53 protein-coding genes and 1 riboswitch are annotated in these 48,600 nt (G+C 63.3%); of the genes, 19 read left to right on the forward strand and 34 right to left on the reverse strand.

Going from position 1 to position 48,600, the window contains the following annotated elements:
• A partial coding sequence (locus tag ACK59L_RS12210; RefSeq protein ID WP_409273859.1) for a hypothetical protein occupies positions 1-249 on the forward strand: 249 nt, incomplete at its 5' end.
• Between the two features lie 26 nt (positions 250-275).
• On the opposite strand, the gene ACK59L_RS12215 is transcribed toward ACK59L_RS12210, so the two are convergent.
• The 14 genes from ACK59L_RS12215 to cobO form a co-directional block, all read right to left on the reverse strand.
• Positions 276-827 carry a glutathione peroxidase gene (locus ACK59L_RS12215; RefSeq protein ID WP_058639477.1) on the reverse strand — a complete coding sequence of 184 codons (552 nt, stop codon included), beginning with the start codon at positions 825-827 and terminating at the stop codon, positions 276-278.
• Between the two features lie 46 nt (positions 828-873).
• Positions 874-996 (reverse strand): hypothetical protein, encoded by a 123-nt coding sequence (locus ACK59L_RS12220; protein ID WP_409273861.1) that lies wholly within the window; start codon positions 994-996, stop codon positions 874-876.
• The gene (locus ACK59L_RS12225) at positions 993-2,195 is read right to left on the reverse strand and encodes an MFS transporter (protein WP_409273863.1); all 1,203 of its coding nucleotides are present in this window, start codon (positions 2,193-2,195) and stop codon (positions 993-995) included. Before ACK59L_RS12225 ends, ACK59L_RS12220 begins: the two co-directional genes overlap by 4 nt.
• Positions 2,196-2,360: 165 nt before the next feature.
• On the reverse strand, positions 2,361-3,479 hold the full coding sequence (locus ACK59L_RS12230; protein ID WP_409273908.1) for a glycoside hydrolase family 5 protein: 1,119 nt from the start codon (positions 3,477-3,479) through the stop codon (positions 2,361-2,363).
• Between the two features lie 231 nt (positions 3,480-3,710).
• Complete coding sequence (locus ACK59L_RS12235; protein WP_409273865.1) at positions 3,711-4,433, reverse strand: adenosylcobinamide-GDP ribazoletransferase; 723 nt, start codon at positions 4,431-4,433, stop codon at positions 3,711-3,713.
• 1 nt (position 4,434) lies between these two features.
• Complete coding sequence (gene cobC, locus ACK59L_RS12240; protein WP_058605362.1) at positions 4,435-5,001, reverse strand: alpha-ribazole phosphatase family protein; 567 nt, start codon at positions 4,999-5,001, stop codon at positions 4,435-4,437.
• The gene (gene cobT / locus ACK59L_RS12245) at positions 4,998-6,053 is read right to left on the reverse strand and encodes a nicotinate-nucleotide--dimethylbenzimidazole phosphoribosyltransferase (RefSeq protein WP_409273867.1); all 1,056 of its coding nucleotides are present in this window, start codon (positions 6,051-6,053) and stop codon (positions 4,998-5,000) included. Before cobT ends, cobC begins: the two co-directional genes overlap by 4 nt.
• A complete protein-coding gene (gene cobU, locus ACK59L_RS12250; protein ID WP_058605360.1) occupies positions 6,050-6,571 on the reverse strand; it encodes a bifunctional adenosylcobinamide kinase/adenosylcobinamide-phosphate guanylyltransferase in 522 nt (173 codons plus the stop codon). The genes cobT and cobU overlap by 4 nt, the downstream gene beginning before the upstream one ends.
• A gap of 1 nt (position 6,572) precedes the next feature.
• Positions 6,573-8,027 (reverse strand): cobyric acid synthase, encoded by a 1,455-nt coding sequence (locus ACK59L_RS12255; RefSeq protein ID WP_196136359.1) that lies wholly within the window; start codon positions 8,025-8,027, stop codon positions 6,573-6,575.
• A complete protein-coding gene (gene cobD / locus ACK59L_RS12260; protein WP_409273870.1) occupies positions 8,024-9,016 on the reverse strand; it encodes a threonine-phosphate decarboxylase CobD in 993 nt (330 codons plus the stop codon). The genes ACK59L_RS12255 and cobD overlap by 4 nt, the downstream gene beginning before the upstream one ends.
• Positions 9,009-9,917, reverse strand: coding sequence for an adenosylcobinamide-phosphate synthase CbiB (gene cbiB / locus ACK59L_RS12265; RefSeq protein WP_058605357.1), 909 nt, complete (start codon positions 9,915-9,917; stop codon positions 9,009-9,011). The genes cobD and cbiB overlap by 8 nt, the downstream gene beginning before the upstream one ends.
• Entirely contained in the window at positions 9,914-10,570 is a 657-nt protein-coding gene (gene bluB, locus ACK59L_RS12270) for a 5,6-dimethylbenzimidazole synthase (protein WP_196136357.1), read from the reverse strand. Before bluB ends, cbiB begins: the two co-directional genes overlap by 4 nt.
• On the reverse strand, positions 10,561-11,856 hold the full coding sequence (locus ACK59L_RS12275) for a cobyrinate a,c-diamide synthase (protein WP_409273873.1): 1,296 nt from the start codon (positions 11,854-11,856) through the stop codon (positions 10,561-10,563). The genes bluB and ACK59L_RS12275 overlap by 10 nt, the downstream gene beginning before the upstream one ends.
• Positions 11,853-12,464, reverse strand: a complete 612-nt coding sequence (gene cobO, locus ACK59L_RS12280; RefSeq protein WP_027913925.1) for a cob(I)yrinic acid a,c-diamide adenosyltransferase — start codon at positions 12,462-12,464, stop codon at positions 11,853-11,855. Before cobO ends, ACK59L_RS12275 begins: the two co-directional genes overlap by 4 nt.
• Before the next feature lie 119 nt (positions 12,465-12,583).
• Positions 12,584-12,804: riboswitch (cobalamin riboswitch) on the reverse strand.
• 153 nt (positions 12,805-12,957) lie between these two features.
• On the opposite strand from cobO, the gene ACK59L_RS12285 reads away from it, so the two are divergent.
• The gene (locus ACK59L_RS12285; RefSeq protein ID WP_409273875.1) at positions 12,958-14,274 is read left to right on the forward strand and encodes a PQQ-dependent sugar dehydrogenase; all 1,317 of its coding nucleotides are present in this window, start codon (positions 12,958-12,960) and stop codon (positions 14,272-14,274) included.
• 6 nt (positions 14,275-14,280) lie between these two features.
• On the opposite strand, the gene ACK59L_RS12290 is transcribed toward ACK59L_RS12285, so the two are convergent.
• The 5 genes from ACK59L_RS12290 to ACK59L_RS12310 all read right to left on the reverse strand — a co-directional run bounded on the left by ACK59L_RS12290 (position 14,281) and on the right by ACK59L_RS12310 (position 18,776).
• Positions 14,281-14,820: a C40 family peptidase gene (locus ACK59L_RS12290; RefSeq protein ID WP_058605353.1), complete on the reverse strand. Its 540-nt coding sequence runs from the start codon at positions 14,818-14,820 to the stop codon at positions 14,281-14,283.
• Between the two features lie 141 nt (positions 14,821-14,961).
• A complete protein-coding gene (locus ACK59L_RS12295) occupies positions 14,962-15,600 on the reverse strand; it encodes a C40 family peptidase (protein WP_409273877.1) in 639 nt (212 codons plus the stop codon).
• A gap of 127 nt (positions 15,601-15,727) precedes the next feature.
• Entirely contained in the window at positions 15,728-16,435 is a 708-nt protein-coding gene (hda, locus tag ACK59L_RS12300; protein WP_027913921.1) for a DnaA regulatory inactivator Hda, read from the reverse strand.
• Between the two features lie 158 nt (positions 16,436-16,593).
• A complete protein-coding gene (locus ACK59L_RS12305; RefSeq protein WP_409273880.1) occupies positions 16,594-17,697 on the reverse strand; it encodes an AI-2E family transporter in 1,104 nt (367 codons plus the stop codon).
• An 11-nt stretch (positions 17,698-17,708) separates the two neighbouring features.
• Positions 17,709-18,776: a DUF2066 domain-containing protein gene (locus ACK59L_RS12310; RefSeq protein WP_409273882.1), complete on the reverse strand. Its 1,068-nt coding sequence runs from the start codon at positions 18,774-18,776 to the stop codon at positions 17,709-17,711.
• Positions 18,777-19,062: 286 nt separating this feature from the next.
• Here ACK59L_RS12310 and purM point away from each other — a divergent pair, with 286 nt between their 5' ends.
• The 4 genes from purM (at position 19,063) to ACK59L_RS12330 (ending at position 21,892) form a co-directional block, all read left to right on the forward strand.
• Positions 19,063-20,121, forward strand: a complete 1,059-nt coding sequence (gene purM, locus ACK59L_RS12315) for a phosphoribosylformylglycinamidine cyclo-ligase (RefSeq protein WP_058639489.1) — start codon at positions 19,063-19,065, stop codon at positions 20,119-20,121.
• Positions 20,121-20,774 carry a phosphoribosylglycinamide formyltransferase gene (gene purN, locus ACK59L_RS12320; protein ID WP_196136352.1) on the forward strand — a complete coding sequence of 218 codons (654 nt, stop codon included), beginning with the start codon at positions 20,121-20,123 and terminating at the stop codon, positions 20,772-20,774. Before purM ends, purN begins: the two co-directional genes overlap by 1 nt.
• An 8-nt stretch (positions 20,775-20,782) precedes the next feature.
• The gene (locus tag ACK59L_RS12325) at positions 20,783-21,493 is read left to right on the forward strand and encodes a DUF3108 domain-containing protein (RefSeq protein WP_058639491.1); all 711 of its coding nucleotides are present in this window, start codon (positions 20,783-20,785) and stop codon (positions 21,491-21,493) included.
• 216 nt (positions 21,494-21,709) lie between these two features.
• Complete coding sequence (locus ACK59L_RS12330; RefSeq protein WP_023534042.1) at positions 21,710-21,892, forward strand: hypothetical protein; 183 nt, start codon at positions 21,710-21,712, stop codon at positions 21,890-21,892.
• 121 nt (positions 21,893-22,013) lie between these two features.
• Here the strand turns inward: ACK59L_RS12330 and ACK59L_RS12335 are convergent, their stop codons facing one another.
• The 5 genes from ACK59L_RS12335 to cysM form a co-directional block, all read right to left on the reverse strand.
• Complete coding sequence (locus tag ACK59L_RS12335) at positions 22,014-22,553, reverse strand: DUF2058 domain-containing protein (protein WP_023534063.1); 540 nt, start codon at positions 22,551-22,553, stop codon at positions 22,014-22,016.
• 26 nt (positions 22,554-22,579) lie between these two features.
• On the reverse strand, positions 22,580-23,413 hold the full coding sequence (gene mazG / locus ACK59L_RS12340) for a nucleoside triphosphate pyrophosphohydrolase (protein WP_167339255.1): 834 nt from the start codon (positions 23,411-23,413) through the stop codon (positions 22,580-22,582).
• An 82-nt stretch (positions 23,414-23,495) separates the two neighbouring features.
• The gene (gene relA, locus ACK59L_RS12345; protein ID WP_100852090.1) at positions 23,496-25,736 is read right to left on the reverse strand and encodes a GTP diphosphokinase; all 2,241 of its coding nucleotides are present in this window, start codon (positions 25,734-25,736) and stop codon (positions 23,496-23,498) included.
• Positions 25,737-25,832: 96 nt separating this feature from the next.
• The gene (rlmD, locus tag ACK59L_RS12350; RefSeq protein ID WP_409273886.1) at positions 25,833-27,191 is read right to left on the reverse strand and encodes a 23S rRNA (uracil(1939)-C(5))-methyltransferase RlmD; all 1,359 of its coding nucleotides are present in this window, start codon (positions 27,189-27,191) and stop codon (positions 25,833-25,835) included.
• Positions 27,192-28,091: a cysteine synthase CysM gene (cysM, locus tag ACK59L_RS12355; protein ID WP_144965334.1), complete on the reverse strand. Its 900-nt coding sequence runs from the start codon at positions 28,089-28,091 to the stop codon at positions 27,192-27,194.
• A 258-nt stretch (positions 28,092-28,349) separates the two neighbouring features.
• Here cysM and ACK59L_RS12360 point away from each other — a divergent pair, with 258 nt between their 5' ends.
• The 4 genes from ACK59L_RS12360 to ACK59L_RS12375 are packed head-to-tail and all read left to right on the forward strand — an operon-like array spanning position 28,350 to position 33,015.
• Positions 28,350-31,106, forward strand: coding sequence for a response regulator (locus tag ACK59L_RS12360; RefSeq protein WP_144965332.1), 2,757 nt, complete (start codon positions 28,350-28,352; stop codon positions 31,104-31,106).
• A 49-nt stretch (positions 31,107-31,155) separates the two neighbouring features.
• Positions 31,156-32,145: a 2-hydroxyacid dehydrogenase gene (locus tag ACK59L_RS12365; RefSeq protein ID WP_409273889.1), complete on the forward strand. Its 990-nt coding sequence runs from the start codon at positions 31,156-31,158 to the stop codon at positions 32,143-32,145.
• 31 nt (positions 32,146-32,176) lie between these two features.
• Complete coding sequence (locus ACK59L_RS12370; protein WP_409273891.1) at positions 32,177-32,614, forward strand: hypothetical protein; 438 nt, start codon at positions 32,177-32,179, stop codon at positions 32,612-32,614.
• A complete protein-coding gene (locus tag ACK59L_RS12375) occupies positions 32,611-33,015 on the forward strand; it encodes an META domain-containing protein (protein ID WP_144965329.1) in 405 nt (134 codons plus the stop codon). Before ACK59L_RS12370 ends, ACK59L_RS12375 begins: the two co-directional genes overlap by 4 nt.
• 70 nt (positions 33,016-33,085) lie before the next feature.
• Here the strand turns inward: ACK59L_RS12375 and ACK59L_RS12380 are convergent, their stop codons facing one another.
• Positions 33,086-33,550: a TlpA disulfide reductase family protein gene (locus ACK59L_RS12380; protein WP_409273893.1), complete on the reverse strand. Its 465-nt coding sequence runs from the start codon at positions 33,548-33,550 to the stop codon at positions 33,086-33,088.
• Between the two features lie 85 nt (positions 33,551-33,635).
• On the opposite strand from ACK59L_RS12380, the gene arsC reads away from it, so the two are divergent.
• Genes arsC through ACK59L_RS12395 form a run of 3 tightly spaced genes read left to right on the forward strand, consistent with a single transcriptional unit; the run spans position 33,636 to position 34,997 of the window.
• Positions 33,636-33,989 (forward strand): arsenate reductase (glutaredoxin), encoded by a 354-nt coding sequence (gene arsC / locus ACK59L_RS12385; protein WP_196136348.1) that lies wholly within the window; start codon positions 33,636-33,638, stop codon positions 33,987-33,989.
• Positions 33,986-34,591, forward strand: a complete 606-nt coding sequence (gene wrbA / locus ACK59L_RS12390) for an NAD(P)H:quinone oxidoreductase (RefSeq protein ID WP_058639500.1) — start codon at positions 33,986-33,988, stop codon at positions 34,589-34,591. The genes arsC and wrbA overlap by 4 nt, the downstream gene beginning before the upstream one ends.
• Entirely contained in the window at positions 34,584-34,997 is a 414-nt protein-coding gene (locus ACK59L_RS12395; RefSeq protein ID WP_196136347.1) for a DUF2069 domain-containing protein, read from the forward strand. Before wrbA ends, ACK59L_RS12395 begins: the two co-directional genes overlap by 8 nt.
• A 26-nt stretch (positions 34,998-35,023) precedes the next feature.
• Here the strand turns inward: ACK59L_RS12395 and ACK59L_RS12400 are convergent, their stop codons facing one another.
• A complete protein-coding gene (locus ACK59L_RS12400; protein WP_058605335.1) occupies positions 35,024-35,695 on the reverse strand; it encodes a DNA-3-methyladenine glycosylase I in 672 nt (223 codons plus the stop codon).
• 3 nt (positions 35,696-35,698) lie between these two features.
• Complete coding sequence (gene ttcA, locus ACK59L_RS12405) at positions 35,699-36,523, reverse strand: tRNA 2-thiocytidine(32) synthetase TtcA (RefSeq protein WP_023534071.1); 825 nt, start codon at positions 36,521-36,523, stop codon at positions 35,699-35,701.
• 168 nt (positions 36,524-36,691) lie between these two features.
• Here ttcA and ACK59L_RS12410 point away from each other — a divergent pair, with 168 nt between their 5' ends.
• The gene (locus ACK59L_RS12410; protein ID WP_329603053.1) at positions 36,692-37,198 is read left to right on the forward strand and encodes a SprT family zinc-dependent metalloprotease; all 507 of its coding nucleotides are present in this window, start codon (positions 36,692-36,694) and stop codon (positions 37,196-37,198) included.
• A gap of 80 nt (positions 37,199-37,278) precedes the next feature.
• Here ACK59L_RS12410 and fpr read toward each other — a convergent pair whose 3' ends face one another.
• Entirely contained in the window at positions 37,279-38,058 is a 780-nt protein-coding gene (fpr, locus tag ACK59L_RS12415; protein WP_028635022.1) for a ferredoxin-NADP reductase, read from the reverse strand.
• 121 nt (positions 38,059-38,179) lie between these two features.
• Between fpr and ACK59L_RS12420 the strand changes: the two genes are divergently transcribed.
• Entirely contained in the window at positions 38,180-39,106 is a 927-nt protein-coding gene (locus tag ACK59L_RS12420) for a LysR family transcriptional regulator (protein WP_058605333.1), read from the forward strand.
• Between the two features lie 32 nt (positions 39,107-39,138).
• Here ACK59L_RS12420 and ACK59L_RS12425 read toward each other — a convergent pair whose 3' ends face one another.
• The 3 genes from ACK59L_RS12425 to ACK59L_RS12435 all read right to left on the reverse strand — a co-directional run bounded on the left by ACK59L_RS12425 (position 39,139) and on the right by ACK59L_RS12435 (position 41,117).
• On the reverse strand, positions 39,139-39,507 hold the full coding sequence (locus ACK59L_RS12425; protein ID WP_058605332.1) for a diacylglycerol kinase: 369 nt from the start codon (positions 39,505-39,507) through the stop codon (positions 39,139-39,141).
• Between the two features lie 73 nt (positions 39,508-39,580).
• Positions 39,581-40,231, reverse strand: coding sequence for a response regulator transcription factor ErdR (gene erdR / locus ACK59L_RS12430; RefSeq protein WP_058605331.1), 651 nt, complete (start codon positions 40,229-40,231; stop codon positions 39,581-39,583).
• Between the two features lie 175 nt (positions 40,232-40,406).
• Positions 40,407-41,117: a tRNA-uridine aminocarboxypropyltransferase gene (locus tag ACK59L_RS12435; protein WP_409273899.1), complete on the reverse strand. Its 711-nt coding sequence runs from the start codon at positions 41,115-41,117 to the stop codon at positions 40,407-40,409.
• A gap of 210 nt (positions 41,118-41,327) precedes the next feature.
• On the opposite strand from ACK59L_RS12435, the gene ACK59L_RS12440 reads away from it, so the two are divergent.
• Together ACK59L_RS12440 and ACK59L_RS12445 are read left to right on the forward strand one after the other, a co-directional pair.
• Positions 41,328-41,747 (forward strand): quorum-sensing-regulated virulence factor family protein, encoded by a 420-nt coding sequence (locus ACK59L_RS12440; RefSeq protein WP_409273901.1) that lies wholly within the window; start codon positions 41,328-41,330, stop codon positions 41,745-41,747.
• A gap of 120 nt (positions 41,748-41,867) precedes the next feature.
• Positions 41,868-42,977, forward strand: a complete 1,110-nt coding sequence (locus ACK59L_RS12445; RefSeq protein WP_409273903.1) for a TIGR00730 family Rossman fold protein — start codon at positions 41,868-41,870, stop codon at positions 42,975-42,977.
• A 15-nt stretch (positions 42,978-42,992) separates the two neighbouring features.
• On the opposite strand, the gene recX is transcribed toward ACK59L_RS12445, so the two are convergent.
• The 3 genes from recX to ACK59L_RS12460 all read right to left on the reverse strand — a co-directional run bounded on the left by recX (position 42,993) and on the right by ACK59L_RS12460 (position 45,133).
• Positions 42,993-43,460 (reverse strand): recombination regulator RecX, encoded by a 468-nt coding sequence (gene recX / locus ACK59L_RS12450; protein WP_058605327.1) that lies wholly within the window; start codon positions 43,458-43,460, stop codon positions 42,993-42,995.
• A gap of 20 nt (positions 43,461-43,480) precedes the next feature.
• Positions 43,481-44,548: a recombinase RecA gene (gene recA, locus ACK59L_RS12455; RefSeq protein ID WP_023534161.1), complete on the reverse strand. Its 1,068-nt coding sequence runs from the start codon at positions 44,546-44,548 to the stop codon at positions 43,481-43,483.
• Positions 44,549-44,650: 102 nt separating this feature from the next.
• Positions 44,651-45,133, reverse strand: a complete 483-nt coding sequence (locus ACK59L_RS12460) for a CinA family protein (RefSeq protein ID WP_409273905.1) — start codon at positions 45,131-45,133, stop codon at positions 44,651-44,653.
• Between the two features lie 198 nt (positions 45,134-45,331).
• On the opposite strand from ACK59L_RS12460, the gene mutS reads away from it, so the two are divergent.
• A complete protein-coding gene (mutS, locus tag ACK59L_RS12465; RefSeq protein WP_196136340.1) occupies positions 45,332-47,905 on the forward strand; it encodes a DNA mismatch repair protein MutS in 2,574 nt (857 codons plus the stop codon).
• 139 nt (positions 47,906-48,044) lie between these two features.
• Positions 48,045-48,368, forward strand: a complete 324-nt coding sequence (gene fdxA, locus ACK59L_RS12470; RefSeq protein ID WP_023534129.1) for a ferredoxin FdxA — start codon at positions 48,045-48,047, stop codon at positions 48,366-48,368.
• The last annotated feature ends 232 nt before the right edge of the window (positions 48,369-48,600 follow it).

Genomic DNA, 48,600 nt, shown 5'->3' on the forward strand with positions numbered 1-48,600 from the left:
AACTACCGCGCGCTTAGAATCAAGAGCAAGAGCAAGAGCAAGAGCGAAACAGCGCATTCTCTAGAACTGGCATTCGAGCAGATTCCAAACTTTAACGCCACACAAACCCCTACGGACGCGGCCCATCGCGGCACAAGGCCGCTCCAATCGATTGCAGGCAATTGGCTAAGAACCCTTATAACCTTTCATATATTCATCAGCCACAGATCACTACAGTTCAATGACTCGAAACCACCGCAATTGAACTGAGACCAATAGTTGAGCGCACCAAAAGATCAAGGCTGCGAAGCGATAGCCTTCTCAATCGCTGCCTTAAACTCGGCATCATCCGGTTTCGTCAAACTCGAAAAACTACCAATCACCTTGCCCTGACGATCAATCACATACTTGTAGAAATTCCACTTGGGCGCACTGCTCTGCCTGGCCAACTCCGCAAACATCGGAATCGCATCCTTGCCCCGCACTGCCTGTTCCTTGGTCATGGTGAACGTCACGCCATAATTCGCATAACACACCTTCGCCGTCTTCTCGCTGTCCGCATCCTCCTGCTTGAAGTCGTTCGAAGGCACACCCAGCATCTCAAGCCCACGGCCATGGTACTGTTTGTACACCGCCTCAAGCCCCTCGAACTGCGGCGCAAACCCGCAATAACTGGCCGTGTTGATCACCACCAAAGGCTTACCGGCAAACCGCTCGCACAACGCGACCTCACCCTTGCCCCGCAACTCCGGCAGCGTACCCTGCAACACGGCCGGGCATTCGGTCGCCCAGCTGGATGCGCTGGCCATCAACGCCAATACCGGCACCACCATCCACTTCACGCTCATGACATCCCGCTCCTGCTCGATCAACCTTGAACTGGCAGCGTAGCGGCTAACAGACGCCCATGCCCAATTGCATGAGCGCCATGCCGCCCTCGTGCCACCCCCACCAGGCCAGCATCAGCACCAAAAGCGCCACCACCGCCAGAGCCATACGGATCAATACTGGGTTCATGCCGCCGTTACCTGCAAGCGTGCCACAGGCCGTTCACGGACCGGCCAGTTGAGCGCCGCAGCCAAGACACTCAGCAGAATTGCGATCTGCCAGACCAGGTCATAGCTGCCAGTGCGGTCATACACGACGCCACCCAGCCAACCGCCCAGAAACGCCCCGAGCTGGTGGAACAGGAACACAATTCCGCCAAGCATCGACAAGTTGCGCACGCCGAAGACCGTGGCGACGGTGCCGTTGGTGAGCGGCACCGTGGACAGCCACAACAGGCCCATCGCAATACCGAACAGGTACGCGCTGAATGCACTCACCGGCGCCCAGAGAAACAGCACGATGACGACCGCACGCAGCAGGTAGAGCCCAGTCAGCAAGCGTGGCTTGGACAGGCGCCCGCCCAGCCAACCGGCCGTGAACGTGCCCACGATATTGAACAGCCCCACCAGGGCCAGCACCGTGGTGCCCGTGGTGGCTGGCAGATGCTGGTCCACCAGGTACGCCGGCAGGTGCACCCCGATGAACACCACCTGAAAGCCGCACACGAAAAAGCCCAGCGCCAGCAGCCAGAAACCGGCGTGCCCACACGCCTCACGCAGCGCCTCGCCCAGCGTCTGCTCGTTGCCGTGAGCGGGCAAGGGACGGTCGCGCAACAGGCCTACCAACGGCACGATGAAGGCCACCAGCATGCCCAGCACCAGCAAAGCCGCCGACCAGCCGAGCCATTGGATCAGGCCGAGGGTGCCGGGCAGCATGGCGAACTGACCGAACGAACCGGCGGCGCTGGCAATGCCCATGGCCATGCTGCGCTTTTCAGGCGGCACGGCCCGGCCGACGACGCCCAGGATGACCGAAAAGGACGTTCCCGACAGGCCAATGCCGATCAACAGCCCGGCGCTCAATGACAACGACCAGGCAGAGTCGGCCATGCCCATCATCGCCAGGCCCACCGCATACAGCACGCCGCCAACCATCACCACCCGCGAGGCGCCAAGGCGATCGGCCAACGCCCCGGCAAAAGGCTGGGCCAGGCCCCAGATCAGGTTCTGCAAGGCGATGGCGAAGGCAAAGACGCCACGCCCCCAGCCAAAATCGGCGCTCATCGGTGCCAGGAACAAGCCAAAGCCGTGCCTGACGCCAAGTGACAGCGCAAGGATCAGCGCCGCCCCAGTCAACACCCATCCACTGGTTCGCCATACAGACGTCATTGTTATTGTCTCCAGCCCATCGCAAGGTCGTCAGGTGCTGCCGTTGATGAAACCTGGCACTGCAAGGCCATCCACCGCCACGTACGCCGAGTCATCAAGGAAGCATTTGGTTACAGCATGAACGCTGAAGCTGACTGACAGCAAGCAGGACGTCAGCGCAGGTCGTCATTGATCTGTCGCCAGTCGCTTGCGGATGGGTTCGAACGCGGGGGTCGCTTGCCGCGGCAGCGGGTCGGGCAACCCCTGGTCGATCGCCTGCCAATAGCGCCAGGGCACTTTGGCGGTGCCCAATTCGTAGTCCATCCCGTCCCAGCTGTCTTCGCGGAAACTGTAGAACGCCCAGTGCAAGCGGTGCTGATCGAGCACGCCCAGTACGTCCTCCAGGTACTGGCGGCAGCCCGACAGGCGGCGCATGCAGCCAAATTCGCCCACCACCAGGCGGGAACGGGGCACGTTCATGGTATCGGCCCAGTTCAGCGGGGCTTGCAGGTACTGCGCCACCCGCTGGCCGTCCCATTGCTGAAGCTGGCCGGCAAAGGGCACCGCCCCTGGATAGGCTAGCGGCTGTCGGCGGGTCATGTTGGGCGCACTGGTCGCTGCATAGGGTTCGTACATGTGCACGCTGTAGAGCACCCTGTCATCGGGCAGCGGCGCGGGCCAATAAGTGAAGGCATCGGCGGCGGCATACCAGCCCGAATCCACCATGATCGGCGTTACCGCATCCTCCTCGCGTATGGCCGCCGTCAACTGCCGGTACAGCGCCGGCAAATCGCGCGCACTGCCTTGCTCGCGCGCATACCAGCGTTGCATGCGCTCCGGGCTGGCATGTTCGGGCAGATCGCTGCGCTTTTCCGGTGCGGGCTCGTTCACCAGGTTGTACGCAGCGACCGCAGGATGATCCTTCAACGCACGGGCGACGTCGCGCCAAAAGGCTGCAGCCTGCGCCCAGTAGGTCTTGTCCTGCCACAGTCGGTCGTCGAAGGTGCCGTTATTGTTCTGCGACCAGCGCATGCCCGGCAATGATAGCGGTGCGATCACCACTTTGAGGCCGGCTCGATGGGCCCGATCCAACACCGACCGCAGGGTAGCCAGGTCGCTGGCGGGCAAACCGTGGTAGCCATCGGCATTGCCCAATAGAAAGTCCCTGTCCGCAGGTCGCCATTTGTCATAGGACACCCGAACCCAGGTCGCGCCATAAGCCCGGAGGGCATCAAAGTAGGCCTGGTCAGGGGGCAATCGATTGAAGCTGTTGCCCCCATGCCGGGGTTGGTCCCAGAACGCCATGAGGTCGGCTGCCTGGGCGGCAGGTGGAGTGAAGCCCAGCAGGGCCAGGAAGAGCAGCCAATAATGCATCACACACGCCTCTTGGAAACAAGCGCCTGAGGGTAATGCATCCGGTGAAGGCGTTTTACAGGATTAGTTTGCCGGCTTTTTTTCAGATGATCTTTGTAGAAGGCGCCTTCAGAGTCGTCCTACATAATTGGATAAATCCCAGACCACGCTGCCCCGATTGGCTCACGGGATCATCACAACGCCCAGCAGAACGGTGAGCTCAAGCAGCTCCAGCAGTGCACCTGCGGTATCGCCCGTGGTACCGCCCAGGCGATTGCACATCAGCCTGCGCAAGGCGACGAACACGACCGCCGTCAGCACCATTGCCCAGCCAGCCAATGTCAGGCCCAGGCCGGCACAGGTCAACAGTACCCACCCTGCTGCGCGGCGGGGCATGTGCTCGGCCAGCGCCTGGCCCAACCCGCCAGGCCGCACATAGGGGGTACACAGGAACAGCCCCAGCAGCGCTGCTCGACCGATGACCGGTGCCAGCACCAGTTGCAGGCCAGCTCCCTGCTCGATCAGTGCCCACAAGGCGCAGAACTTGAGCAGCAGCACCAAAACCAGCGTCACCACCGCTGCCGGCCCGCTGCGCGGGTCTTTCATGATCTGCAGCGTGCGTTCGCGATCACCAAACCCGCCTAGCCAGGCGTCTGCGCTATCTGCCAGGCCGTCCAGGTGCAGCGCGCCACTGAGCAGCACCCAGAGGCTCAGCAGCAAGGCGGCATGCAGCGGCGCCGCAACGCCTGCGAGCCAGTGGCTGGCCAGCCATAGCAGGAGACCGAACAGCAGCCCGACCAAGGGGTAGTACAACAACGAGCGACCTACCTGGCGTGGCGTTGGCATGCCGGGCAAGGTGACAGGCAGGCTGCTTAGAAACTGCAGGGCAATCCAGAATGGCAGCATGCTAACCCCCCTCAACCAGCTGGCCATCCTCGCCGACTTGCAAGCGCACCAATGCGCCATGGCCGACTTCCACTTGCAACAGCTGCGCCCTGGGCAGGCCACGGGCGCGGGCCAACAGCAGCCGCATGACACCACCATGGGTGACCAGCAGTACGCGCTTGCCAGCATGCTGGCGGTACAACCCCTCAATGGCCGTCAGGACGCGCTGCGCAAACGCCTGGACCGGCTCGCCATTGGGCGGCGTATAGCCGTAGGGATCAGCCCAGAACTGCCCAAGCGCCTGGGCGTCGTGTTCCATGATCTGCAACGCCGTGCGCCCTTCCCAATCGCCGAAATGCAGTTCTTGCAATGCAGGCTCGCGCTGCACGGGCAGGCCCAGCCTGGCGCCCAGCTCATCGGCAAATCGGCCACAGCGCTGCAATGGCGAACTGACCAATGCCTGCCAAGGCCCTGCGTCGGCCACGGCGGCGCGCATTTGAGCCCAGCCCTTTTCGGTCAGGGCGTCATCGAGGCTGCCACGCAGACCACCTTGCTCGGTTTCCCCGTGGCGCAGCAGGTCGAGCCTCATGCCGGACGGCCCGCCACGGCAGCCTCGGCAAAGGTCGCCATTTGTCCGTGTAGCGCGCAGGCCAGCCGCAGCAACGGCACGGCCAGCGCGGCACCACTGCCCTCACCCAGGCGCAGCCCCAGAGCCAGCAAAGGCTCGGCCTGCAAGGCGCTCAGCACCGTCTGGTGGCCGGGCTCCGCACCCTGGTGGGCGAACAACAGCCAAGGGCGGCACTGGGGGTTGAGGCGCACGGCCACCAAGGCCGCTACCGAGCAGATGAACCCGTCCACCAGCACCGCCACACCCGCCTGGGCACACGCCAGATAAGCGCCGGCCAGCGCCGCCAGCTCGAAGCCCCCCACGCAGCCCAATGCACGCAGCGGTTCATCGGCCGCCAGGCGGTGCAAGGCCAGAGCCCGCTCGATGACGTGCGCTTTGTGCTGCACGCCGGCACTGTCCAACCCAGTGCCTGGCCCGCTCAGCGTGGCTGGCGGACAGGCGAGCAGTACGCTGGCCAGCGCCGCCGCTGCGGTGGTGTTGCCGATACCCATTTCACCGCCGATGAACAGCTGTGCGCCGTGGGTCGCCGCCCGCAGCGCGCTGTCACGACCTGCCTGCAGGGCGGCCTGCAATTGTGCCTCGCTCAGGGCGGGCTCTCGGGCGAAATTGGCCGTACCGGGGCCAAGGTGCACGTGGCGAACGCCCGGCAGTGCGAGCGTCGGGTCGACCGTGCCGAGGTCGACCACCTCCAAGGTGGCGTGCAGTTGGCGCGCCAGCACACTGATGGCGGCACCCCCGGCGACGAAATTGCGCAACATCTGGCCTGTCACGGCCTGAGGATACGCCGAGACGCCCTCCTCGACCACGCCGTGGTCGCCGGCGAACAGGCTGATCGCAACGTGCTCGAGCACCGGCCGTTCGCAGCCCTGCAGGCCTGCCAGCTGAATAGCGAGCGTTTCGAGCTGGCCGAGTGAACCGGCAGGCTTGGTCAATTGTTGCTGCCGCTCGCGTGCTGCGGCCATGGCCGCACCGTCGATGGGCTGGCAGGGCATCTGCCACCAGACAGGGTTCATGATGCAGGTCCTTTGAGCGTGAGTGGGAGGCCAGCGACCGTGAGGATCACCTGCTGGCAACGTTCGGCCACCGCCTGGTGCACGACACCGGCCAAATCAACGTAACGTCGCGTCAACTCGCCCATGGGCACCACACCCAGGCCAGTCTCGTTACTGACCAGGATGATGTGGCCGGGCAGGTGTTCAAGGCAGCCCAACAGGGCATCACGTTCCTCGGCCAACCGGCGCGGGTCATCCAGCATCAGCAGGTTGGTCAGCCACAGCGTCAGGCAGTCCACCAGCAGGCAGCGGTCAGCAGCAGCTTCGGCCTTTAGTACAGCAGCCAGGGCCAAGGGTTCTTCGATCAACCCCCACTCCACGGGCCGGCGCTGGCGGTGCAGCTGCACCCGCTCATCGAGCTCGCCGTCCAGCGGCTGACTGGTGGCGATATAGGTCACGGGCAGGCCGCAGTCGGCTGCCCGCTGCTCGGCCAGGCGGCTCTTGCCAGACCGGGCTCCGCCGATCACGAACGTACGCACGTCAGGGTACTCCACACAATTGGCGCAGGCGCTGGGTGTCCAGGTGCTTGTCCACCAGGTCAGCCAGGCGTTCGATGTCGCGCTCGCGCAACGCCTCGTAATCGATCAGTTGCACGTCTTCAAGCCCAGCCCAGCGCAGCAGGGCCGCGCAGGAGGCGCTGCCCTCGAACAACCCGTGCAGGTATGTGGCCAACACCTGGCCGTCCGTGCTGATGGCACCCTCGCAGCGGCCGTCGGCCAGGCGTACCGCCGGTTGCGCCAGCGCAGGGCCAGTGGTGACACCGGCATGGATCTCGTAGCCGGTCACGGGCGATGCGTCCAGGTGCAAGGTTCCGGAGACATTGCGCAACTGCTTGTCGGCTTCCAGCACCGTGGCGTAGTCCAGCAGGCCGAGGCCGGGGCTGGAGCCTGCAGCGCCCTCCAGGCCCAGCGGATCGTGTACCTCGCGCCCAAGCATCTGCAGGCCGCCGCAGATACCGATCACCTTGCCGCCATAACGCAGATGGCGTTCGATGGCCCTGTCCCAGCCACGCGCGCGCAATTGCGCAAGGTCGCCACGCACGCTCTTGGAACCCGGCAGGATGATCAGGTCCGCTGGCGGCACCGGCTGACCAGGGCCAATGAACTGCAGGTCGACCTGCGGGTGCAGGCGCAGCGGGTCGAAGTCAGTGTGGTTGCTGATGCGTGGCAGCACCGGCACGATCACCTTGAGCACGCGCTGCTGCTTTTCGCTCTGACGCCGGTCGATGCCGTCCTCGGCTTCAAGGTGCAGGTCGGTGACGTACGGCAGCACGCCTAGCACGGGTTTGCCGGTGCGCTGCTCCAGCCAGTCGAGCCCAGGTTGCAACAAAGCGATGTCGCCCCTGAAACGGTTGATGACAAACCCTTTGACCCGCGCCTGCTCGCTGGGCGACAGCAGTTCGAGGGTACCGACCAGGTGGGCGAACACGCCCCCGCGGTTGATGTCGGCGACCAGGATCACCGGGCAGTCCACGGCTTCGGCAAACCCCATGTTGGCAATGTCGCCGGCCCGCAGGTTGATCTCCGCCGGCGACCCTGCGCCTTCGACCATGACCACTGGCCAGCCCTGGCTCAGGCGCTGGTGCGAGGCCAGCACGGCCTGCATGGCGATGGCCTTGTAATCGTGGTAGGCAACCGCGTTCATGCTGGTCACCGCACGGCCATGGATGATCACCTGGGCGCCTGTGTCGCTGTTGGGTTTGAGCAGCACCGGGTTCATGTCGGTGTGCGGCGCCAGGCGACAGGCCTGGGCCTGCACCGCCTGGGCCCGGCCAATCTCGCCACCGTCGGCGGTCACGGCGCTGTTGAGGGCCATGTTCTGCGGCTTGAATGGCACCACGCCGATGCCCTGGCGCAGCAGCCAGCGGCACAGGGCAGTCACCAGGGTGCTCTTGCCGGCATCGGAGGTGGTGCCTTGCACCATCAGGGTCGTCATGTAAGGTCCTTGGGGTAGGCACTCAGGGCCTGGGCCAATCGTCGTTCGTCTGCATGGCTTGGCGGTAAGCCGAAACGCAAGGCCGCCGGGCGCTCGAACAGGCGCACCAGCACCGCGTGTCGGGCAAGGTGATCGTGCAATCGCGCGGCATGCTCGCACCGCACGTACTGGAACAGGTCACACCCGCCGGCGGGCGCCAGCCCTGCATGGGTGAGCAAAGCCGCCAAGCGTTCGCTGGCGTCTGCACAGCGCTGGCGCTGCAGCTGCTGCATGGCCAGGTCGGTCAGGCTGGCCTGGGCCAGCACCCGGCTGGGACCATTGATGGTCCACGGGCCGAGCAGTTCGGCCAGGCGCAGCAGCAAGCTGTGCTCTGCGGCCACGAAACCCAGGCGCACACCGGCCAGGCCGAAGAACTTGCCGAACGAGCGCAGCACGATCAAACCTGGGCGCCCGGCACTTTCCATCACGCTGTTTCCGGGGCTGTTGTCCATGAAGGCTTCATCGACCACCAGCCAACCACCGCGCGCTGCCAGGCGCTGATGCCATCCCAGCAGCGTGGGCGCAGGCACGACACGGCCGGTGGGGTTGTTCGGGTTGACCAAGACCAGGACGTCGAGGTCGTCGAGCGCGTCGTCGACCTGATGCTCATCGAGCTCGAGCAACGCGTGTCCAACGCGCTGCCAGGCATAGGGATGCTCGGCATAACAGGGCGTCAGCACCCCGACCCGGCTCGAGCTGCGCAACAGCGGCAGAGCCTGGATGGCAGCCTGTGAGCCCGCTACGGGTAGCAGTCGCGTGGCGCCGTAGTAGCTACACGCCGCCTGTTCGAGGCCATCGTCTGTTTCCGGTAGTCGTGCCCAGGCTTCGAGTGGGATCGGCGGTATCGGGAAGGACCAGGGGGCAATGCCGCTGGACAGGTCCAGCCACTGCTCGCGGGCGATGCCGTACTGCCGAACCGCGCGCAGCAGCCGGCCTCCATGTTCAAGCATTCAGATAAGCTCCCAGACAGAACACCAACAGCCACAGCCATACCCCACGCTGCACCAGCGTCCAACCGCCCTCGATGGCATCGGGGCTGGCCGGTGGGCCGTCGCCCAGGCGCGGGCGGTCGTGCAGCTGGCCGTGGTACACCGCCGGCCCGCCCAATTCAACACCCAGGGCCCCTGCCCCGGCCGCCATGACCGGGCCGGCGTTGGGGCTGTCCCACAGTGGCCCCTGGCGGCGCCAGCAGGCCAGCGCCAGACGGGTTTTGCCCAGCACCGCATAAGTAAGCGCGACCAGGCGCGCCGGCACGTAGTTGAGTAGGTCATCGATGCGCGCCGCGCACCAGCCGAAGCGCTCGAAGCGCTCGTTGCGATAGCCCCACATGGCATCGAGGGTGTTGCTCAGTCGATAAAGCACCACCCCTGGCGCCCCGGCCACAGCAAACCAGAACAAGGCGGCGAACACGGCATCGCTGCCGTTTTCCAGCACCGACTCAGTGGCTGCCCGCGCAACCGCCGTCTCGTCCAGCTCACGGGTTTCACGGCTGACCAGATACCCCACCCGCCGCCGTGCTTCTTCCAGATCCCCCTGGCGCAGGGCCGTGGCCACCGGCAGCACATGTTCGCCCAGGCTGCGCAGCCCCAGGGCGCAGTACAACGCCAGCACATCGACCAGCCAGCCGATCACAGGCAGCCAGGAGAGCATGAGGGCCAGCAAGGTCAGGGGCACCACCGCCAGGAACCAGGCGCTCACGCCATGACTGCGCCAACCACGCCCGCCGGCATTGAAGCGCCGCTCAAGGCTGCTGGCCATGTTGCCGAACGCAACGAGCGGATGGCGCCGCCGCGGCTCGCCGAACAATGCATCCAGGGCCACACCGGCCACGGTCAGCAACGCCACGCTCATGCGCCTTCTCCCCAACGGTTTTCAAACAGCATCTGGTGCAACGGCCGTTCTTCGGCCCAGTTCTGCATGACCAGCATGGGTGCAGGGTAGAATGCCGCCACCGGCCCCAGGCACAGCACGGCCACGGGTTTGGCGCCGCTGGGCATGCCAAGCAACGCTGCCAGCGCCCTGGGATCGAACAGCGATACCCAGCCCATGCCCAGCCCTTCGGCACGGGCGGCCAGCCAGAGGTTCTGGATTGCGCAGGCGAGCGAGGCCAGGTCCATCTCAGGCAGCGTGCGGCGCCCGAAAATGTGGGGCTCACGGTTGTCCATCAAGGCGGCGACCCACAGTTCGGCACAATCGTTGATGCCCTCTACCTTGAGCTTCATGAATTCGTCCGAGCGCTCGCCCAGCGCCTGTGCAGTCAACGCCCGCTCGGCCTCCACCAGTGCCTGGATGCGCCCACGCAAGGCCCGCTCGGTGATGCGGATGAACCGCCATGGCTGCATCAAGCCCACGCTCGGTGCCTGGTGGGCTGCGCTGAGTAACCGTGTCATGACCTGCGGCGCCACCTCGCCTTGAACGAAATGGCGCATGTCGCGCCGCTCGCCGATGGCGCGATAGACCGCGGCACGCTCCTGGTCGCTGAACGCATGCTCGCTCATGGGCAAAGCAGCGCTGCGGCCGCCTCCGGGTTGGAGGGGAAGTAGAAGTGCACGTAGGACGCGGTCAAGCGGCCCAGGCGATACACGGCTTCGTTGCCGCGCCCGCCGTTGGGGCTCAACCCACGTGCCAGCGGCTCGAGCGCAGTGCTGGTCAGGGAGTGGTGGTAGGTATGGCCGCGCAGTATGCCCTCGGGCAGCTCGACCGCTTGCAGGGCCAGGGCCGCCAGGCGCTTTTGCATGGTCGCTTCACCCGGCAGCAACCCGAGCAACTCGACCCTGTCCCCGGCCACGTCGGTCAGCGCGTCGAGCAGATACAGCATGCCGCCGCATTCGGCGAGCAGTGGCTTGCCTTGGGCGTGATGGGCGCGGATGGCCTGGCACATTGAGGTATTGCGCGCCAGGGCATGATGGTGCAACTCGGGGTAACCGCCGGGCAGGTACAGGCTGTCCACTTCGGGCAGCTGCGCATCATGCAGGGGGGAGAAAAACTGCACCTGTGCGCCTAGACGGCGCAACAGGTCCAGGTTGGCGCCATAGAGAAAGGCAAAGGCTTCGTCGCGGGCTACACCGATACGTACACCCGCCAAGGTAGCCTGGGCGGGTAGCGGATCGGCCGGCTCGAAGGTGACGGCCGGTGGCAACGCGGCATCGCAGCTGGCGCCCAATGCTTGGGCAGCAGCGTCCAGACGTGCGTCCAGGTCGTTCAACTCGCTGGCCTGCACCAACCCCAGGTGACGGCTGGGCAGTTCGATGCCGCGCTCGCGGGACAAGCCGCCATACCAACGCAGGCCCTCCGTCAGGCTGCCTTCGAGCAGTTGCGCATGACGCAGGCTGCCCACCCGGTTGGCCAACACTCCGGCAAACGGCAGGTCCGGCTGATAACGCGCCAGGCCAAGCGCCAGCGCGCCAAAGGTCTGCGCCATGGCCGTACCATCAATCACAGCCAGCACCGGCACACCGAAGTGACGCGCCAGGTCGGCGCTCGAAGGGGTGCCGTCGAACAGCCCCATCACCCCTTCGATGAGAATCAGGTCGGCTTCACCTGCCGCCTCCCAGAGCAGCCGGCGGCTTTCCTCGGCACCGATCATCCACAGGTCGAGCTGGCGAACGGGTGCACCGCTGGCACGTTCGAGAATCATGGGGTCAAGAAAGTCAGGCCCGCATTTGAACACCCGCACCTTGCGGCCCAAATTACGGTGCAGGCGCGCCAGCGCGGCAGTGACCGTGGTCTTGCCTTGGCCAGAGGCCGGTGCGGCAATCAGAACGGCGGGGCAATGGCGGGCCTGGCTCACAGCTCGACGCCCTTCTGGGCACGGATACCGGCCTGGAACGCGTGCTTGAGCATACCCATTTCGGTCACGGTGTCGGCCAGCTCGACCATTTCCGGCTTGGCCGCGCGACCGGTGACGATGACGTGCTGCATGGGAGGGCGGGCCTGGATGTCCGACAGCACCTGGTCCAGATCAAGGTAGCCGTGCTTGAGCGCGATGTTGAGCTCGTCGAGCACCACGAACTGCACCGCAGGATCCTGCAGCAGTTGCCGGGAGACGGCCCACGCCGCTTCTGCCGCCGCAATGTCACGCTGGCGATCCTGCGTCTCCCACGTGAAGCCCTCACCCATCACGTGATAGCGCACCTGTTCGGGAAAGCGCCTGAAGAACAGCTCTTCGCCGGTGCTGTTGCGGCCCTTGATGAACTGCACCACGCCGCACTGCATGCCGTGGCCCAGGGCCCGGGCCAGCATGCCGAAGGCCGAGCTGCTCTTGCCCTTGCCATTGCCGGTGAGCACCAGCAGCAGGCCGCATTCGTTAGGGGAGTTGGCAATGCGCTCGTCAATGACCGCTTTCTTGCGCTGCATCCGTGCCAGATGGCGTTCGTCGCGCTCGGTGGCGTCGCTCATGGGAAGTTCTCCGCTGGCTGACACCACGATCGAGCGCCGTGTCAGGGAATGGGCAGGCAAACGGAGCGCGCGCAGGGGCATTGGCCAAAGCCAGAGTGCACCGCGCATCACCCTCCGTGATGCCGTTGGCAGTATCAGGCCGGTCTCCGGGCTCGTGAGCGGGCCACTGGCCCTGACCTGCGCGCCTTCCCGGGTATCGTACCCAGTGGCCCTGCGCGGCCGTCTCTCACCTACCGTTGCGGGGGCAGCGCCGGAATCGCACCCTGCGGGCGCTCACCGACTTCCCAGTTTCACCCTGGCCAGACGTGGCTGGCGGGGCACCTGAAACACGCGCGAAGGTTAGAGGGTTGCACCCGGAGCGTCAATCGACGCGGCTCGCCTGACGGCACAGCAGCGATCGCCGAGCCGCCGATGCAGCCCCTGCCGCCTGTGCGAATGAACCCGTGGCATTCCCTACCCTCTGAATCAATAGAACCTGCCGAGGACGCCGACCATGAACCGCGTGGCACTGCCTGTTGCACTTCTTGTAAGCCTGGGCCTGAGTGGCTGCGGCGAAAGGGCGCGCCTGACAGTGGCCGACGGCACCGGCCCTGCGCCGCAGCTGCCCTCCCCCGCCAAGACCCTGCTACCCACCGTGAACATCGCGCCAGCCGTCGGCTGGCCCGCCGGACGCATGCCCCAGGCTGCACCCGGGTTGCAGGTGTCGCGCTTTGCCGGTGACCTCGACCATCCGCGCTGGCTCTATGTGCTGCCCAATGGCGACGTGCTGGTGGCAGAAACCAACGCACCTGCCAAACCCGAAGACGCCAAGGGTATCCGCGGATGGGCCATGAAGCGGGTCATGGCACGCGCGGGGGCCGCCGTGCCCAGCCCTGATCGCATTACCCTGTTGCGCGACGCGGACCAGGACGGCGTTGCGGAAATCCGCCATACCTTTGCCGACGGGCTGAACTCGCCCTTTGGGATGGCACTGGTGGGCAACGATTTTTACGTGGCCGATACGGATAAACTGCTGCGTTTTCACTACCAGCCCGGTGCACGCCAGGTAACCGGTCCGGCAGAGGTAGTCACCTCACTGCCAGCCGGCCCTTTGAATCACCATTGGACCAAGAATGTCATCGCAAGCCCCGATGGACGGCGCCTCTATGTCACCGTGGGCTCGAACAGCAACGTGGGTGAAAACGGCCTCGATCAGGAGCAGGGGCGCGCCGCGATCTGGGAGATCGACCCCAGCACTGGCAAGCACCGCCTGTTCGCCACCGGCCTGCGCAACCCCAACGGGCTTGCCTGGGAGCCTCACAGTGGCGCGCTCTGGACCGCAGTCAACGAACGTGACGAAATCGGCAGCGACCTGGTACCGGATTACATCACTTCGGTACAAGCAGGTGGATTCTATGGTTGGCCCTATAGCTACTATGGCCAGCACGTGGATGAACGCGTGCAGCCCCAGGACCCTGCCAAGGTCGCCCGGGCACGGGTACCCGACTACGCCGTAGGGCCGCATACCGCCTCATTGGGGTTGGCCTTCGCCGGGCCGGATGTGTTGCCAGCGCGTTTTGGGGCAGGTGCATTGATTGGCCAGCATGGGTCCTGGAACCGCAAGCCCCACAGCGGCTACAAGGTGATATTCGTACCCTTCGACGCCTCGGGAAAGCCATCGGGCAAGCCCATGGACGTGCTCGATGGGTTCCTGAATGAAAGCGGCCAAGCCATGGGCCGCCCCGTGGGGGTTGCCCTGGATGGCCACGGGGCCGTGCTGGTAGCTGACGATGTAGGCAATGCCATCTGGCGCGTCAGCAAAGCTCGGTGATCGGGCTCAGGGGTTCTGGGCCAGGTGCCCTTGTGGGATGACCCGCTTGGCCTGCAGGTAGGCCTTGGCCCAGTAGCTGTTTGACAGATAGTCCAACCGCACCGTACCGCCGGTGCGCGGCGCATGCACGAAGCGCCCGTCCCCGACATAAATGCCAGCATGGCTCACCTGCGAACCGCCACTGGTCGCAAAGAACACCAGGTCACCGGACTGCAAGGATTTCACATCCACAGTAGGCGCACGCATGCCGATCATCTCCCGCGTGGAGCGCGGCAGGCTGATGCCGGCGGCATCGCGGTAGACGTACTTGATCAGACCACTGCAGTCGAAACCCGAATCGGGCGTATTGCCGCCCCAGCGGTAAGGCGTGCCAACCAGACCAATGGCGCGAATCAGTACGTCATCGGCAGTGGGCGAAAAGCTGGGTTGGCTATAGGTAACCTGAGGCTGCACGACCCGGGTAGGGGCAGGTGCCTGGGGTTGGCTCGAGCAGGCCGCCAATAAGGCTGCCAGGGAAATGAAAGCGAAGCGCGCCATCGTTGTCATGGCCAAAACATCCTGTATGGGAACGCTGGGCCGCAGCGGGATAGAGTTGAGAAATTAGATTAGACGCTTTCTGTAAATACGCACGGCGTCGAGCTTTTTTGCAAAGCAGCGACGCCGTGGTTAGGACACATCAGATTGCCATTAGTTGCGCGCGATATGGGTCGGCGCCATGGCCAAGGCACGTTTGGCCTCAAGGAAGGTCTTGCTCCAGTAACGGTCACCGAGGCTATCGATGCGCACACCGCCGCTACGACGGCTGCTGGAGTGGATGAACTGGTTGTCGCCCAGGTAGATCCCGGCATGGCTGACACGGCCACGGCCATTGGTGCTGAAGAACAGCAGGTCGCCTGGCTTGAGTTTGTTGCGCGCCACCTTCGGCGCATCGACGTTGATCATCTCGCGAGTAGAACGCGGCAAGGTCATGCCTGCCTCCTCGCGGAACAGGTAGCCGATGAAGCCGCTGCAATCGAAGCCGGACTGTTCCGAGGTACCGCCAAAGCGATAGCGGGTGCCGATCAACGACATGCCGCGCTCCAGAATGCTGTCGGCCAGCACTGGCAACTGATAGGGCTTGCTGCTGGAGAAAACCTCCAGTTCATCGTCGGTAGCCACTTCCTGGGGTTCGCCAAACACTGGCGAAGACGAGGCCTTGGCCTTGATCACCGGCTGTACGGCGACCGGGGTGTGATCCTGGGGCTGGGATACCGGCCCTTGGGCCGCACAGCCAAAAAGCAGGGTCACGAGTGCGAGTGGCACGAGGGGTGCGAAGCGCTTGAGCATGGGCACAACCGTGTCTGTAATCCTTTAGTGGGGTGGAACTATGCCCACTATAAGTTCCATTTGCAAATTTTATCGAAAAAGATGTGACTTTTCCGTGGGATGGCTCTGGCCCCGTGTTTCCAGGGACTTACCAGCCGAGGGTTTCCTTCAGGAAAGGGATGGTGAGTTTGCGCTGGGCTTGCAGGGAAGCCTGATCGAGCCGTTCCAGCAGATCGAACAGCGCACTCATGCTGCGCGCGCCGCGGGTGAGGATGAAGTGACCCACTTCGTCGGTCAGGTGCAGGCCGCGCCTGGATGCCCGCAATTGCAAGGCACGTAGCTTGTCTTCGTCAGACAGGCCGCGCATCTGGAACACCAGGGCAAGGGTGAGACGGGATTTCAGGTCAGGCAGCTTGACCGGCAATTCCCGCGGGGAAGCGGAGGCTGCCAGTAGCAGTCGACGGCCGCTGTCGCGCAGGCGGTTGAACAGGTGGAACATGGCCTCCTCCCAGTCCGGCTTGCCGGCAATGACGTGCAGGTCATCGATGCACACCAGCTCGTACTGGGCCAGGTAGTCCAGAAGACCGGTACCGCGTTCGAGCAGCTGCGCCAACGGCAGGTAGACGGCAGGCTCGCCCCGCTGCTGGAAGCGATGGGTGGCCGCTTGCAGCAGGTGCGTGCGGCCCACGCCTTGTTTGCCCCACAGGTAGATGAGGCTTTCGGTCCAGCCGGCGTCGGCTTCGCAAAGCCGCTCGACATACCCCAACGCAGCGGCATTGGCGCCCGGATAGTAGTTGATGAAGGTGGCGTCGTCGCGCAGGCGCACACCCAGGGGCAACTGGATCGGTGGTTTCATGCTCGCGGGCGGTCGACAGGACCGCTGGGGGCCTTTTGTGGACAATCGGCAAAGTCTATACCTGCCAAGCGGGGTGCACAATGACGCCGCTGCAGAGTCCAAGCAAAATCAATGGGTTGCACTATCGCCGCAGCAACCTGGGCTCACCTGCCGGCCTGTCACGGCTGGTCGGGTGCAGGGGGATCGAGGTGGACGGGAGCCGGCGCATCCCCTGCATACATGTCCGACTCCTTGTACAAGCCGTGCACGTGGCGCAGCAGCACCATGATGACCGCCGCCACCGGAAGCGCGAGCAGCACGCCTGTGAAACCGAACAGCTCTCCGCCGGCCAGGATGGCGAAGATCACCGCCACAGGGTGCAAACCGATCCGGTCGCCTACCAACAGAGGTGTCAGCACCATGCCCTCCAGTGCCTGACCGACCATGAAGACCGCGACGATGCCGAGCATGGGATACAGATCGCCACCGAACTGGAACAGCCCTGCCACCAGCGCCGCACCGATGCCAATGATGAAGCCCATGTACGGGACGATGGCCGCCAGGCCTGCCAGCATGCCGATCAACAACCCCAGTTCAAGCCCCACCAGCATCAAGCCTGCCGAATAGATGATGCCCAACGCGACCATCACCAGCAGTTGCCCACGCACGAACGCACCCAGCACCTCATGGCACTCGCTGGCCAGCCCAACGATTTGTGGCTCCCTCTGGCGCGGCAACAAGCTGCGCAACTTGGCCATCATCAAGTCCCAGTCACGCAACAGGTAGAACCCGACCACGGGGATCAGCACCATGTTGGCCACCCAGGCCATCAACGCCAGGCTGGAGGCCGTTGCCTGGGACAAGAGCATGCTGACGATATCGGTGGTTTGCCCCATGTGCGCGCCGATGGCCGCTTTGATCTTGTCGAATTTCCAGAACCCGTCGGCAAGGCCCAGACGCCCCTGCACCCAAGGCAAGGCGACATGTTCGAGCCAGTCAAGCATCTGCGGCGCCAGCGCGTACAGGCGCACCAACTGCTTGGCCAACATGGGGATGAGCACGAGCAACAGTGCAAGCATCAGCAGCGTGAACAGCCCGAACACCACCACTACGCCCCAGGTCCGCGACAAACCCAGGCGCTCCAGGCGATCGACCAGCGGGTCGGCCAGGTACGCCAGCAGAATGCCGACCAGAAACGGCGTAAGAATATTATGCAGGCTATAGAGCAGGGCGATGGCGATCACTGCCACGCCCAGCCAGATCCAACGACGCATGTCAGTCATGAACGACCCTCTTACCAACTAAAGCGCAAGCCATCGAACGGTTCGGTGGCGGCCGCAGGCGACACCGGTGGCTCGTTTGTGGACGTACCCACTGACCCAAGGGTCACCTGCGGCGCAGGTGCCTGCTCGGCTGGGACTTCCCTGAGCTTGGCCAATGCCAGCTGAGCCCGGAGTTGTTCGCGGCTGGCGATGACCGAATAGGTCAGCACGTCGCCGTCGACCCGCTTCAACTGCGCGCCGTAGGGCTCCAGCACCCGGGCCAGCTCAGCGTAGCGCGGCAGGTTCATGCCCTGGACCTGCATCTGCACCTGACCACTGGCCCCGGGACGCGTTACGTAGCGCGGTGCCAGCCGCGTGCTCACGGCAAGCATCACGGCGTCGGCCAGCGCTGCCGGGTCCGCTCCTTCGGCACTGCCCTGCTCGCGCCCATCGCCCAGCCACAATTGCCATTTGCCTTGCCATTTGCCGTCGACTTCTTGGGCGTGCACGGCCAACAGGGCATCGGCGCCGTAGCGCTGGGAGACCTCACGCAGCGGCCCGGGATCCTTGGCTTCGATATGCTTGGCGTCGGCCACCAGTTGCTCCTGCAGATCGGCCAGCGGCAGACGCAGCGGCAAGCCCCGGTGACGGGCCGCGCGCCGCAACGGCTGGGCGCTAGGCTGGCCGTCCCCTACCAGGCTAGTGCCGTCAACACTCTCGACGAGCCACCAACCCAGAATCGACGGGCGATTGCTGCCCCACAGACTGAGGCCCGCCTTGCGCAGGGCACGTTCGGTGCTGCCGGGGTCGAACTCGACCCGGACGGTTTCGGGTGGCCCTGCGTCGCTGCCCACCTGGTTGACGATCGGTTGCGGATCCTTGCGCAATGCGGCCAGCGCCGGGCTCTGCACGGCCTTGGGGTCGCCGGTCAGGCGCAGCACCAGGGTGTCGAAGGCCTGGCTGGTCGCCGCCGCACGCGCCTCGGCGCCCTGCCCGGCCACTGGCTCGCGGACCTGATAAAGGCCGGAGACGTTCTCGGCCTGGGCCGCGCCTGCGATCAACCACAGACATCCCATGACCCAAGTAGTGAACAAGCGCATCGTTGTGTCCTTGTGCTCTGGAACGGCGAGTTTCAAGCTTCAGCACTCATACCTCAAGCGGCACGGTTAAAGGTAGCACCGGCAAGGCCAGGCTTCTGGCGATCTTGCACCGGCGAGAGCCCTAAATTCACCTGCCCGTCGGCCGGAGGATGGCCGCTGCCCGGCAACCCTGATAAAATCGCGCGCCTTCACAGACCACTGATGTCACGGTTAGCCGCTGCATGGCTGCCGGCCCTTGCCGTCAGGGTCGTTTTTACGAATCCCTCCCTCCTAAAGGCCTGGATCAATGAGCAAGCAACCCTCCCTGAGCTACAAGGACGCCGGTGTAGACATCGACGCCGGCGAAGCACTGGTCGAACGCATCAAGGGCGTGGCAAAACGCACCGCACGCCCTGAAGTCATGGGTGGCCTGGGCGGCTTCGGCGCCCTTTGCGAGATCCCGGCTGGCTACAAGCAGCCGGTGCTGGTCTCTGGCACCGACGGCGTGGGCACCAAGCTGCGCCTGGCGCTGAACCTGAACAAGCACGACAGCATCGGCCAGGACCTGGTCGCCATGTGCGTGAACGACCTGGTGGTCTGCGGTGCCGAGCCGCTGTTCTTCCTGGACTACTACGCCACCGGCAAGCTCAACGTGGACGTGGCGGCTACCGTGGTCACCGGTATCGGCGCAGGTTGCGAACTGGCAGGCTGCTCGCTGGTCGGCGGCGAAACGGCCGAGATGCCGGGCATGTACGAAGGTGAAGACTACGACCTGGCAGGCTTCTGCGTAGGCGTGGTGGAGAAGGCCGAGATCATCGACGGCTCGCGCGTGGCCACCGGTGATGCGCTCATCGCCCTGCCATCCTCGGGCCCGCACTCCAACGGTTACTCGCTGATCCGCAAGATCCTCGAAGTCTCGGGCACCGACGTTGAAAGCACCCAGCTCGACGGCCAGCCGCTGACCGAACTGCTGATGGCGCCAACGCGCATCTACGTCAAGCCGCTGCTGCAACTGATCAAGAACACCGGCGCGGTCAAGGCCATGGCCCACATCACCGGTGGCGGCCTGCTGGACAATATCCCGCGCGTACTGCCGGCCAATGCCCAAGCGGTCATCGACGTGGCCAGCTGGAAGCGCCCAGCCGTCTTCGATTTCCTGCAGGAAAAGGGCAACGTCGACGAGCATGAAATGCACCGCGTGCTCAACTGCGGCGTGGGCATGGTGATCTGCGTAGGCCAGGACCAGGTCGAAACCGCCCTGAGCGAACTGCGCAACGCCGGCGAACAGCCTTGGGTCATCGGCCACATCACCGAGGCCGCAGAGGGCGCTGCCCAGGTCGAGCTGCAGAACCTCAAGGCACACTGATGCCGAGCAAGCCCTGCAATGTGGTGGTATTGCTGTCGGGTTCCGGCAGCAACCTGCAAGCGCTGATCGACAGCTGCGCCATCCCGGACAGCGCCGTGCGCATTGGCGCGGTCATCTCCAACCGCGCCGATGCCTACGGGCTGCAGCGTGCAGCCGCTGCCGGTATCGACACCGCGGTCCTTGACCATACCGGCTTCGAGGGCCGCGAAGCCTTCGATGCGGCCCTGGTGGCCTGTATCGATGGGTTCGCTCCGGACCTGGTGGTGCTGGCGGGTTTCATGCGTATCCTCAGTGGCGACTTCGTGCGCCACTACCAAGGTCGCCTGCTCAACATCCACCCTTCGCTGCTGCCTCGCTACAAAGGGTTGCACACCCATAGACGCGCCCTGGAAGCAGGGGATGTCGAGCATGGGTGCAGTGTCCACTTTGTCACTGAGGAACTCGATGGGGGCCCGTTGGTCGTACAGGCTGTCGTGCCGGTGGCACCCGATGACACGGTCCAAAGCCTGGCTCAGCGGGTTCACGCACAGGAACACGTCATCTACCCAATGGCTGTTCACTGGTTCGCCAACGGCCGCTTGCGTCTTGGCGAACAAGGTGCATTACTGGATGGCCAGCCCCTGTCGGCCAGCGGTCATTTGATTCGATCCTAGGAGATACTATGCGTCGTGCCCTGCTGTTGGCTCTTGCCGTGCTTGCCCTGCCCCTCCAGGCAGCAGACCTGAAGCCGTTCTCGGCCAGCTACACCGCCGACTGGAAGCAACTGCCCATGAGCGGTACCGCCGAACGCAGCCTGGTCAAGAATGCCGATGGTACCTGGGACCTGAACTTCAAAGCGTCGATGATGATCGCCAGCCTGACCGAGCAAAGCTCGCTGCGCCTGGATAACGACACCTTGCTGCCGCAGCGTTACCACTTCGAACGCGGCGGTCTTGGCAAGGCCAAAAAGGTCGACCTGAACTTCGACTGGGCTGCCAAGAAAGTGACCGGCAGCGATCGTGGCGATGCGATCACTCTGCCGCTCAACCGTGGGGTGCTCGACAAGTCGTCCTATCAGCTGGCGCTGCAGCACGATGTAGCCGCTGGCAAGAAGAGCATGACCTACCAGGTGGTCGATGGTGACGAGATCGACACCTATGACTTCCGCGTACTGGGTACTGAGAAAGTCACCACCAAGACCGGCCAGGTGGATGCCGTCAAGGTCGAACGTGTGCGTGATCCAAGCCAGAGCAAGCGCATCACCGAGCTGTGGTTTGCCAAGAACTGGGACTACTTGCTGGTGCAATTGCGCCAAGTGGAAACCGATGGCAAGGAATACGTGATCGTCCTGCAGGACGGTACGGTCGATGGCAAGTCGGTTAAAGGTAACTGACACTCAAGCTTTTCGGCGTTGAGCCATAACGCAACACCAAGCCCCGCCCCGTGCGGGGCTTTTATTTGGGCGGGCATAAAGCAGTCGGGCCTAGGCATACCATGGCTACATGAAACTTGTTTCATGGCCGTTTTATTTACTTAGGCTGCTAACAAACTCTATAAATAAGGCGTGCGACAGACTGTCGCACCCAACCAGAAAAAGTGGAGTTTAACGATGACAGTTCAAGTGACCGAACGCGACGAATCGAAAATGTCCCACGAAGGCCTGGCCGCAGGCGTGCGGATCTGGGATGTGCACCAGCAGGGCCAGTTGGTCGGGATGTTCCACAACGAACACGAGGCGCAACAATACCGTGTCGAACTGGAAGACCTGGAAAAGCAGCGCACCACGCAGTGACCGCGATCTTCAGAAAACCGTGACGTGAAACCCGTCATGGCGCCAGGGGCCGCCTTGCGGCCCATCGCCGCACAATGCGGCCCTGACCACCCGGTGGACGTTCAGACAGGGCCTTGCAGCATTACCACATCAGATCGTCAGGGATCTTGTACGCCGCATACGGATCGTCGTCGTCGGCTTCCTCGACATGGGTATTGAGCAGCAATACCCGGCCCGGGTCACGTTCCTGGATCTTGACGGCCGCCTCGCGGGGAATGACCTCATAGCCGCCCCCGTAGGACACCACCGCCAGCGCACCATTGCTCAATTTGCTGCGCATCAGGGCATTGACCGCGATACGCTTGACCTTCTTGTCGTCGACGAAGTTGTAGTAATCCTCGGTCGTGAGCTTGGGCAGGCGGGTCGCTTCAATCAGTTGCTTGATCTGCGCGGCGCGTGCCTTCTTCTCGGCTTTTTCCTGCTGTTCACGGTTGAGCGCCTGGTCACGCTTGGCCTTTTCGGCCATGGCTTCCTTGGCCAGCCGCTGCTGGGTATCGTCCACGTCGACCTGGCCTTTGTGCTCCAGGCGCTTCTGTTTCTTTTCAGCCTTGTTGGCCTGAGAAACCTGTTTCTGGTTGACCAGCCCGGCTTTGAGCAATTGGTCGCGAAGGGAAAGGCTCATGAATGTTCACTCACTTATGCAACAGCTCAGCCGCAGCTGGGCAGGTTCTTTTCCTGACGCTTGGCTTCACCCCAAAGGGTGTCCAGCGCATCAAGGTTACAGTCTTCAATGGCAGTGCCGCTGTCACGCAACGCCTGCTCGATAAAGCGAAAACGTCGCTCGAACTTACGATTGGCTCGGCGCAAGGCGTTTTCAGGGTCATGCTTCAAGTGACGCGCCAGGTTGACTACCGCGAACAGCAAGTCACCGACTTCATCTTCCAGCGCATCGTTGTCCCCGTCGGCCATGGCCTGCAACACTTCGTCGAGTTCCTCACGCACCTTGTCCACAACCGGCAAGGCCTCGGGCCAGTCGAACCCGACGGTGGCCGCGCGCTTTTGCAGTTTGGCCGCCCGGGACAAGGCAGGCAATGCCGTTGGGACATCGTCGAGCAATGACAGCTGTTCTGGACGACTTTTCTGCGCCCGCTCCTGCGCCTTGATTTCCTCCCAGCGTGACTTGACCTGCTCATCGCTCAGGCTGGGCGTCTCCAGCGGCGCATACAGGTCCCCGGTCGGAAAGACATGGGGGTGTCGACGAATGAGCTTGCGGGTGATGCCGTCCACCACGCCGTCGAACGCGAAACGGCCCTCCTCCCGGGCAAGTTGGCTGTAGTAGACCACCTGGAACAGCAGGTCGCCCAGCTCGCCTTGCAAGTCCTCGAAATCGCCGCGCTCGATGGTGTCCGCCACCTCGTAAGCTTCTTCGAGGGTGTGTGGGACGATGCTGGCATAGTCCTGCTTCAGGTCCCAAGGGCAGCCGTATTGCGGGTCGCGCAAGCGGGCCATGAGGTGGAGCAGGTCCTGGAGGGTGTAGGTCATTCAGGCAAGTCCTTGACGGTCGGGCTTGGCGGGCAAACCGGCCCCTGAGGGGCGGGATGCCCGCGAATCGTGCACGCGGGATTCAGGGCGTACGATTACGCCGTGTCTCGATGATGTTCGGCAACTGCGAGATACGCCCCAGCAAGCGCCCAAGGGCATCCAAACCGGGGATCTCGATGGTCAGCGACATCAGCGCCGTGTTGTCTTCCTTGTTCGAGCGGGTATTGACCGCCAGCACGTTGATCTTCTCGTTGAGCAGCACCTGCGACACATCGCGCAGCAAACCGGGGCGATCATAGGCACGGATGACGATGTCGACCGGGTAAGTCTGTACCGGAATTGGCCCCCAGCTGACCTGGATCATGCGCTCCGGCTCTTTGCCGGCCAGCTGCAACACCGAGGCGCAATCCTGGCGGTGGATGCTTACACCGCGACCCTGGGTGATGTAGCCGACGATGGCATCGCCAGGTAACGGCTGGCAGCAACCGGCCATCTGCGTCAGCAGGTTGCCCACGCCCTGGATCTGAATGTCGCCACGCTTGCCCCCACGCGGCCCGCTGGGCTTGCGCGGCACCAGTTCGATCTGCTCGATGCGCTCAGGCTCCAGCAGCTGTTGCGCCGCATTGACCAGATGCGCCAGACGCAGGTCCCCAGCGCCCAGGGACGCAAACATATCCTCGGCCGTCTTGACGTTGGTCTTCTCGGCCAGGCGCTCGAAGTCGACCTGCGGCAGGCCCAGCCGGCTGAGCTCGCGTTCGAGCAGCGTCTTGCCGGCGGCAACGTTCTGGTCGCGCGCCTGCAGCTTGAACCAGTGCACGATCTTGGCCCGCGCGCGCGAAGTGGTGACATAGCCCAGGTTCGAGTTCAGCCAGTCACGGCTCGGGTTACCGTGCTTGCTGGTGATGATTTCGACCTGCTCGCCGGTCTGCAGGCTGTAGTTGAGCGGCACGATGCGCCCGTTGATCTTGGCGCCCCGGCAGTTGTGGCCGATCTCGGTGTGCACCCGATAGGCGAAGTCCAGGGGCGTCGCGCCTTTTGGCAGGTCGATGGCGTGACCGTCCGGGGTGAACACGTACACCCGGTCGGGCTCGATGTCGACCCGCAGTTGCTCGGCCAGGCCCCCGATGTCGCCCAGCTCTTCATGCCACTCCAGCACCTGGCGCAGCCAGGAAATCTTTTCTTCGTAGTGGTTCGAGCTGGGCTTGACGTCGGTGCCCTTGTATCGCCAGTGGGCGCAGACGCCAAGCTCCGCTTCCTCGTGCATGCCGTGGGTGCGGATTTGCACTTCCAGCACCTTGCCCTCCGGGCCGATTACCGCCGTATGCAGGGAGCGGTAGCCGTTTTCCTTGGGGTTGGCGATGTAGTCGTCGAACTCCTTGGGGATGTGACGCCACAAGGTGTGCACGATACCCAGGGCGGTGTAGCAGTCGCGTATCTCGGGGACCAGCACCCGCACGGCGCGCACGTCGTAGATCTGGCTGAATTCCAGGCCCTTGCGCTGCATCTTGCGCCAGATCGAGTAGATGTGTTTAGCGCGGCCACTGATGTCCGCCTTCACCCCGGTGGCCAGCAGTTCGTTCTGCAACTGGTTCATGACATCGCTGATAAAGCGTTCACGGTCCAGGCGACGCTCGTGCAACAGCTTGGCGATCTGCTTATACTGTTCGGGCTCGAGGTAGCGGAACGAAAGGTCTTCCAGTTCCCACTTGATATGCCCGATACCCAGACGGTGGGCCAGGGGGGCGTAGATGTCGAACACTTCCCGCGCCACTCGCAGGCGTTTCTCGTCATCAGCGGCCTTTACCGCTCGAATGGCACAGGTACGTTCGGCCAGCTTGATCAACGCCACGCGAACGTCGTCGACCATCGCCACCAGCATCTTGCGCAGGTTCTCGACCTGCGCCTGAGAGCCGAGCACCAGCGACTGACGGGGGCTGAGACTGGCACTGATCGCAGCCATGCGCAGCACGCCATCGATCAGCTTGGACACGACCGGCCCGAAGCGCTGGCTGACTTCGGCCAGGGTGACCTTGCCTTCTCGCACAGCGCGGTAGATGACCGCCGCTACCAGGGAATCCTGGTCGAGCTTGAGGTCCGCGAGAATCTCGGCAATCTCAAGACCTGCCTGATAGCTCGACGTACCATCGGCCCAGGAATGCTTGGCCGGGTTGCCCTTCTTCTCGACTTCCTGGGCAAACTCGCAGGCCTCTTTGAGCGCTGCGCGGTCGAGCGCCGAATCGACGCTGACCACATGGTCCAACCACGCTTCGAGATTGATACTGCCGTCGGTATTGACCGGCTGGTGCACTCTCACCTGTACCATCTTTGTTTTACCTTTCCATACAGCGCACCCTGCGGGTGCACTGGCAATCACCGCACGGCTGCCATTCCCTGGAAGCCGCACCAAGGGGCCAGCTGGCTAGCCCACTTCGAATAACGCCATGGCTTCGACATGCGCCGTTTGAGGAAACATGTCGAGAATCCCGGCCCTTGTTAACCGGTACCCCTGCCCGACCAGCACCTGGGCGTCTCGCGCCAGTGTGGCCGGGTTGCACGATACATAGACCAGCCGCTTGGCCCCAAGACGGGCGATGCCCTGCACCACCTCCCATGCACCGTCGCGCGGTGGGTCCAAGAGTACCGCAGAAAAGCCCTCGGCGGCCCATTCCATGCCCGTCAACGGCTGCGATAAATCGGCCTGAAAAAACTGCGCGTTATGCACATCGTTGCTGCGGGCATTGGCCGCCGCACGATCGACCATGGCCTGTACGCCTTCTACCGCCACCACCTCACGGGCATGCCGTGCCAGCGGCAAGGCAAAATTGCCCAGGCCGCAGAACAGGTCCAGTACCCGCTCTTCGGGCTGCGGAGCGAGCCAGGCCAAGGCCTGCTCGATCATGGCGGTATTGACCTGGGCGTTGACCTGCACGAAGTCGCCGGGGCGCCAGGCCAGTTGCAGCTGCCAGGGCGCCAGGTCGAAACCCAGCGGCCCGGTGGCATCCACCGGCTGCGGCTCGCCTTCACCCTGCAGCCACAACTGCGCGCTGGCCTCGGCGCAGAACGCCTGCAAGCGTGCAACATCTTCGGCCGGCAACGGCGCGACATGACGCACCAGCACTGCCTCGGCCGTGCCGCTGAACAGCTCCACATGGCCCAGGGCCTGGGGCTTGGCCAACGAGCGCAGCACCGTGGGCAAGTGACGCAGGATCGACTGCAAGGGCTGTACCAGCACCAGGCAATCATCGATGGCAACGATGTCCTGACTGGCCTGCGCCCTGAAACCGACTGCCAACTGGCGGGTCTTGGGGTCCCAGCGCACGGCCACACGGGCGCGGCGACGGTAGCCGAAAGCGGCCCCGGTCAAGGGCGCGGCCCATTGCTCGGGCTGCACACCGGCCACCCGTTGCAGTTGCTCGGCCAGGGTGCGCTGCTTGAGCGCTAGCTGAGTCTCATGGGGCAGGTGTTGAAGGTTGCACCCCCCGCACTGGCCGTAGTATTTGCAAGGGGCTTCGCGGCGCTCGGGACTGGCCTGGAGCACCCGTTCAAGCCGTGCTTCGACGACTTTGCCACGGGCATTGAGCACCCTCGACTCGACCTCTTCGCCTGCCAGGGCGCCAGTGACGAACCAGGTGCGCCCTTCATGGAAAGCAATGCCGCGACCGTCCCCTGACAGGCGCTCGATGACCAGGCGTTGCTTCTTGCCCACGGGAACCTGGGGGCTACGATTGCCACCGGCTGGCTGAAAGCGCAGGCCGCTGTTGGTTTTCTTCTTGGACATTTAGCTCGGATCGAACAGGCCAGTGGACAGGTAACGGTCGCCGCGGTCGCAGATGATGGCCACCAAGGTGGCATTTTCCACTTCCTGGGACAGGCGCAGCATGGCGGCAACTGCACCACCGGAAGACACGCCGCAGAAAATGCCCTCTTCACGGGCAAGCCTGCGCATGGTCTGCTCGGCCTCGTCCTGGGACATGTCGACAATGCGATCGACCCGGGCTGCGTCGAAAATTTTTGGCAGGTATTCCTGAGGCCAGCGGCGAATACCCGGAATGGCCGCGCCTTCCATCGGCTGCAAGCCGACGATCTGCACCGCTGGATTCTGCTCCTTGAGGTACTGCGAGCACCCCATGATGGTCCCGGTGGTGCCCATGGAACTGATGAAGTGGGTAACGCGCCCCTGGGTCTGCTGCCAGATTTCCGGGCCGGTGCTGGTGTAGTGCGCCATCGGGTTGTCACCGTTGGCGAATTGGTCGAGCACCACGCCACGGCCATCGGCTTCCAGCTGCTGAGCCAGATCGCGTGCCCCTTCCATGCCCTCTTCCTTGGTCACCAGGATCAGCTCGGCGCCGTAGGCTGCCATCGCCGCCTTGCGTTCGGCCGTGGAGTTGTCGGGCATGATCAGGATCATCTTGTAACCCTTGATTGCCGCTGCCATGGCCAACGCGATGCCGGTGTTGCCGGAGGTGGCTTCGATCAGCGTATCGCCAGGCTTGATCTGGCCGCGCGATTCGGCACGGGCGATCATCGACAGCGCGGGACGGTCCTTGACCGAGCCGGCAGGATTGTTGCCCTCGAGCTTGAGCAGCAAGGTATTGCTGGTCTGGCCAGCCAGGCGCTGCAGGCGAACCAGGGGCGTATTGCCGACGCAATCGGCGATGGTTGGATACTGCAAGGTCATGGTGTCTTTCACAATCCGGACGGCGGGGGCGCCCATCATACCGGCAAACCCCGCTTCGCCATATCACGCAATCTGTGGTGCATATAGCTACAGGCTATAAAGCCCGTGCAATGCCTTGCCCGTGCCCGGCGCCACATACCACCGCCGGTGCTGCACCTGCGTACGGACTTAACGCGTGCAATGGCTGGCGAGGGGGAGTAACGTCCCCGCTTGGCCGCCTTGCAGGGCGGCATCCAGGCACATTGACAGGAGGCGAGTGTGCTCGATCGTTTGGGAATTCGCAGCCGCGTGCTGTTGCTGGCGCTGCTGCCAGCCGGGTTGATGGCAGTGGTGCTGGGCAGCTACTTCACCTGGCTGCAACAGAGCGACCTGCGTACGCAACTGCTGCAACGGGGCAAGATGCTGGCCGAGCAGCTGGCGCCGCTGGCAGCCCCGGCCATGGCCCGCAAAGCGCCTGCACAACTGGAGCGCATTGCCGCGCAAACCCTCGAACAGGCCGACGTACGCGCCGTCGCCTTCCTGACACCGGATCGTAGTCGGCTGGCCCATGCCGGCCCGAGCATGCTCAACCAACCGCCCAGCGGCGGCAGCGGTACCCAGTTGCTGCAACGCAGTGGCAACGACGCCACTCGTTACCTGATGCCAGTGTTCGGCCACCACCGTGACCTGGCCACCGATGCCGTGCCTGCCGAAGCCGAACGCTTGCTGGGCTGGGTGGAGATCGAGCTGTCCCATGACGGCACCTTGCTGCGCGGCTACCGCAACCTGTTCACCACGCTGCTTCTGATCCTGGCCTGCCTGGTGGTCAGCGGGCTGCTGGCCCTGCGCATGAGCCGTGCCATCAACACGCCGATCGAGCGCATCAAGCATGCGGTCAACCAGCTCAAGGACGGCCACCTGGAGGAACGCCTGCCGGCCATGGGCAGTCACGAGCTGGACGAACTGGCCCGCGGCATCAACCGCATGGCCGAGACCCTGCACAGTGCCCACGAAGAGCTGCAGCACAGCATCGACCAGGCCACCGAGGATGTCCGGCAGAACCTGGAAACCATCGAAATCCAGAACATCGAGCTGGACATGGCCCGCAAGGAAGCCCTGGAAGCCAGCCGCATCAAGTCGGAATTTTTGGCCAACATGAGCCATGAAATCCGCACGCCGCTCAACGGCATTCTGGGCTTTACCCACCTGCTGCAGAAAAGCGAGCTGATGCCCCGCCAGGTGGACTACCTGAACACCATCGAGAAGTCAGCCGACAATTTGCTCGGGATCATCAATGAAATCCTCGATTTCTCCAAGATAGAAGCAGGCAAGCTGGTGCTCGACAGCATCCCCTTCAACCTGCGCGACCTGATCCAGGACACCCTGACCATCCTGGCACCGGCCGCCCATGCCAAGCAGCTTGAGCTGCTGTGCCTGATCTACCGCGATACGCCCTCCTCGCTGATCGGTGACCCGCTGCGCCTCAAGCAGATCCTCACCAACCTGGTCAGCAACGCGATCAAGTTCACCCGCGAAGGCACCATCGTCGTGCGCGCCATGCTCGAAGACGAGCACGAGGACAGCGCCCAATTGCGCATTAGCGTCCAGGACACCGGCATCGGCCTGTCGCCTCAAGATGTACGCACGCTGTTCCAGGCCTTCAGCCAGGCTGACAACTCCCTGGCCCGCCAGCCAGGCGGCACCGGCCTGGGGCTGGTGATCTCCAAGCGCCTGATCGAGCAGATGGGCGGCGAAATCGGCGTCGATAGCACCCCTGGCGAAGGTTCGCAGTTCTGGATCAGCCTCAACCTGCCCAAGGCGCACGACGATGCCGAGGAGCTGCCTCTGCAGCCCTTGCTCGGCCGGCGCGCCGCCATCGTCGATGGCCATGCACTGGCGCGGCAGGCCCTGGAGCACCAGTTGCAGGACTGCGGCCTGAGCGTCTGTGTCTTTACCTCCTACGAGCAACTGGTGCAGGCGGTGCAAGCTGCCAGCCAGGCGGGGCAGCCTTTCGACTTCGCCGTGCTGGGCGCCAACGTGGGCTCCCTGGCGCCTGAACAGCTGGGTCAGTATTACCAGCATCTGGAGCGGCATCATTGCCAGTGCGTGGTGCTGTGCCCCACGACCGAGCAGGCGCTCTATCACCCTTACCTGTCCAATGGCCACGGCCAACTGCTGTCCAAGCCATCGTGCACGCGCAAGCTGCGCCGCCTGCTGCTGGAAATGGTCCAGCCCCGCCGGTTGCAGGGCGAGGTCAGCGCCATGGTGGGCCAGCAGCGCCAGCCCAAGGTGCTGTGCGTGGATGACAACGCGGCCAACCTCTTGCTGGTGCAGACTCTGCTGGAGGACCTGGGCGCCCGGGTGACGGCTGTCGACAATGGTTACGCGGCGGTACAGGCCGTGCAGAGCGAACCGTTCGACCTGGTACTGATGGACGTGCAGATGCCCGGCATGGACGGACGCGCCTGCACCGAGCAAATTCGCCGCTGGGAAAACACCCAGAGCGGCAACCCGTTGCCAATCGTTGCACTGACCGCCCACGCAATGGCCAATGAAAAACGCGCCTTGCTCCATGGCGGCATGGACGACTACCTGACCAAGCCGATCAGCGAGCGGCAACTGGCACAGGTGGTGATGAAGTGGACTGGGCTGAGCCTTGGCTTGTCGCCGCAGATGCCGGCGAGCCTGCCCACTGGGCCTGACGAGTTGAAGGTGCTCGACCATGACGAAGGCCTGCGCCTGGCGGCAGGCAAAGCCGATCTGGCCGCCGACATGCTGAGCATGTTGCTGGCCTCGCTGGAAGATGACCGCGCCGCTATTCGGGATGCACGTCAAGCGCATGACCGTCGTACGCTCATCGAGCAGGTGCACCGGCTCAACGGCGCTTCTCGCTATTGCGGCGTGCCTCAGCTGCGTGCCGCGTGCCAACGCAGCGAGACCCTGCTCAAGCAGGACAGCCCCTTGGCTGGGGAGGCGCTCGATGAACTGGACAACGCGATCAGCCGGCTGGCAGCCGAGGCCAGGCTGAGTATTTGAGGGCAGCCGCCCTTTCCACTGACCCAGTGCCTATGCACAAGGAGCCACCATGCGCGCCCTGCTGTTCAGCAGTCAGCACTATGACCAGGAGAGTTTCACCCAGGCCGCCGTGGGCGGCGGCGTGGCACTGCATTTTCAGTCCGCGCGTCTTACGGCGGATACCGCGCCGCTGGCCCAGGGCTACGAGGTCGTCTGCGCGTTCATCAACGACGAGCTCGACGCGGCGGTGCTGCAATGCCTGGCGCGCGGTGGTACGCGCCTGGTGGCCTTGCGTTCAGCTGGGTACAACCATGTCGACCTGGCGGCGGCCCAGCGGCTGGGAATAGATGTGGTGCGGGTACCGGCCTATTCGCCCCAAGCCGTGGCCGAGCACGCCGTGGCGCTGATACTGGCGCTCAATCGGCGCTTGCACCGGGCCTACAACCGCACGCGTGAAGGCGATTTCACCTTGCACGGGCTGACCGGTTTCGACTTGCATGGCAAGACCGTCGGGGTCGTCGGCACCGGCCAGATCGGCGCGGCCTTCGCACGCATCATGGCCGGCTTCGGCTGCCAACTACTGGCCTACGACCCCTGCCCCGACCCGCAGCTCGAGGCCTTGGGCGCGCGCTACATGAGTTTGCCAGCGTTGCTGAGCCAGGCACGCATCATCAGCCTGCACTGCCCGTTGACGCCAGGTACCCGGCACCTGATCAATGCCCAGAGCCTGACGCACCTGCAACCTGGCGCCATGCTGGTCAACACAGGACGCGGGGCGCTGGTCGATACGCCGGCACTACTCGATGCGCTCAAGAGCGGCCAGCTGGGCTACCTGGGCCTGGACGTTTACGAAGAAGAAGCCAAAGTATTCTTCGAAGACCGTTCGGACCTACCCCTGCAGGACGATGTGCTGGCGCGCCTGCTGACATTCCCGAATGTGATCGTCACGGCCCATCAAGCCTTCCTCACCCATGAGGCCTTGCAGGCCATTGCCCAGACGACGCTTGAGAACATTGCCTGCTGGGCGGCAGGCAGGGCGCAGAACCTGGTGACCGGTTAATGCTAGGATACGCGGCATTTAGGGAGGACCCATGGTCGAACACGATTTTCGCTACACCCTCTTCAACCCGCAGCACACGCTGATCGAGTGCCGAGCCCTGGTGCCCGGCCGTTACCAGGTCACAGGCAACGGTGGCTCGATGCACAAGGGCGACACCCTGCTGGTCACCCTCAAGGGCAGCAAGGACTTGGCCATGCGCCTGACCGTGGACAGCGTCCGCCACCTGATCAACCCGCGCGGACAGTGGGTTGCCGTGGCCAACGGGCCGGTCTTCCACGAACTGGAGATCCTGGCCTGGCAAGTGGCGTGCGACAACTGCGATGCGGTACTGGACTTCGAATTTGCGGTCGATGCCAAGCTGGGCAAGGCAGCGCGTCAGCCTGCAGCCAGCGCCCGCATCGCCGAACTGGGCTGGGCAAGCCAGGACGCCCGGCACCTCTGCCCCCGTTGCCAGGAGCCTGCACAATGAAAAACCTGCTTACCAGCGCACTGATTGCCACCGGCCTGCTTGGCTGCGCGACCGCCCCTTCGGACCTGCAGCAAGACCGCAGCTACGTACTGGAGTGGATCGGCGAGCGCCCCCTGATCGACAACAGCCACTTGAGCATGACCTTGGGCAGCGACGGGCGCGCCTATGGCAATGCCGGCTGCAATCACTGGTTCGCGGCCTACACCCTCGATGGCGAGCGCTTGAGTTTTGGTAGCGTCGGCAGCACCCGCAAGCTGTGTGCACCGGCTTTGATGGAACAGGAAAAACGCTTCCTGCAGGCCCTTGGCAACGTCACCCGCTGGGACCTGGCGCCGGATCAGCAATTGCGCTTGTGGCCCACCGACGGCAAGCCGCTGCGCCTGTGGCCTGAAGAGGGCTGAGCGGGCGGGCTGTTGCCCGCGGGGCCTGGCTTGACAGGTCAGCGCCCCGTTCGCTCAGGCCGTGCCAGCGTCACCCCTGTTTCAGGGCCTTGATCTTGGCCTTCAAGCCTTCGATCGTCTGCTCACCGAGCAATTGCTCACGCACCTTGCCCTTGTCATCAATGATGTAGGTCACCGGCAGCGCCTCGCTGCGGGGCAGGTCATAGCGCTCGGCGGGGTCCTGGGCCAGCACGGTGAAATCGATGCCTAACGTATCGGCCGCCTGCTTGAGGTCCGCGCCTTGCAGGCCATCGAAATTCACCCCCACCACCTTGATGCCCTCAGCGGCCCATTGCTTGGCAGCCGCATTGAGCTCGGGAATTTCGGTACGGCACGGCCCGCACCACTCCGCCCAGTAGTTGAGCACCAGCCAGTGCCCGTCTACCTGCTCGGCCTTTACCGTGTTGCCGTGCTGGTCCACGCCATAATCGGCACCGCAACCACCGAGCAACAGGCTCGCGGTGATGGCCATTACTGCTGCCAGACGCCTTGCCATGGGTCAATCCTTCTCGAGTTTTAGAGCAAATGGGTCAGTCGCTGCGGTTAGAATACCGGTCACACCTTGCTGGATGCGACCCCACATGACTGACCTGACGCTCTATCATAACCCGCGCTGCTCCAAATCCCGCGGCGCGCTGGAACTGCTCGAGGCCCGCGGCCTGGCGCCTACCGTGGTGCGCTACCTGGAAACGCCCCTCGATGTCGCCGCGCTCAAGGTGCTGCTGGACAAGCTAGGCATCCCGCCCCGTCAACTGTTGCGTACGGGCGAGGACGACTACGCTCAACTCAATCTGGCCGATCCGACACTCAGCAACGCCCAGCTGATCGACGCCATGGCGACCCATCCCAAGCTGATCGAGCGGCCAATCCTGGTAGCCGGCGACAAGGCCGTGATCGGCCGCCCACCCGAAAATATCCTGGAGATCCTGCCGTGAGCGAACCCTATATCCTGGTGCTCTACTACAGCCGCCATGGCTCGACCAGCGAGATGGCCCGGCACATCGCCCGTGGCATCGAACTGGGCGGCATGGAAGCACGCCTGCGCACCGTACCGGCCGTGTCCAGCGAATGCGAGGCGGTCGCGCCCGACGTGCCGGCCAGTGGCGCGCCCTACGCCACCCTCGACGACCTGCGCCACTGCTCGGGGCTGGCCCTGGGCAGCCCTACCCGCTTCGGCAACATGGCCGCTGCGCTCAAGTACTTCCTGGACGGTACCAGCCCCTTGTGGCTGGGCGGCGAGCTGGTGGGCAAGCCCGCCGGTGTGTTCACCTCGACCGCCAGCCTGCACGGTGGTCAGGAGAGCACCCTGCTGTCGATGATGCTGCCCCTGCTGCACCACGGCATGCTGGTACTGGGCCTGCCCTACAGCGAGTCAGCCCTGATCGAGACCCGTGGCGGCGGCACACCCTACGGGGCGAGCCACCACGCCGGCGCCGATGGCAAGCGCGACCTCGATGAGCACGAAATCGCTTTGTGCCGCGCCCTGGGGCAGCGCCTGGCAACCACGGCCAAAGCCTTGGAGACCACGCGTGGCTAAGGCGCGAAAACCGCTGCCTGCGCAGGCATGGCTAGCACCTCGGGTACGGGTGACCCGGGCGCTGAGCTTGGTGTTCGTGCTGGGCTTGATCGCGCTGCTGGTGGTGAACAACCTGTGGTTCGCCAATCTGCATGGCGCGCGGGTGAGCGTGATCCTGGCCATTGAACTGCTGCCACTGCTGCTGGTACTGCCAGGCATGGTCAGCGCCAGCGCCCGCGCGCATGCCTGGGCCTGTTTCGTGGTCAACATCTACTTCATCAAGGGGGTGGTGGCGGCGTTCGATCCTGCTCGGGCTCTGTTTGGCTGGCTTGAGCTGTTGGTCAGCCTGGGGCTGTTCACGGCCGCGCTGCTGTATGTGCGCTGGAAGTTCCAGTACCAAAGGCGCCTGGCCGGCGAAGGCAACTGATGGGGGGCGGGCCCGCCCCCGCCGGCTCAGTGATTGACGGTATGGGCCAGCATCACCGACAGCTGGCACAACGGTCGGCCGCTTTGTTCGTGCCACTGGTTGAAGGCGTCCTGCACCAGGGCCAGGTCGCGCTGGCTGGTGGGCTTCTTGTCGATGACCTTTTGAGCGATCAGCGCTGCCGCCATATCGTCGGTCGGCACGAAGGTGTCCTTGCCGACCATGCGCAGGAAACGCGGCGCGGACAAACCGCCCAACTGATTACCGTGCTTGGTCAGGTATTTCCATAAACCCACGATATCGGTTACTGGCCAATCGGCGATGAAGTTCCCGAAGCTGCCCCACTGCTTTTCGATATCCAGCACCATCTGGGCGTTGCGTGGCACGCTCTTGAGCTTGCCCAGGTGCCGGATAATGCGGGTGTCCTGCATCAGCCGCTCAAGGTGCTCGGCACTCATCAGCACGACCTTTTCCGGGTCGAAGCCGAAGAACACCTGCTCGAACGCCGGCCACTTGGCGTCCACCAGGCTGTGCTTGAGCCCGGCGCGAAATACGCGCAGGGCAAGGGTCGACAAGTAGCGATCAGCGCTGGTCGCCCGTAGCTGCTCCGGGCTGCGAGGTTGCGGCAGGGCCGCCTCCAGGGCGCGGGCAGAGCCGAAGCGGTTCAGGCAGAACTCGTGCAGCCACTGATAGTCACGCATGGGTCAGATGTTTACCACGTCAAGAAAGCGCGGGGTGGCGTTTTCATCGATCGTCAGGCTGGTGAAATCGAAGAGGTTGCGGTCGGCCAGCTGCGACGGTGCGACATTCTGCAAAGCGCGGAAGATGCTTTCGGTCCGGCCTGGGTGCTTGCGCTCCCATTCGACCAGCATGTCCTTGACCACCTGACGCTGCAGGTTCTCCTGCGAGCCGCACAGGTTGCAGGGGATGATCGGGAACGCCTTCATGTCCGAGTACGCCTGGATATCCTTCTCGCTGCAGTAGGCCAGCGGACGGATCACCACGTTACGGCCGTCGTCGGCGCGCAGTTTTGGCGGCATGCCTTTGAGGGCACCGTTGAAGAACATGTTGAGGAAGAATGTTTCGACGATGTCGTCCCGGTGATGACCCAGGGCCATCTTGGTGGCACCGATTTCATCAGCGAAGGTGTACAAGGTGCCGCGACGCAGGCGCGAGCAGAGCGAGCAAGTGGTCTTGCCTTCCGGGACCAGCTCCTTGACCACCGAGTAGGTGTCCTTTTCGACGATGTGGTACTCGACACCCAGTTCCTTGAGGTAGGCCGGCAGCACGTGCTCCGGAAAGCCTGGCTGCTTCTGGTCCATGTTCACCGCCACGATCTGGAACGAGATCGGCGCCACCTTCTGCAGGTGCAACAGAACATCGAGCATGGTGTAGCTGTCCTTGCCGCCGGACAGGCAGACCATGACCTTGTCGCCATCCTCGATCATGTTGTAGTCGGTGATGGCTTCGCCAGCGAGACGACGCAGGCGTTTTTGCAATTTGTTCTGGTTGACCGAAAGGGTGCCCATAGCGCTTGAATCCGCGAGGTGTGACAAAAGCCGGCTATTTTACGCACAATTGCAGCAGGGCTGTAGGCATTCCGACAAAGACTTCAGGGCGATCACGCTCAAATAACCCGCCGTGTGACCAATGGCTGGGTGAGTGCACTGCCGCTGCGGCATAATGGCCGCCAGAGGATTCATTGCCCCATGCCCGAACTGCTCATCCAACGCGTCGAAATCTGCTATCAGCAGGCCGAGCGCTTTTTTGATCGCGCCTTCCCCCGCCCGCAGGTCAGTTTCAAGCTGCGCGGGCAAAAAGCCGGGGTGGCCCACCTGCACGAAAACAAGCTGCGTTTCAACCTGCAGCTATACCGCGAGAACCACGAAGACTTCCTGCGCCAGACCGTAGCGCACGAGGTCGCCCACCTGGTCGCTCACCAGGTCTTTGGTGACAGTATCCAGGCCCACGGCCAGGAGTGGCAGTTGATCATGCGCGGCGTCTACGAACTGCCGCCGGCGCGCTGCCACAACTACGCCGTCAAGCGCCGCGCGGTGACCCGCTACCTCTACCGCTGCCCCTGCCCGCAAAGTGAGTTTGCGTTCACGGCGCAGCGCCACGCACTGGTGGGCCAAGGCCGGCGGTACCTGTGCAAACGTTGCAGGCAACTACTGGTCTACAGCGGCCAGACGCGGGTCGAATAGCGGCTTAGTCACGAAACAGGCAAAAAAAACGATCCGTTGACGTGGGGTCAACGGATCGTCTCGTCATGCTGGGCGCTTCTTTACTTCTCGACGAACGCCCGCTCGATCAGGTAATCGCCCGGCTCGCGCATGCGTGGGGAGATTTTCAGGCCGAAGCTGTCCAGCACTTCGCTGGTCTCATCGAGCATGCTCGGGCTGCCGCAGATCATCGCGCGGTCATCCTGCGGGTTGATCGGCGGCAGGCCGATGTCGCTGAACAACTTGCCGCTGCGCATCAGGTCGGTCAGGCGGCCCTGGTTCTCGAAAGGCTCGCGGGTGACGGTCGGGTAATAGATCAGCTTTTCGCGTACGGCTTCGCCGAAGAATTCGTTCTGCGGCAGGTGCTCGGTGATGAACTCGCGGTAAGCCACTTCGTTCACGTAGCGCACGCCGTGGACCAGGATCACCTTCTCGAAACGCTCGTAGGTTTCCGGGTCCTGGATCACACTCATGAACGGCGCCAGGCCAGTACCGGTGCTGAGCAGGTACAAGTGCTTGCCGGGGTTGAGGTCGTCGAGCACCAGCGTACCGGTAGGCTTCTTGCTGATGATGATCTCATCGCCTTCCTTCAGGTGCTGCAGCTGCGAGGTCAGCGGGCCGTCGGGCACCTTGATGCTGAAGAACTCCAGGTGTTCTTCCCAGTTCGGCGAAGCGATGGAGTAGGCGCGCATGAGCGGACGGCCGGAGTCCTGCTGCAGGCCGATCATCACGAACTGACCGTTCTCGAAGCGCAGCCCCGGATCACGGGTGCACTTGAAGCTGAACAGCGTGTCGTTCCAGTGGTGCACACTGAGGACACGTTCGTGGTTCATGTTGCTCATCTAATGGGGCTCCTGAAGAAAGTCGCAGCGCGTACAAGGCGCAGAGTTGCGCGATAGTTTAGGGGCAGCGACAATATCTGTTAACTGGATTATCAAGATATGTGTTATCGGTTATATCGATATGCGATTCACACTACGTCAACTTCAGGTCTTCGTGGCCGTCGCCCAGCACCAGAGCGTTTCACGCGCTGCAAGCGTGCTTGCGCTGTCGCAATCGGCTGCGAGCACCTCCATCACCGAGCTTGAACGCCAGAGCAGCTGCCAGTTGTTCGACCGGGCGGGCAAGCGCCTGAGCCTCAACGCCTTGGGTCATCAGTTGCTGCCACAAGCCGTGGCACTCCTGGACCAGGCCAAGGAAATCGAGGACCTGCTCAACGGCAAATCAGGGTTCGGCTCCCTCGTGGTGGGCGCCACGCTCACCATTGGCAACTACCTGGCAACCCTTCTGATCGGCAGCTTCATGCAGCGGCACCCCGAAAGCCAGGTGAAGCTGCACGTACAAAATACTGTGCATATCGTGCAACAGGTGGCACACCATGAAATTGACCTGGGTCTGATCGAAGGTGATTGCAATCATCCGGACCTTGAGGTGCAGCCTTGGGTGGCAGATGAACTGGTGGTGTTCTGTGCCCCCCAACATCCATTGGCCAGGCAAGGCCGCGCTGACATCGCCACGCTGGCCCGTGAGGCGTGGATCCTGCGCGAGCAGGGCTCGGGCACGCGCCTGACGTTCGACCAGGCCATGCGCCACCACCGCGCACAGCTGGACATCCGCCTGGAACTGGAGCACACCGAGGCCATCAAGCGCGCCGTGGAATCGGGCCTGGGCATCGGATGCATCTCACGCCTGGCCCTGCGCGATGCCTTTCGCCGTGGCAGCCTGGTGGCAGTGGAAACACCCGAGCTGGACTTGATGCGCCAGTTCTACTTCATCTGGCACAAGCAGAAATACCAGACATCGGCGATGCGCGAGTTTCTGGAACTCTGTCGCCACTTCACCGCTGGCGTCACGCGCAGCGACGAGATCGTGCTGCCGCCTATAGCCTGAGCCGTGCAGCCGCAGCGCCCCGCGTTGTAGCCCTACAGAAGGATCACGCCCCACACGATCGCGACCATGCACAACGACACCAACTGGGCAGCGCTGCCCATGTCCTTGGCGTTCTTGGACAAAGGGTGGCGTTCGAGGGAAATGCGATCGATCGCCGCCTCCACCGCCGAATTGAACAGCTCGACAATCAGCCCAAGCAGGCACACCGCGATCATGATGGCCCGCTCCGCACGGCTTACCGGCAACCAGAAGGCAACAGGCACCAGCACGATGTTGAGCAGTACCAGCTGGCGGAATGCAGCCTCGCCCTTGAAGGCGGCGCGCAGCCCGTCCAGGGAATAACCCGCGGCGTTGAGGATTCGTTTCAGACCAGTCTGGCCCTTGAAAGGAGATGGCGTCATGGGGTTCGCTTAGCTACGAAAGGGCCGGCAGACTAGGCTGGCAAGGGTCAAAAAAGCGTGAAGGCCTGGGTAATCAGGTGCTGGCAACCGATTCAAGTTGTTGCAGCAACAAAGCGGCCTGGGTGCGCGTGCGCACGCCCAGCTTGCGGAAAATGGCCGTCACATGGGCCTTGATGGTGGCTTCGGACACACTCAGCTCGTAGGCGATCTGCTTGTTCAGCAAGCCCTCGCAGACCATCGTCAGTACCCGGAACTGCTGCGGCGTCAGGCTGGCGAGTCCTTCGCTGGCAGCCCTCGCTTCAGCAGGCACATCGACCTTCTCGAACGCCTGTGGTGGCCACCACACCTCGCCATCGAGCACTTTGCGCACCGCATCCTGAATCACTTCGAGGGTGCTCGACTTGGGAATGAACCCGCTGGCGCCGAACTCGCGGGACTTGACCACGACCGCAGCCTCCTCCTGCGCCGAGACCATCACCACCGGTATCTGCGGGTACTGCCCGCGCAGCAGGACCAAGCCGGAAAAACCGTAGGCACCAGGCATGTTCAGGTCGAGCAGCACCAGGTCCCAGTCTGCCTTTTCGCTCAGGCGGTTCTCCAGCTCTGCAATACTTGCCACTTCCACCAGACGCACGTCCGGGCCCATGCCCAGGGTGACGGCCTGGCGCAGTGCACCGCGAAACAGCGGGTGGTCATCGGCAATCAGGATTTCATATGTGGCCATCGATCTAAGGATCCTGTTCTGTACCAGGGGCCCGTCGGCACGGGCGCACTGGCGGGAATCGGCGCCAAGGATGCCGAGCGGCGACAGCATAGGTCAAGCCAGCCTGCCAGTCGCTCAATCCGCCTTGGCGGCATCCCGGTCATTATGAACCAAAGCCGGTAGGCTGCCCCTTGGACTATAGGAAGGTATGCAGGCGCTGGTGAACAGCATCCTGTTCATCCAGGGGCAGGCGGCGTTTGCCACTGAGGTAGTGCAAGCTGAAGACGTCCAGGTAGGCGTCCAGCGCCTGTGAGGCGAGGTGATCCCCGGCCAGGTCCAGGCACATGGCGGCCACTTCCGCCGTACAGAAATGGTCATCGCGCCGTGAGCGGCGCAGCCGGTAGCGTGACATCTGCTCGGGCTGCAGGCTCAACACCGGAAAACGCTCCAGGTAGGGGCTTTTGCGAAACATCTTGCGCGCTTCGGTCCAGGTGGCGTCGAGCAGGATGAACAATGGCCGCTTGCCAGGCGAGCGCACCACGTCCGTCACGACGCGCTCCGGCGCCACGAATTCACCCGGGAACACGATGTACGGCTGCCATTGCGGGTCATCGAGCAACGCCAACAAGCCCTCGTCCACCGAGGTGCGCAACCAGCCAAAGGCGGATGTGTCTTCGATCAGGTCAGCGATGAGCCAGCCGGTATTGGTTGGCTTCAGCGGCTCGGTATCGTGCATCAACAGGCAGATGCCCGACTCGGCATTGACGTTGGGTTTCCAGTCACACAGGCAATGCGTGGCAATGACCCGGCAACCTGGGCAACGCTCGGCCCGGGAGCCGCGTGCGATGAAGGGTTTGTTGCTGCGCGCCAGGCGTTCGGCGCGCAGCCGCGCGACGGCATGGCTCATGCCGGCACGCATTGCAGAAAAGAGGTGGCAGTCACTGCAGTGGCTCGATTGAAAACGGCTGGCAGTTTACCAGAATGCCGGCCATTTGCTGTGCAGACGACCGGAGCGCCCCTATACTCGCGATTTCAAGCGCCACGCGGGCGGCAGCGATGAGGGAACGCCGTCTGCCTACGCCTGTCCAAGCGCCAGTCACCGAACCAGGAGAGATCCATGCTGCGCCTTATCGCCCCCGCCCTGAGCTTGTTGCTCTCACTGCCACTTGCAGCCCAGGCGGCTTCCAAGCAGGACTATGACCTGAACACGATGCTGCAGAAGGTTGCCAAGGAAAGCAGCGTTGGCACACCCCGCGCCATCAACGAAGACATTCTCGACCAAGGCTATACGGTCGAAGGCAAGGCCCTGATCAACCACCTCAGCGTACGCGCCGACCATGCTGCGCGCATGCAGGCCAACCCTGAGCAGGTGCGCAGCCAGTTGGGCGACAGCGTCTGCCGCAACACCGGGTTCCGCAACCTGATGTCCAAAGGCGCAGTGATGGTGTACCGCTTCACGGTCTACAAGACCAATCAGCCGTTGATGGATCAGGCCTTCGACAGCGCTAGCTGCGTTGCCGGTAACAAGAAGAAGTAAAGCTTCGAATACCGCTCAACAACCGTCCGGGCGCCCCTCCATGCGCCCGACATCCTCATACGGGCTGGGCGTGACCCGTGCTATAGGGCTAGATTGATAAGGAGCAGAAGGAGAAGTTGCATGCCCTATCAATCGAATGAACTGCTTTCCAGCCACTTCCGAGATCATGACATCGACCTGAGCTACATCGACGCCCAACTCGAACGCGTAGCCCCCGATAGCCCCAACCTGCCCCTCTATCGCGACATGATGCTGACGATCCTGCGCATGGCCCACGACGACGCCGACCGCTGGAGCACCAAGATCACCCTGCAAGCGCTGCGCGAACTCGACCAGTCCTTTCGCGCACTGCGTCGCCACAAGCACCGCCGTAAGGTCACTGTGTTCGGCTCGGCGCGTACGCCGCTGGAGCACCCCATGTATGCCCTGGCCCGTGAGCTGGGTGCTGCGCTGGCCCGCTCGGACCTGATGGTCATCACCGGTGGCGGCGGCGGTATCATGGCCGCTGCCCATGAAGGCTCCGGCGCCGACAACAGCCTTGGCTTCAACATCACCCTGCCCTTCGAACAACATGCCAACCCAACCATAGAAGGCACCGACAAGCTGCTGTCGTTTCACTTCTTCTTCATTCGCAAGCTGTTCTTCGTCAAGGAAGCGGACGCGCTGGTGTTGTGCCCCGGAGGGTTCGGTACGCTCGATGAAGCACTGGAAGTGCTGACGCTTATCCAGACGGGTAAGAGCCCTTTGGTACCGGTGGTACTGCTGGACTCACCGCAGGGTACCTTCTGGCAGGACTGCCTGACGTTCATTCGCCACCAGCTGCAGGACAATCGCTACATCCTGCCAGGCGACCTCAAGCTGCTGCGTCTGGTGCACAGTGCCGAGGAAGCTGTTGAGGAAATCAATCGGTTCTACCAAAACTACCACTCCAGCCGCTGGCTGAAACGCCAGTTCGTCCTGCGCATGTACCGGCCACTCACGCCCGAGGCGTTGCAGGCGATTGACGAGCAGTTTGCCGATCTCTGCCTAAGCGGCAGCTTCGAGCAAACGCCTGACAGCAACGTCGAAAACGAAACCGGGGATTTTGGGCATCTGACACGCCTGTGCTTCGCTTTTACCGGCCGCGATCAAGGCCGACTGCGAGAGCTGGTGGACTTCATCAATCTGCCGCAACATTGGGCTGTTGCGCCGTCAGCCTGCCATGAACAGCACTTGCCGAATCTCTCTTAGGCGCAGGCAGTGGGTTCAATCGTCCCAGCCTCGCCCGCTGAGCAGCTTTCCAATCATGTCCATGGGGAAACCACGATAAGCGAGAAAGCGCATTTGCTGCGCACGCGCCTTGGGATCCTCAGGGCGTTGCCCGGCATACTTGCGCTGCCATACCTCATACAGGCGCTCGCCCCAGTCGATATCACTTTCGCGAAGCGCTGCATCGATATCACCACGCGCCAAGCCGCGCTGCCCGAGCTCCTCACGGATTCGGGCAGGGCCATAACCAGAATTGGATCGATAACGAATGAAGCTTTCCAGATAGCGAGCTTCACTCAGCAGACCTTCTTCGCTCAGCCGATCAAGCTCATGCTCGATCAGCGTCTGCAAAGCCCCGCGCTGAAGTAACTTGCGGGTCAATTCCACGCGACCATGCTCACGTCGCGCAAGCAGGTCCATGGCTGCCCGCCGAATGGCGACGGGGGTGTCGAGTACGGCAGGCATGTTCAGCTAAGGTCGCGTGATCAATAGCCAGCTTCGGCTTCGGCCACGTCACCCGCATCGGCCTGTGCGGCCGCAGCCTTGGCAGCAGCGGCTACGGCACCGGCATTGAGCAGCTTGTCGCGGATCTGCTTCTCGATCTCGCTACCGATAGCGGGATTCTCGTGCAGGTACTTGGCAGCATTCGCCTTGCCCTGACCAATCTTGTTGCCTTGGTAGCTGTACCAGGCACCCGACTTCTCGACCAAGCCCTGAGAGACGCCCAAGTCGATGATCTCACCGTTACGGTAGATACCTTTGCCGTACAGAATCTGGAATTCTGCTTGACGGAACGGTGGCGCCACCTTGTTCTTGACGATCTTGACGCGGGTTTCGCTACCCACCACCTCGTCGCCTTCCTTGACTGCACCGGTGCGACGGATATCCAGGCGAACCGACGCATAGAACTTCAGTGCGTTACCGCCAGTGGTGGTTTCTGGGCTACCGAACATCACGCCGATCTTCATACGGATCTGGTTGATGAAGATGACCAGGCAGTTGGCGTTCTTGATGTTACCGGTGATCTTGCGCAATGCCTGGGACATCAGGCGAGCCTGCAGGCCCACATGCATGTCACCCATTTCGCCTTCGATTTCAGCCTTGGGTACCAGGGCAGCCACGGAGTCGACAATGATGACGTCGACGGCGTTGGACCGTACCAGCATGTCGGTGATTTCCAGCGCCTGCTCACCCGTGTCGGGCTGCGAAACCAGCAGGTCGTCTACGTTGACGCCCAGCTTGCCGGCGTACTCGGGGTCAAGAGCGTGCTCGGCATCGACGAACGCACAGGTGGCGCCACTTTTCTGGGCTTCGGCGATGACCGAGAGCGTAAGCGTGGTTTTACCCGACGATTCCGGGCCGTAGATTTCGACGATACGGCCTTTCGGCAGACCGCCAATACCCAGCGCGATGTCCAGCCCCAGGGAGCCGGTGGAAATGGAAGGGATGGCCTGGCGCTCATGGTCGCCCATGCGCATGACGGCGCCCTTACCGAATTGACGTTCGATTTGACCCAGGGCCGCAGCCAAGGCGCGCTTCTTGTTGTCGTCCATTGAAATCCTCACGTGTTCGACTTGGCCCTGATGGCCGGATAACTGTATAAGTAGCCAGTATTATTCCACAGGCGAGCGCCCGAGCAAACCCCCGATTTCGATTTAACCGGTGCCAAGCTGTAACAAGCCTTCTAAGGCGGCGACGACGGTTTGGTGCCGCACGCCCTCGCGGTCGCCTTCGAACTGACGACGCACGCTGACGACCCGCTGCCCATCGCCCCAAGCTAGCCACACGGTACCTACGGGCTTGTCAGCCGAACCGCCGCCAGGGCCGGCCACCCCGCTGACTGCTACGGCGAAGCGGGCGCCGCTGGCCTGCTGCGCGCCCGCGACCATGGCCTCGACCACCTCCTGGCTTACCGCGCCCACGTGCTTGAACAGCGCCTCGGGCACCCCGAGCTGACGCGTTTTCTGCCGGTTGGAGTAAGTCACGTAGCCGGCTTCGAACCAGGCCGAGCTGCCGGCGATCCGGGTAATGGCCTCGGCAATGCCGCCGCCGGTACAGGATTCGGCAGTGCTCACCTGTGCCCCCAGGCGCTGCAGGTGGTCACCCAGGCGAGCGGCGAGTGTGGTAATCGGGTCCATGCGAAAGCTCCTTGAAGACTGACCACTACCCTATCACCCCAATAGAGAGGCTGGCCGGGCAAACGTTCAGGTTTTCCAAGCTCCTGCCGCAGCGCCCAGGGTGGACATGCGCGGCGTTCGGCGCCTGCACCGCACCGAAAAAGCCTGTACCATTGCCGGTTTACCCTCGCCAACCAGATCACCCGCTGTAGGCCGACCATGTCCGATCTCTCCGCACATACCCCAATGATGCAGCAGTACTGGAAGCTGAAAAACCAGCATCCTGACCAGCTGATGTTCTATCGCATGGGCGACTTCTACGAGATCTTCTATGAAGATGCGAAAAAGGCCGCCAGCCTGCTGGACATCACCCTGACCGCGCGCGGTCAGTCCGCCGGCCAGTCCATCCCCATGTGCGGGGTGCCGTTTCACTCCCTCGAGGGTTATCTGGCCAAGCTGGTCAAGCTGGGCGAATCGGTGGTCATCTGCGAGCAGATCGGCGACCCGGCCACCAGCAAGGGGCCGGTCGAGCGCCAAGTGGTGCGCATCATCACGCCAGGGACCGTCAGCGACGAGGCATTGCTCGATGAGCGCCGCGACAACCTGATCGCAGCGCTGCTGGGCGACGAGCGTCTGTTTGGCCTGGCCGTGCTTGACATCACCAGCGGTCACTTTGGCGTGCAGGAGATCAAAGGCTGGGAAACCCTGCTGGCTGAACTGGACCGCCTCAACCCGGTCGAGCTGCTCATCCCGGATGACTGGCCACGCGACCTGCCTGCCGAGAAACGCCCCGGCGCGCGTCGCCGAGCGCCTTGGGACTTTGACCGCGACTCGGCGCGCAAGGCGCTCTGCCAACAATTTGCCACCAAGGACCTCAAGGGCTTTGGCTGTGACAAGCTGACCCTGGCCATCGGCGCCGCCGGCTGCCTGCTGGCCTATGCCAAGGAAACCCAGCGCACGGCGTTGCCGCACCTGCGCAGCCTGCGTCACGAACGCCTGGACGACACGGTCATTCTCGACGGTGCCAGCCGCCGCAACCTGGAGCTGGACGTCAACCTGGCAGGCGGGCGCGACAATACCCTGCAATCAGTCGTCGATCGTTGCCAGACCGCCATGGCCAGCCGCCTGTTGAGCCGCTGGCTGAACCGCCCGCTGCGCGACCTCAAGGTCATACAGGCCCGCCAAGATTCGATCCGCTGCCTGCTCGACAGCTACCGGTTCGAAAAGCTGCAGCCCCAGCTCAAGGAAATCGGCGACATCGAGCGCATCCTGGCCCGTATCGGTCTGCGCAATGCCCGCCCACGCGACCTGGCGCGCCTGCGTGACGCACTGGGTGCCCTGCCCGAGCTGCAGAATGCCATGACCGAGCTTGAGGCACCGCACCTGGCACGCCTGGCCGCGATCACCGGCACCTACCCGGAGCTGGCCAGCCTGCTGGAGCGTGCGGTGGTCGACAACCCGCCAGCCGTAATCCGTGACGGTGGCGTGCTCAAGGCCGGCTATGACAACGAGCTCGACGAGCTGCTGGCCATCAGCGAGAACGCCGGCCAGTTCCTGATCGACCTCGAGGCACGTGAGAAGGCACGCACCGGCCTTGCCAACCTCAAGGTCGGCTACAACCGTGTGCATGGCTATTTCATCGAGCTGCCTTCCAAGCAGGCCGAACAGGCACCGGTCGACTATATCCGCCGGCAGACCCTCAAGGGCGCCGAGCGCTTCATCACCCCGGAACTCAAGGCGTTCGAGGACAAGGCGCTGTCGGCCAAGAGCCGCGCCCTGGCCCGGGAAAAGATGCTCTACGACGCGCTGCTCGAGACCCTGATCAGCCACTTGGCGCCACTGCAGGACAGTGCCGCCGCCCTGGCTGAACTGGACGTACTCAGCAACCTGGCAGAGCGGGCCCTGAACTTGGACCTGAACTGCCCACGCTTCGTCGACGAACCGTGCCTGCGCATCGAGCAGGGGCGTCACCCTGTGGTCGAGCAGGTGCTCACCACGCCGTTCGTGGCCAACGACCTGGGCCTGGACGACAGCACCCGGATGTTGATCATCACCGGGCCGAACATGGGTGGTAAGTCCACGTACATGCGCCAGACCGCACTGATCGTGCTAATGGCGCATATCGGCAGCTTCGTGCCAGCGGCGCGCTGCGAGCTGTCGGTGGTCGACCGCATCTTCACCCGCATTGGCTCCAGCGACGACCTGGCAGGGGGGCGCTCCACCTTCATGGTGGAAATGAGCGAAACCGCCAATATCCTGCACAACGCAACCGACCGCAGCCTGGTGCTGATGGACGAAGTAGGCCGCGGCACCAGCACCTTCGATGGCCTGTCGTTGGCCTGGGCAGCAGCCGAACGCCTGGCGCGCCTGCGGGCCTACACCTTGTTCGCCACCCACTACTTCGAACTGACCGTGTTGCCCGACAGCGAGCCGCTGGTGGCCAACGTGCACCTCAATGCAACGGAGCACAACGACCGCATCGTATTCCTGCACCACGTGCTGCCAGGGCCTGCGAGCCAGAGCTATGGCCTGGCGGTCGCGCAACTGGCAGGTGTACCGGCGGTGGTCATCCAGCGCGCTCGGGAGCACCTGTCGCGCCTGGAAACCACCAGCCTGCCACACGACTCGACCCAGGTCCCGAAAGCGCAGGATGCACCGCAAGTGCCGCACCAGAGCGACTTGTTCGCCAGCCTGCCCCACCCGGCGATCGAGAAGCTGGGCAAGCTGCAGCTCGATGACATGACACCGCGCCAAGCTATCGAAATGCTATATCAACTAAAGAACCTGTTATAACGGCAGCCATGACAAGCTGGTAGAATCCGCCGCGGTTTGCTGGTACTGCACGGTTATTAGCCTGGCCTGCAGCCAAAACCCGCAAACCGCGCGGCCCGAGAGGAAGGGCCGCCGCCGTCGCCTGAGGAGAGAACTAGAAATGACCTTCGTCGTCACCGACAACTGCATCAAATGCAAATACACCGACTGCGTGGAAGTCTGTCCGGTGGACTGCTTCTACGAAGGCCCGAACTTCCTGGTCATCCACCCGGATGAGTGCATCGACTGTGCACTGTGCGAACCAGAGTGCCCGGCACAAGCCATTTTCTCGGAAGACGAAGTGCCATCGGGCATGGAGAACTTCATCGAGTTGAACGCCGAACTGGCTGAGATCTGGCCCAACATCACCGAGCGCAAGGATGCACTTCCTGATGCTGAGGAGTGGGACGGCAAGCCAGGCAAGATTGCCGACTTGCAGCGCTAACGTCGCGTGAACAAACGAAAAGGCCCGCAAGGGCCTTTTTGCTGTAGCGCGAAAGACCAGTGATGCAGATGTGACCGCCGCCACGCTGGCTTCTGATACAGCCGTTCCCAAGCGCTGTGCAGTATGCGCTTGGATCAAAGGCCTCAGAACCCAAAAAAAGGCAAAAAAAAGGGGCGGTTCGACCCGCCCACATTTTTTCCGTAGTCCCTGCTTGTCCTGTACATCGTCCTGA

The organism is Pseudomonas sp. KCJK9111 (assembly GCF_046231935.1).
In the GTDB taxonomy this organism is placed as follows: Bacteria; Pseudomonadota; Gammaproteobacteria; order Pseudomonadales; family Pseudomonadaceae; genus Aquipseudomonas; species Aquipseudomonas parafulva_B.

Excerpts from the sequence above, each read along its gene's own strand:
- ACK59L_RS12225 (WP_409273863.1), bottom strand. The coding sequence starts at position 2,195 with ATGACGTCTGTATGGCGAACCAGTGGATGGGTGTTGACTGGGGCGGCG.
- ACK59L_RS12335 (WP_023534063.1), bottom strand. The coding sequence starts at position 22,553 with ATGAGCCTTTCCCTTCGCGACCAATTGCTCAAAGCCGGGCTGGTCAAC.
- ACK59L_RS12400 (WP_058605335.1), bottom strand. The coding sequence starts at position 35,695 with ATGCGTGACTATCAGTGGCTGCACGAGTTCTGCCTGAACCGCTTCGGC.
- cysM (WP_144965334.1), bottom strand. The coding sequence starts at position 28,091 with ATGACCTTGCAGTATCCAACCATCGCCGATTGCGTCGGCAATACGCCC.
- purN (WP_196136352.1), top strand. The coding sequence starts at position 20,121 with ATGCCGAGCAAGCCCTGCAATGTGGTGGTATTGCTGTCGGGTTCCGGC.
- mutS (WP_196136340.1), top strand. The coding sequence starts at position 45,332 with ATGTCCGATCTCTCCGCACATACCCCAATGATGCAGCAGTACTGGAAG.
- ACK59L_RS12290 (WP_058605353.1), bottom strand. The coding sequence starts at position 14,820 with ATGACAACGATGGCGCGCTTCGCTTTCATTTCCCTGGCAGCCTTATTG.
- ACK59L_RS12295 (WP_409273877.1), bottom strand. The coding sequence starts at position 15,600 with ATGCTCAAGCGCTTCGCACCCCTCGTGCCACTCGCACTCGTGACCCTG.
- cbiB (WP_058605357.1), bottom strand. The coding sequence starts at position 9,917 with ATGAGCGTGGCGTTGCTGACCGTGGCCGGTGTGGCCCTGGATGCATTG.
- ACK59L_RS12285 (WP_409273875.1), top strand. The coding sequence starts at position 12,958 with ATGAACCGCGTGGCACTGCCTGTTGCACTTCTTGTAAGCCTGGGCCTG.
- relA (WP_100852090.1), bottom strand. The coding sequence starts at position 25,736 with ATGGTACAGGTGAGAGTGCACCAGCCGGTCAATACCGACGGCAGTATC.
- cobD (WP_409273870.1), bottom strand. The coding sequence starts at position 9,016 with ATGCTTGAACATGGAGGCCGGCTGCTGCGCGCGGTTCGGCAGTACGGC.
- ACK59L_RS12460 (WP_409273905.1), bottom strand. The coding sequence starts at position 45,133 with ATGGACCCGATTACCACACTCGCCGCTCGCCTGGGTGACCACCTGCAG.
- recA (WP_023534161.1), bottom strand. The coding sequence starts at position 44,548 with ATGGACGACAACAAGAAGCGCGCCTTGGCTGCGGCCCTGGGTCAAATC.
- ACK59L_RS12255 (WP_196136359.1), bottom strand. The coding sequence starts at position 8,027 with ATGACGACCCTGATGGTGCAAGGCACCACCTCCGATGCCGGCAAGAGC.
- hda (WP_027913921.1), bottom strand. The coding sequence starts at position 16,435 with ATGAAACCACCGATCCAGTTGCCCCTGGGTGTGCGCCTGCGCGACGAC.
- rlmD (WP_409273886.1), bottom strand. The coding sequence starts at position 27,191 with ATGTCCAAGAAGAAAACCAACAGCGGCCTGCGCTTTCAGCCAGCCGGT.
- ACK59L_RS12330 (WP_023534042.1), top strand. The coding sequence starts at position 21,710 with ATGACAGTTCAAGTGACCGAACGCGACGAATCGAAAATGTCCCACGAA.
- ACK59L_RS12370 (WP_409273891.1), top strand. The coding sequence starts at position 32,177 with ATGGTCGAACACGATTTTCGCTACACCCTCTTCAACCCGCAGCACACG.
- ACK59L_RS12325 (WP_058639491.1), top strand. The coding sequence starts at position 20,783 with ATGCGTCGTGCCCTGCTGTTGGCTCTTGCCGTGCTTGCCCTGCCCCTC.
- arsC (WP_196136348.1), top strand. The coding sequence starts at position 33,636 with ATGACTGACCTGACGCTCTATCATAACCCGCGCTGCTCCAAATCCCGC.
- cobO (WP_027913925.1), bottom strand. The coding sequence starts at position 12,464 with ATGAGCGACGCCACCGAGCGCGACGAACGCCATCTGGCACGGATGCAG.
- ACK59L_RS12215 (WP_058639477.1), bottom strand. The coding sequence starts at position 827 with ATGAGCGTGAAGTGGATGGTGGTGCCGGTATTGGCGTTGATGGCCAGC.
- ACK59L_RS12310 (WP_409273882.1), bottom strand. The coding sequence starts at position 18,776 with ATGCGCTTGTTCACTACTTGGGTCATGGGATGTCTGTGGTTGATCGCA.
- ACK59L_RS12425 (WP_058605332.1), bottom strand. The coding sequence starts at position 39,507 with ATGACGCCATCTCCTTTCAAGGGCCAGACTGGTCTGAAACGAATCCTC.
- ACK59L_RS12305 (WP_409273880.1), bottom strand. The coding sequence starts at position 17,697 with ATGACTGACATGCGTCGTTGGATCTGGCTGGGCGTGGCAGTGATCGCC.
- ACK59L_RS12380 (WP_409273893.1), bottom strand. The coding sequence starts at position 33,550 with ATGGCAAGGCGTCTGGCAGCAGTAATGGCCATCACCGCGAGCCTGTTG.
- ACK59L_RS12445 (WP_409273903.1), top strand. The coding sequence starts at position 41,868 with ATGCCCTATCAATCGAATGAACTGCTTTCCAGCCACTTCCGAGATCAT.
- recX (WP_058605327.1), bottom strand. The coding sequence starts at position 43,460 with ATGCCTGCCGTACTCGACACCCCCGTCGCCATTCGGCGGGCAGCCATG.
- purM (WP_058639489.1), top strand. The coding sequence starts at position 19,063 with ATGAGCAAGCAACCCTCCCTGAGCTACAAGGACGCCGGTGTAGACATC.
- ACK59L_RS12230 (WP_409273908.1), bottom strand. The coding sequence starts at position 3,479 with ATGGCGTTCTGGGACCAACCCCGGCATGGGGGCAACAGCTTCAATCGA.
- ACK59L_RS12220 (WP_409273861.1), bottom strand. The coding sequence starts at position 996 with ATGAACCCAGTATTGATCCGTATGGCTCTGGCGGTGGTGGCGCTTTTG.
- ACK59L_RS12375 (WP_144965329.1), top strand. The coding sequence starts at position 32,611 with ATGAAAAACCTGCTTACCAGCGCACTGATTGCCACCGGCCTGCTTGGC.
- fpr (WP_028635022.1), bottom strand. The coding sequence starts at position 38,058 with ATGAGCAACATGAACCACGAACGTGTCCTCAGTGTGCACCACTGGAAC.
- erdR (WP_058605331.1), bottom strand. The coding sequence starts at position 40,231 with ATGGCCACATATGAAATCCTGATTGCCGATGACCACCCGCTGTTTCGC.
- ACK59L_RS12440 (WP_409273901.1), top strand. The coding sequence starts at position 41,328 with ATGCTGCGCCTTATCGCCCCCGCCCTGAGCTTGTTGCTCTCACTGCCA.
- ACK59L_RS12420 (WP_058605333.1), top strand. The coding sequence starts at position 38,180 with ATGCGATTCACACTACGTCAACTTCAGGTCTTCGTGGCCGTCGCCCAG.
- ACK59L_RS12435 (WP_409273899.1), bottom strand. The coding sequence starts at position 41,117 with ATGAGCCATGCCGTCGCGCGGCTGCGCGCCGAACGCCTGGCGCGCAGC.
- ttcA (WP_023534071.1), bottom strand. The coding sequence starts at position 36,523 with ATGGGCACCCTTTCGGTCAACCAGAACAAATTGCAAAAACGCCTGCGT.
- ACK59L_RS12365 (WP_409273889.1), top strand. The coding sequence starts at position 31,156 with ATGCGCGCCCTGCTGTTCAGCAGTCAGCACTATGACCAGGAGAGTTTC.
- cobC (WP_058605362.1), bottom strand. The coding sequence starts at position 5,001 with ATGAGGCTCGACCTGCTGCGCCACGGGGAAACCGAGCAAGGTGGTCTG.
- cobT (WP_409273867.1), bottom strand. The coding sequence starts at position 6,053 with ATGAACCCTGTCTGGTGGCAGATGCCCTGCCAGCCCATCGACGGTGCG.
- fdxA (WP_023534129.1), top strand. The coding sequence starts at position 48,045 with ATGACCTTCGTCGTCACCGACAACTGCATCAAATGCAAATACACCGAC.
- mazG (WP_167339255.1), bottom strand. The coding sequence starts at position 23,413 with ATGACCTACACCCTCCAGGACCTGCTCCACCTCATGGCCCGCTTGCGC.
- ACK59L_RS12235 (WP_409273865.1), bottom strand. The coding sequence starts at position 4,433 with ATGCTGCCATTCTGGATTGCCCTGCAGTTTCTAAGCAGCCTGCCTGTC.